The 57671-nt window shown below is 70.7% G+C and carries 49 protein-coding genes and 2 tRNA genes (1 of these 51 running past the window's edge); 25 read left to right on the top strand and 26 right to left on the bottom strand.

Features of this window, described 5'->3' with window-relative positions:
- The first annotated feature begins 232 nt into the window (after positions 1–232).
- The 6 genes from AC07DW_RS23380 to AC07DW_RS23405 all read left to right on the top strand — a co-directional run bounded on the left by AC07DW_RS23380 (position 233) and on the right by AC07DW_RS23405 (position 6272).
- Complete coding sequence (locus AC07DW_RS23380) at positions 233–1735, top strand: potassium/proton antiporter (RefSeq protein WP_478859686.1); 1503 nt, start codon at positions 233–235, stop codon at positions 1733–1735.
- Between the two features lie 293 nt (positions 1736–2028).
- The gene (locus AC07DW_RS23385) at positions 2029–3324 is read left to right on the top strand and encodes an MFS transporter (protein WP_478859619.1); all 1296 of its coding nucleotides are present in this window, start codon (positions 2029–2031) and stop codon (positions 3322–3324) included.
- A 68-nt stretch (positions 3325–3392) separates the two neighbouring features.
- The gene (locus AC07DW_RS23390) at positions 3393–3722 is read left to right on the top strand and encodes an FmdB family zinc ribbon protein (RefSeq protein ID WP_478859620.1); all 330 of its coding nucleotides are present in this window, start codon (positions 3393–3395) and stop codon (positions 3720–3722) included.
- Positions 3723–3797: 75 nt separating this feature from the next.
- Positions 3798–4694 (top strand): S-methyl-5'-thioadenosine phosphorylase, encoded by an 897-nt coding sequence (locus AC07DW_RS23395; RefSeq protein WP_478859621.1) that lies wholly within the window; start codon positions 3798–3800, stop codon positions 4692–4694.
- Between the two features lie 474 nt (positions 4695–5168).
- Complete coding sequence (locus tag AC07DW_RS23400) at positions 5169–5663, top strand: hypothetical protein (RefSeq protein WP_478859622.1); 495 nt, start codon at positions 5169–5171, stop codon at positions 5661–5663.
- Positions 5664–5756: 93 nt separating this feature from the next.
- Complete coding sequence (locus tag AC07DW_RS23405; RefSeq protein ID WP_478859623.1) at positions 5757–6272, top strand: large conductance mechanosensitive channel protein MscL; 516 nt, start codon at positions 5757–5759, stop codon at positions 6270–6272.
- Positions 6273–6282: 10 nt separating this feature from the next.
- On the opposite strand, the gene AC07DW_RS23410 is transcribed toward AC07DW_RS23405, so the two are convergent.
- Positions 6283–6609 carry a hypothetical protein gene (locus tag AC07DW_RS23410; RefSeq protein ID WP_478859624.1) on the bottom strand — a complete coding sequence of 109 codons (327 nt, stop codon included), beginning with the start codon at positions 6607–6609 and terminating at the stop codon, positions 6283–6285.
- 552 nt (positions 6610–7161) lie between these two features.
- Here AC07DW_RS23410 and AC07DW_RS23415 point away from each other — a divergent pair.
- The 3 genes from AC07DW_RS23415 to AC07DW_RS23425 all read left to right on the top strand — a co-directional run bounded on the left by AC07DW_RS23415 (position 7162) and on the right by AC07DW_RS23425 (position 10268).
- Positions 7162–8343 (top strand): low temperature requirement protein A, encoded by a 1182-nt coding sequence (locus AC07DW_RS23415; RefSeq protein WP_478859625.1) that lies wholly within the window; start codon positions 7162–7164, stop codon positions 8341–8343.
- A complete protein-coding gene (locus AC07DW_RS23420; protein ID WP_478859626.1) occupies positions 8340–9368 on the top strand; it encodes a P1 family peptidase in 1029 nt (342 codons plus the stop codon). The genes AC07DW_RS23415 and AC07DW_RS23420 overlap by 4 nt, the downstream gene beginning before the upstream one ends.
- A gap of 174 nt (positions 9369–9542) precedes the next feature.
- Positions 9543–10268, top strand: coding sequence for a DUF6227 family protein (locus tag AC07DW_RS23425; RefSeq protein ID WP_478859687.1), 726 nt, complete (start codon positions 9543–9545; stop codon positions 10266–10268).
- A gap of 49 nt (positions 10269–10317) precedes the next feature.
- Here AC07DW_RS23425 and AC07DW_RS23430 read toward each other — a convergent pair whose 3' ends face one another.
- The 4 genes from AC07DW_RS23430 to AC07DW_RS23445 form a co-directional block, all read right to left on the bottom strand.
- Entirely contained in the window at positions 10318–12465 is a 2148-nt protein-coding gene (locus tag AC07DW_RS23430; protein ID WP_478859627.1) for a PTS fructose transporter subunit IIABC, read from the bottom strand.
- Positions 12462–13415, bottom strand: a complete 954-nt coding sequence (gene pfkB / locus AC07DW_RS23435) for a 1-phosphofructokinase (RefSeq protein WP_478859628.1) — start codon at positions 13413–13415, stop codon at positions 12462–12464. The genes AC07DW_RS23430 and pfkB overlap by 4 nt, the downstream gene beginning before the upstream one ends.
- Entirely contained in the window at positions 13412–14173 is a 762-nt protein-coding gene (locus tag AC07DW_RS23440; RefSeq protein ID WP_336321412.1) for a DeoR/GlpR family DNA-binding transcription regulator, read from the bottom strand. Before AC07DW_RS23440 ends, pfkB begins: the two co-directional genes overlap by 4 nt.
- A gap of 158 nt (positions 14174–14331) precedes the next feature.
- Entirely contained in the window at positions 14332–15876 is a 1545-nt protein-coding gene (locus AC07DW_RS23445; RefSeq protein WP_478859629.1) for an MFS transporter, read from the bottom strand.
- 62 nt (positions 15877–15938) lie between these two features.
- Between AC07DW_RS23445 and AC07DW_RS23450 the strand changes: the two genes are divergently transcribed.
- Positions 15939–16904: a helix-turn-helix transcriptional regulator gene (locus tag AC07DW_RS23450; protein ID WP_478859630.1), complete on the top strand. Its 966-nt coding sequence runs from the start codon at positions 15939–15941 to the stop codon at positions 16902–16904.
- A 135-nt stretch (positions 16905–17039) separates the two neighbouring features.
- Here AC07DW_RS23450 and AC07DW_RS23455 read toward each other — a convergent pair whose 3' ends face one another.
- Entirely contained in the window at positions 17040–18047 is a 1008-nt protein-coding gene (locus AC07DW_RS23455; protein WP_478859631.1) for a sigma-70 family RNA polymerase sigma factor, read from the bottom strand.
- 148 nt (positions 18048–18195) lie between these two features.
- Between AC07DW_RS23455 and AC07DW_RS23460 the strand changes: the two genes are divergently transcribed.
- Entirely contained in the window at positions 18196–18771 is a 576-nt protein-coding gene (locus tag AC07DW_RS23460) for an N-acetyltransferase family protein (protein ID WP_478859632.1), read from the top strand.
- 1 nt (position 18772) lies between these two features.
- On the opposite strand, the gene AC07DW_RS23465 is transcribed toward AC07DW_RS23460, so the two are convergent.
- On the bottom strand, positions 18773–19576 hold the full coding sequence (locus tag AC07DW_RS23465; RefSeq protein ID WP_478859633.1) for a dioxygenase family protein: 804 nt from the start codon (positions 19574–19576) through the stop codon (positions 18773–18775).
- 113 nt (positions 19577–19689) lie between these two features.
- On the opposite strand from AC07DW_RS23465, the gene AC07DW_RS23470 reads away from it, so the two are divergent.
- Positions 19690–20202 carry a MarR family winged helix-turn-helix transcriptional regulator gene (locus AC07DW_RS23470; protein ID WP_478859634.1) on the top strand — a complete coding sequence of 171 codons (513 nt, stop codon included), beginning with the start codon at positions 19690–19692 and terminating at the stop codon, positions 20200–20202.
- Positions 20203–20207: 5 nt separating this feature from the next.
- Here the strand turns inward: AC07DW_RS23470 and AC07DW_RS23475 are convergent, their stop codons facing one another.
- From AC07DW_RS23475 to AC07DW_RS23495, 5 genes are all read right to left on the bottom strand, one after another.
- A complete protein-coding gene (locus AC07DW_RS23475; RefSeq protein ID WP_478859635.1) occupies positions 20208–21287 on the bottom strand; it encodes a YeiH family protein in 1080 nt (359 codons plus the stop codon).
- A complete protein-coding gene (locus AC07DW_RS23480; RefSeq protein ID WP_478859636.1) occupies positions 21287–21847 on the bottom strand; it encodes a cysteine dioxygenase family protein in 561 nt (186 codons plus the stop codon). The genes AC07DW_RS23475 and AC07DW_RS23480 overlap by 1 nt, the downstream gene beginning before the upstream one ends.
- A 109-nt stretch (positions 21848–21956) precedes the next feature.
- A complete protein-coding gene (locus AC07DW_RS23485; protein ID WP_478859637.1) occupies positions 21957–22862 on the bottom strand; it encodes a LysR family transcriptional regulator in 906 nt (301 codons plus the stop codon).
- 173 nt (positions 22863–23035) lie between these two features.
- Positions 23036–24586 (bottom strand): MFS transporter, encoded by a 1551-nt coding sequence (locus AC07DW_RS23490; RefSeq protein ID WP_478859638.1) that lies wholly within the window; start codon positions 24584–24586, stop codon positions 23036–23038.
- A 172-nt stretch (positions 24587–24758) separates the two neighbouring features.
- Entirely contained in the window at positions 24759–25436 is a 678-nt protein-coding gene (locus AC07DW_RS23495) for a TetR/AcrR family transcriptional regulator (RefSeq protein WP_478859639.1), read from the bottom strand.
- Between the two features lie 248 nt (positions 25437–25684).
- Between AC07DW_RS23495 and AC07DW_RS23500 the strand changes: the two genes are divergently transcribed.
- Entirely contained in the window at positions 25685–26965 is a 1281-nt protein-coding gene (locus AC07DW_RS23500) for a M6 family metalloprotease domain-containing protein (RefSeq protein ID WP_478859640.1), read from the top strand.
- 176 nt (positions 26966–27141) lie between these two features.
- On the opposite strand, the gene AC07DW_RS23505 is transcribed toward AC07DW_RS23500, so the two are convergent.
- From AC07DW_RS23505 to AC07DW_RS23520, 4 genes are all read right to left on the bottom strand, one after another.
- Positions 27142–28836, bottom strand: a complete 1695-nt coding sequence (locus AC07DW_RS23505) for a class I adenylate-forming enzyme family protein (protein WP_478859641.1) — start codon at positions 28834–28836, stop codon at positions 27142–27144.
- A gap of 118 nt (positions 28837–28954) precedes the next feature.
- The gene (locus AC07DW_RS23510) at positions 28955–29575 is read right to left on the bottom strand and encodes a ScbR family autoregulator-binding transcription factor (protein WP_478859642.1); all 621 of its coding nucleotides are present in this window, start codon (positions 29573–29575) and stop codon (positions 28955–28957) included.
- A 637-nt stretch (positions 29576–30212) separates the two neighbouring features.
- Positions 30213–31097, bottom strand: a complete 885-nt coding sequence (locus AC07DW_RS23515; protein ID WP_478859643.1) for an NAD(P)H-binding protein — start codon at positions 31095–31097, stop codon at positions 30213–30215.
- On the bottom strand, positions 31097–31738 hold the full coding sequence (locus tag AC07DW_RS23520; protein WP_478859644.1) for a ScbR family autoregulator-binding transcription factor: 642 nt from the start codon (positions 31736–31738) through the stop codon (positions 31097–31099). Before AC07DW_RS23520 ends, AC07DW_RS23515 begins: the two co-directional genes overlap by 1 nt.
- A gap of 197 nt (positions 31739–31935) precedes the next feature.
- Here AC07DW_RS23520 and AC07DW_RS23525 point away from each other — a divergent pair.
- A tRNA-Arg gene (locus AC07DW_RS23525) sits at positions 31936–32008 on the top strand.
- A gap of 46 nt (positions 32009–32054) precedes the next feature.
- Here the strand turns inward: AC07DW_RS23525 and AC07DW_RS23530 are convergent.
- Positions 32055–33728 (bottom strand): site-specific integrase, encoded by a 1674-nt coding sequence (locus AC07DW_RS23530; protein ID WP_478859645.1) that lies wholly within the window; start codon positions 33726–33728, stop codon positions 32055–32057.
- The gene (locus AC07DW_RS23535; protein WP_478859646.1) at positions 33725–34387 is read right to left on the bottom strand and encodes a transcriptional regulator; all 663 of its coding nucleotides are present in this window, start codon (positions 34385–34387) and stop codon (positions 33725–33727) included. Before AC07DW_RS23535 ends, AC07DW_RS23530 begins: the two co-directional genes overlap by 4 nt.
- Between AC07DW_RS23535 and AC07DW_RS23540 the strand changes: the two genes are divergently transcribed.
- The 6 genes from AC07DW_RS23540 to AC07DW_RS23565 all read left to right on the top strand — a co-directional run bounded on the left by AC07DW_RS23540 (position 34386) and on the right by AC07DW_RS23565 (position 40720).
- Positions 34386–34616: a hypothetical protein gene (locus tag AC07DW_RS23540; RefSeq protein WP_478859647.1), complete on the top strand. Its 231-nt coding sequence runs from the start codon at positions 34386–34388 to the stop codon at positions 34614–34616. The two genes, AC07DW_RS23535 and AC07DW_RS23540, sit on opposite strands and share 2 nt — an antisense overlap.
- A 233-nt stretch (positions 34617–34849) precedes the next feature.
- Positions 34850–36139 (top strand): DUF3631 domain-containing protein, encoded by a 1290-nt coding sequence (locus AC07DW_RS23545; RefSeq protein ID WP_478859688.1) that lies wholly within the window; start codon positions 34850–34852, stop codon positions 36137–36139.
- Positions 36140–36550: 411 nt separating this feature from the next.
- Positions 36551–37405, top strand: coding sequence for a DUF2637 domain-containing protein (locus AC07DW_RS23550; protein WP_478859689.1), 855 nt, complete (start codon positions 36551–36553; stop codon positions 37403–37405).
- Between the two features lie 186 nt (positions 37406–37591).
- Positions 37592–38263, top strand: coding sequence for a MobC family plasmid mobilization relaxosome protein (locus tag AC07DW_RS23555; protein ID WP_478859648.1), 672 nt, complete (start codon positions 37592–37594; stop codon positions 38261–38263).
- Entirely contained in the window at positions 38260–39912 is a 1653-nt protein-coding gene (locus AC07DW_RS23560; protein ID WP_478859649.1) for a mobilization protein, read from the top strand. Before AC07DW_RS23555 ends, AC07DW_RS23560 begins: the two co-directional genes overlap by 4 nt.
- Before the next feature lie 4 nt (positions 39913–39916).
- Positions 39917–40720: a DUF4145 domain-containing protein gene (locus AC07DW_RS23565; RefSeq protein WP_478859650.1), complete on the top strand. Its 804-nt coding sequence runs from the start codon at positions 39917–39919 to the stop codon at positions 40718–40720.
- A 183-nt stretch (positions 40721–40903) separates the two neighbouring features.
- Here the strand turns inward: AC07DW_RS23565 and AC07DW_RS23570 are convergent, their stop codons facing one another.
- From AC07DW_RS23570 to AC07DW_RS23600, 7 genes are all read right to left on the bottom strand, one after another.
- A complete protein-coding gene (locus AC07DW_RS23570; RefSeq protein ID WP_478859651.1) occupies positions 40904–42004 on the bottom strand; it encodes a hypothetical protein in 1101 nt (366 codons plus the stop codon).
- 86 nt (positions 42005–42090) lie between these two features.
- Positions 42091–44172 carry a methyltransferase, FxLD system gene (gene fxlM, locus AC07DW_RS23575; protein WP_478859652.1) on the bottom strand — a complete coding sequence of 694 codons (2082 nt, stop codon included), beginning with the start codon at positions 44170–44172 and terminating at the stop codon, positions 42091–42093.
- A 23-nt stretch (positions 44173–44195) separates the two neighbouring features.
- Entirely contained in the window at positions 44196–45458 is a 1263-nt protein-coding gene (locus tag AC07DW_RS23580; RefSeq protein WP_478859653.1) for a lanthionine synthetase C family protein, read from the bottom strand.
- Positions 45455–48409 (bottom strand): lantibiotic dehydratase, encoded by a 2955-nt coding sequence (locus AC07DW_RS23585; RefSeq protein ID WP_478859690.1) that lies wholly within the window; start codon positions 48407–48409, stop codon positions 45455–45457. Before AC07DW_RS23585 ends, AC07DW_RS23580 begins: the two co-directional genes overlap by 4 nt.
- 218 nt (positions 48410–48627) lie before the next feature.
- Positions 48628–48807 carry an FxLD family lanthipeptide gene (locus AC07DW_RS23590; protein WP_384502365.1) on the bottom strand — a complete coding sequence of 60 codons (180 nt, stop codon included), beginning with the start codon at positions 48805–48807 and terminating at the stop codon, positions 48628–48630.
- A 94-nt stretch (positions 48808–48901) separates the two neighbouring features.
- Positions 48902–49102, bottom strand: a complete 201-nt coding sequence (locus AC07DW_RS23595; protein WP_478859654.1) for a hypothetical protein — start codon at positions 49100–49102, stop codon at positions 48902–48904.
- Positions 49103–49316: 214 nt separating this feature from the next.
- A complete protein-coding gene (locus tag AC07DW_RS23600) occupies positions 49317–49763 on the bottom strand; it encodes an ATP-binding protein (protein WP_478859655.1) in 447 nt (148 codons plus the stop codon).
- A gap of 240 nt (positions 49764–50003) precedes the next feature.
- Here AC07DW_RS23600 and AC07DW_RS23605 point away from each other — a divergent pair, with 240 nt between their 5' ends.
- From AC07DW_RS23605 to AC07DW_RS23625, 5 genes are all read left to right on the top strand, one after another.
- The gene (locus AC07DW_RS23605; RefSeq protein WP_478859656.1) at positions 50004–51290 is read left to right on the top strand and encodes an XRE family transcriptional regulator; all 1287 of its coding nucleotides are present in this window, start codon (positions 50004–50006) and stop codon (positions 51288–51290) included.
- Positions 51287–51826: a GNAT family N-acetyltransferase gene (locus AC07DW_RS23610; protein ID WP_478859657.1), complete on the top strand. Its 540-nt coding sequence runs from the start codon at positions 51287–51289 to the stop codon at positions 51824–51826. The genes AC07DW_RS23605 and AC07DW_RS23610 overlap by 4 nt, the downstream gene beginning before the upstream one ends.
- A gap of 217 nt (positions 51827–52043) precedes the next feature.
- Positions 52044–56414: an NACHT domain-containing protein gene (locus AC07DW_RS23615; RefSeq protein WP_478859658.1), complete on the top strand. Its 4371-nt coding sequence runs from the start codon at positions 52044–52046 to the stop codon at positions 56412–56414.
- A 205-nt stretch (positions 56415–56619) separates the two neighbouring features.
- Positions 56620–57135, top strand: a complete 516-nt coding sequence (locus tag AC07DW_RS23620) for a Uma2 family endonuclease (protein WP_478859659.1) — start codon at positions 56620–56622, stop codon at positions 57133–57135.
- Between the two features lie 128 nt (positions 57136–57263).
- Positions 57264–57339 (top strand) — tRNA-Gln (locus AC07DW_RS23625).
- A gap of 320 nt (positions 57340–57659) precedes the next feature.
- On the opposite strand, the gene AC07DW_RS23630 is transcribed toward AC07DW_RS23625, so the two are convergent.
- Positions 57660–57671, bottom strand: partial view of an SNIPE associated domain-containing protein gene (locus AC07DW_RS23630; RefSeq protein WP_478859660.1) — the 3' portion only. Its footprint extends 1587 nt past the window's final position; the window shows 12 of its 1599 coding nt (coding positions 1588–1599); the start codon falls outside the window, past its right edge; it ends in the stop codon at positions 57660–57662.

Here is a 57671-nt window from a genome sequence, read left to right on the forward strand (position 1 = left end):
GAACTGGTCCTCGTCCGCACGACGGCCTGCTGATCACCCACCAGCCGAACCACCAGGCCAAGACGGCCCGACCTCAATTTCCCCCAAGGTCGTAAGGAGCCCCCTCCCGGGGACCCTTCGCGGACGCCACGGGCCCGGGACCCGGCATCAAGGAAGCGTTAATGATTAGGTAAGGTAACGAAGTACCGCTGCTGGAAGGATCCGGCGCGCACGTGAGGAAAGGGTCGGCCCACTGACTGTCCACCAGCTCAACGAACTCCTGTTCATCTGCTCGCTCGTGCTGCTCGTCGCCGTCGCGGCGGTGCGGATCTCCTCCCGGAGCGGGCTTCCCAGCCTGCTGCTGTACCTCGGGATCGGGATCGCCATCGGGCAGGACGGGATCGGCAACGTCCACTTCGACAATGCCGAACTGACCCAGGTGATCGGCTATGCCGCGCTTGTGGTGATCCTGGCCGAGGGTGGCCTGGGAACCAAGTGGAAGGAGATCAAACCCGCGTTGCCGATGGCGGCCGTCCTGTCGACCGTCGGCGTCGCGGTGAGCGTGGGAGTCACGGCCGCGGCGGCGCACTACTGGGTGGGCCTGGAGTGGCGGCAGGCTCTGATCATCGGCGCGGTCGTCTCCTCGACGGACGCCGCCGCCGTCTTCTCCGTCCTGCGCAAGGTGCCGCTCCCCTCGCGCGTGACGGGCACCCTGGAGGCCGAGTCCGGTTTCAACGACGCCCCCGTCGTGATCCTGGTGGTGGCCTTCTCCACGACCGGCCCGGTGGACAGCTGGTACACGCTGCTCGGCACGATCGCGCTGGAGCTGGCCATCGGCGCGGCCATCGGCCTGCTGGTCGGCTTCGTGGGCTCGTTCGGACTGCGGCACGTGGCCCTGCCCGCCTCCGGCCTGTACCCGATCGCCGTGATGGCCATCGCCGTGGTGGCGTACGCGGCCGGCGCCATGGCGCACGGCAGCGGCTTCCTCGCGGTCTACCTGGCCTCGGTGATCCTGGGCAACGCCAAGCTGCCGCACGCGCCCGCCAACCGCGGCTTCGCCGAGGGCCTGGGCTGGATCGCCCAGATCGGCATGTTCGTCCTGCTCGGCCTGCTGGTGACCCCGCACGAGCTGATCGACGACTTCTGGCCGGCGGTGATGGTCGGGCTGATCCTGACGGCGGTGGCCCGGCCGCTCTCCGTCTTCCTGAGCCTGCTGCCCTTCCGCGTCCCCTGGCAGGAGCAGACCCTGATGTCCTGGGCGGGGCTGCGGGGCGCGGTGCCCATCATCCTGGCCACCATCCCCATGGTGTCCGGGATCGAGGGCAGCGAGAAGGTCTTCAACATCGTCTTCGTGCTCGTCGTCGTCTACACGCTGGTGCAGGGCCCGACCCTGCCCTGGCTCGCCAGGGCGCTGCGGCTGGGCGACTCGTCCGGGGCCGCCGACCTGGGTGTCGAGTCGGCCCCGCTGGAGCGGCTGCGCGGACACCTGCTGTCGGTGGCCATCCCGAAGGGGTCCCGGATGCACGGCGTGGAGGTCGCGGAGCTGCGGCTGCCCCAGGGGGCGGCCGTCACCCTCGTCGTACGGGACGACCGGAGCTTCGTGCCGTCGCCGACGACCGTCCTGCGGCGCGGCGACGAGCTGCTGGTGGTGGCCACGGACCCGGTCCGGGACGCCGCCGAGCGGCGCCTGCGGGCGGTGGGCCAGGGCGGCAAGCTGGCCGGCTGGCTGGGCACGGGCGGGGACGGCAGGCGGTGACGGGGCGCCGCCCCGGCCCGGGCAGGCGAATCGGAAGATGAACGTCCGGTTAATCGGAGGTGAGGGATCGCCGTATCGGCCATTTCACAGCCACCCCACCGGATCCGCCCTGTATCATGAAGGCACATTGATCGACCAACTCTGCCTGACGCAGAGCTGGCGCGACCGTATGGCGGCCGTGACGCTCCCCCGCTGTGGAGCCCGGCATCTACCGCAGTTCCGCGCAAGAGGACAGCTCTCGGCGGCTCCCGACACCCAGGGGAGCGCTACCAGGCGGCAGAAAGGCACGGGCCGTGCCCTCCGCTGTAGACACAGCCACGGTCACCACCCCGGACAGCGCTCGGCGTCCCGGCTACGGACAGCTCCTGCGCACACCTGGCGCGTGGACGTTCCTGCTCCCCGGATTCGCCGCGCGGCAGCCCTTCGCGATGCTGACCATCGGCATCGTCCTGCTGGTGCAGCACACCACCGGTTCGTACGGCAGCGCCGGCGCCGTCGCCGCGTTCACCGGCGTCTCCATGGCCCTGTTCGCGCCGCAGACCGGCAAGCTCGCCGACCGCTTCGGCCAGCGCGCCGTCCTGGTCCCCGGCGTCCTGCTGCACACCGTCTCGGTGTCGGCCCTGACGGCGCTCGCGCTGGCGGGCGCCCCCCTGTGGGCCCTGTTCGCGGCGGCGGTGCCGACCGGCGCCTCGGTACCCCAGGTCGGGCCCATGGTGCGGTCCCGGTGGGCCGCCAAGCTGGAGGGTTCGCCGCTGATGTCGACGGCGGCGGCCTTCGAGTCCGTGACGGACGAGTTCACGTTCGTGGTCGGCCCCGTCCTCGCCACCGCGCTGTGCACCGGTGTCCACCCGGCGGCCGGCCTGATCGCCGAGGCGACGCTGACGCTGGCCGGCGGCCTGCTCTTCGCCGCCCAGCGCCGCACCCAGCCCGCGTACGGCCTGTCCGCCGACGACACGCGCGCGGAGCGCGTCTCCGCCCTGTCGGTGCCCGGCGTACGGGTCCTCGCGATCGCCTTCCTCGGCATCGGTTCCGTCTTCGGCGGTATGCAGGTCTCGCTCACCGCGTTCACCGAGGAGATCGGCCGGCCGGGCATGAACGGCCTGCTGTACGGGCTCTTCGCCGCGGGCAACATGCTGGCCGGCATCGCCGTCGGCGCCATCGCCTGGAAGTCCGGCCCCCGCCGCCGGCTGGTCCTCGGCTACACCGGTCTGACCATCGCCGCGTCGCTGCTGTGGTCCGCGCACTCCGCGGTGCTGCTCGGCGCGCTCGGCCTGGTCGTCGGCCTGTGCATCGCCCCGGCCCTGATCAGCGGCTACACGCTGGTCGAGTCGCTGGTCCCGGCGTCCGCCCGCACCGAGGCGTTCACCTGGCTGACGGGCGCCGTGGCACTGGGCCAGGCGGTCGCCGTGACGGTGGCCGGGCGGCTCGCGGACGGGTACGGCGCGAGCACCGGTTTCCTGGTCCCGCTGGCCGGTACGGCCATGGCGCTGGCCACCCTGGTGGCGCTCCGGTCGAGGCTCGCGCCGCGTCCGGCCACCCGGACCGTGGCACGTGGCGTCGGTCACCGCGTACCGGTGACGGTGGACTGATCCCGCGGAATACGTCAGTATGGACAGTCGTTAGCACTCAATGAGTGAGAGTGCCAGGAGGAAGACAAGTGCCGACCTACCAGTACCAGTGCACCGAGTGCGGCGAGGGCCTCGAGGCGGTGCAGAAGTTCACCGATGACGCCCTGACCGAGTGCCCGAACTGCCAGGGACGCCTGAAGAAGGTGTTCTCGGCCGTCGGCATTGTCTTCAAGGGCTCCGGCTTCTACCGCAACGACAGCCGTGGCGCGTCGTCGAGCAGCTCGCCCGCGTCGAAGTCGGGCTCCTCGGCCTCGACGAGCTCGTCCGGCTCCGCGCCGAGCTCCGCCTCGGGCTCCTCCTCGTCGGACTCCAAGCCCGCCACGTCCAGCGCGGCCGGAAGCTCCAGCTCCGCCGCCTGACCCGGCTCTCCCCGGACCCTGCCGTCTCCCACGGCGGGGTCCTCGGCGTATCCGGGCACGGCTAGGGTGAGCCGCATGGCGAACGCAACGAAGGCAGGCAACGGCGCGGGCGACGGTGACCGTGAGGACAACGGTGACGGGCTCCGCGCGGACATCGGCGTCATCGGCGGCTCCGGCTTCTACTCCTTCCTGGAGGACGTCACCGAGGTTCGAGTGACCACCCCGTACGGCAGCCCGAGCGACTCGCTGTTCTTCGGCGAGCTGGCCGGCCGCCGGGTGGTCTTCCTGCCCCGGCACGGCCGCGGCCACCACCTGCCGCCCCACCGCATCAACTACCGGGCCAACCTGTGGGCCCTGCGCTCGGTGGGCGTGCGCCAGGTCCTCGGGCCGTGCGCGGTGGGCGGCCTGCGTCCCGAGTACGGGCCCGGCACGCTGCTGGTGCCGGACCAGCTGGTGGACCGGACGAAGAGCCGCACCCAGACGTACTTCGACGGGGAGCCGCTGCCCGACGGGACCGTGCCGAACGTGGTGCACACCTCGTTCGCCGACCCGTACTGCCCCGACGGGCGCAAGGTGGCCCTCGCCGCGGCGCACGGGCGGGGCTGGGAGGCGGTGGACGGCGGGACGATGGTCGTCGTGGAGGGCCCCCGCTTCTCCACGCGCGCCGAGTCGCGGTGGCACGCCGCGATGGGCTGGTCGGTGGTCGGCATGACCGGGCACCCCGAGGCGTACCTCGCGCGCGAGCTGGGTCTCTGCTACACGTCGATGGCGCTGGTGACGGACCTGGACGCGGGCGCCGAGACCGGCGAGGGCGTCTCGCACACCGAGGTGCTGCGGGTCTTCGGCGAGAACGTGGGCCGTCTGCGCGAGGTGCTGTTCGACGCGGTCGCCGGGCTGCCCGAGACGGACAGCCGCTCGTGCCTGTGCACCCATGCCCACGACGGATGGGACCTGGGCATCGAACTGCCGTGACCGCCCGGGCCGTGACCGCCCGGCCGTGACCGCCCGGCCGTGACCGCCCGGCCGTGACCGTCCGGCCGCGACGGTGGTCGGGTGGCCGGCGGGTGCGGTGGCGAACGCCGGGGCGGAGGGGTGCGGGTGGGCGCGCTCGGGCGAGTGCGCCGGGCGAGGCGGGCTCATCGGCGGGTTCACCGGTGTCCGGCACTCCGGCGGGTGACGGGGGTTTCCCCATCGCGGGGGTTGTCCACAGGCCCGAGCGGGATCGGGGCGGGCGCGGGATCGTGAGGGCGTCGCCGGACAGCCGGCGCAGCTGATACCCGGTCCCGGTCCCTCAGGCAGGCGGTGGTTGCCATGACGTCCCGTTCCTCCTCACCCTCTCCCGCTTTCCCGTCCTCCTCTTCGCCGTCCTCCCCCCTCCCGCCCTCCGCCTCCCTCCCCACCACTCCCCCGTCCGGCTTCCCGGCCGCGCGAGGGACCGCGCTGCCGGTGCCCGAGACGCATGGCGTGCCGCAGTTCGCGCCGGTGCGGGTGCGGGGCGGTCGGCACCGGTTGCGCCGGGCCGTGCGACGGCGGCGGCGTGCGATGGCGGCGGGGCTCGCCATGACGGCGGCGGCGCTGGCGGCCTCCGCCCCGGGGTCCCGCGGGCCCGCCGAGGCGGACCGCCCGCAGGCCGCCGCGACTCCCGAGCGGGGACCGGTCGAGATGGTGGCCGCCCCGGTCCGGATCGCCGACGGTGCGACGGTACGACTGCTGCGGCCCGGCGACCGCGTCGACGTGATCGCGTCGCCGGTCCCGTCGGCGGCGGACGGTGAGGGCGGTGCCCGCGTGGTGGCCCGGGGCGCTCGTGTCGAGAAGGTGCCGCTTGAGCAGGGCGGCTCGCCGGACGGGGGCGCGCTCGTGGTGCTGTCCGTCCCGCGGGCCGTCGCCGCCGGACTGGCCGGAGCGGGGACGACGTCCCGTCTGGCGGTGACGCTGTGCTGAGCCGCCCCGGGGCGGTCGGCCGCCGTTCGACGAGCCCCTCTCGTCACCTGTCCGTGTGTACGGATTGGACGGTTATGACCGGTGCGCGGCGTAATGGCTCAGCCAACTGCACATGCGACGAAGGGCACCGTGGTGAGCCAGGAGAAGAACCAGAACCTGCTGGAGGGCTTCAAGGCCTTCCTGCTGCGCGGAAACGTGATCGACCTGGCGGTCGCGGTGGTGATCGGCGCCGCCTTCACCAACATCGTGAACGCGATCGTCAAAGGAGTGATCAGCCCGGTCGTCGGCGCGTTCGGCACCAAGAACCTGGAGAGTTACCGGTCCTGCCTGAAGAGCCCGTGCCAGGTGAACGCAAGCGGCGAGGTCGTCCAGGGCGTCGCGATCCTGTGGGGCTCGGTCCTCAGTGCCACGCTCAGCTTCCTGATCACCGCGGCCGTCGTCTACTTCCTGATGGTGCTGCCGATGGCCCGGTACTTGGCCCGCCGGGCGGCCCTGCGGCGGGAGAGGCAGGGCGTGGAGGAGATGCTGGAGGTCACGGAGCTGGAGCTTCTGAAGGACATCCGGGACGCCCTCGTCGCCCAGCGGGGAGCCGGGCGCGACGCCCCGTGAGCACGTCGGCTCAGAGGTGGTGCGGCGGCTTCTCGTCCAGGAAGCGCGCGAGGTCGGCGGCGCTGTCGCCGCCCGGAGGCCGCTCACCCCACCCACGGTCCGTATCGTCCGCGGACGGCTGGTCCAGCGGATCGTCGAAGATCAGCGCCGGTGTCCTCTTCCTGGGACCGGCCGGGGCACGGGGGCTGTCCGGACCGTTGTGGCGGTCCGCGTCCCCGCTGTCCGGGCCTTGCGTGTTCTTCGAAATGTTCGGACTCACATTCTGCGGGTTCTTCTCTTCCTCCGGCGCCGATGCGGTCTTCGCATCACGCGGTCCGGGGGCGGGGGCGGTCCTCATCCCCCCAGCGTACGCCGGTTCTCGGCGGCCGTCGGGGTGGTGCGAACACAGCCCCGGGACGACGAGGAACGGCAGCACCACCACGTCGCGCGGGGGTCAGGCGGGCCGGCGGTTTCGCGGACCGCTCCGGTCGCCGGCCGGTGCCGGCGACCGGTCCGTCACCGGTGGGGTGCCCGGCCCCGGCTCCCCCGTGGGGGCGGTGGCCCCGCGCGGCGCCCGCGCGGGGTGCGCCGGATCGTCCGTGGGGGTGGGCGGGGTGCTGAGGCCGGGGTCACCCTCCGGGTCGCCGGTCGGGGCGGGTGGAGCACCCGGCCCGGGCTCGCCCGTGGGGGCGGGGGCCTCGCGGGGGGCCGGGTCCCCTCCGGGCGCGGGCGGGTCGGCTGGGGCCGGGTCCGCCGGCGCGGGGGCGTCGGGCCGGGGCGGAGGGTCGGTGGGCTCGGTCACGCGACCACCGTAGGGGCACAGCCGGCGGTTCGCCCGTTGTGGGGACTTCGGGGGTCACCGCTTCCCACTGATGGCGCCCGGCGGCGGCGGCTCTGCTGTTCTGGTGGGATGACCTCCCCTCCCCGTACGCCCCTGCGGCCCCTGCTCTCGCGCAGCCGCGACGAGACGCACCGCGCCGCCACGCCCCTGGAGCTCTTCTTCGACCTGTGCTTCGTCGTGGCGGTCGCCCAAGCGGGCGTCCAGCTGGTGCACGCCGTCGCCGAAGGGCATGCCGGGGACGGCATCGCCCGGTACGCCATGGTGTTCTTCGCCATCTGGTGGGCGTGGATGAACTTCACCTGGTTCGCCTCGGCGTACGACAACGACGACGCCCTGTACCGGGTCGTGACCCTCGTCCAGATCGCCGGCGTCCTGATCCTGGCCGCCGGGGTGTCCCGGGCCTTCGAGGAGCAGGACTTCCTCCTCGTGTGGCTCGGGTACGTGGTGATGCGGCTCGCCCTCGCCTCGCAGTGGCTCCGCGCCGCACGGGCCGCGACCGGCGCCGAGCGGACCATGGCGCTGCGGTACGCGGCCGGGGTGACGCTGTGCCAGGTGGGGTGGACGGCGCTGGTGCTGGCGCCCGAAGGGGCCCGCCCGTGGGTCTTCCTGGTCATGGTGGTGGCCGAGCTCGCCGTACCGCCGCTCGCCGAGCGGGACTACGCGTCCGGCTGGCACCCGCACCACATCGCCGAGCGGTACGGGCTGTTCACCATCATCGTGCTCGGCGAGACCATCGCAGCGGCGACCGTCGCCGTGAAGACGGGCGTCGAGGACAACGACGCGCTGGGCGACCTGCTGCCGATCGCGGCCGGCGGACTGTTGCTGATCTTCGCGGCCTGGTGGATCTACTTCGTCGTCCCGGCCCACCAGCGGCTGCTGTCCAATCGGCAGGCGTTCCTGTGGGGCTACGGCCACTACCTGATCCAGGCGTCGGCGGCGGCGATCGGCGCGGGCATCGAGGTCGCGGTCGAGCAGGCGGTCGGCAAGGCGCGCCTGTCGGCGACCGCGGCGGCGGCCTCGGTGACGCTCCCGGCGGCGCTGTTCCTGCTGGTGGTGTGGACGCTGCACTCGCGCCACTTCAAGTTCGGGATCGCGCAGCAGCTGGTGCTGCCGTGCGCCGCGCTCGGAATCCTGGTGTGCACGTTCGCGGGGCGCTGGGGCGTCCTCGCGGCCGGGCTCGTCGCGGCGGCGGCCGTCGTGGCCGGAGTCGCGCTCACCACCCGTACGGAGCGTGGTACGCAGGGGGGATGACTGACGCACTGACGGACGTGGCCGGCCTGCGGGTCGGCCACGCGCGCGTACCGGGGGACAACGCCCTCAGCGGCACCACGGTGGTCCTCGCGCCCGAGGGCGGGGCGGTCGCCGCCGTGGACGTCCGGGGCGGCGGGCCCGGGACCCGGGAGACCGACGCGCTCGACCCTCGCAACCTGGTCCAGCGGATCGAGGCGGTCGTCCTCACGGGCGGCAGCGCGTACGGGCTGGAGGCGGCGGCCGGGGTGATGGCCTGGCTGGAGGAGCGCGGCCGCGGCGTGCGGGTGGGCCCCGACCCGTCGCAGGTGGTGCCGGTGGTCCCGGCGGCCTGCGTGTTCGACCTGGGGCGGGGCGGCGACTGGAAGGCGCGCCCGGACGCCTCGACCGGACGCGCGGCGGTGGGGGCGGCGGACGCGACCGGTCCGGGCGCCCCCGTGGAGTGCGGTTCCGTCGGCGCCGGGACCGGGGCGGTGATCGGCGGGATGAAGGGCGGGGTCGGTACGGCCAGTACGGTCCTGTCGTCCGGGATCACCGTCGGCGCGCTGGTCGTGGCCAACGCGGTGGGCTCGGCGGTCGACCCGCTGACCGGCGCGCTGTACGGGGCGTACGGGGACGGGCCGGTCGAGCTCCCGAGCCCGGAGGTGCACGCGGCGGCGGCACGGCGGCTGGCCGAGGCGCTGGAGCGCAACGACTGGCCGCCGCTGAACACCACGCTCGCGGTGGTCGGTACGGACGCGGAGCTGACCCGCGCGCAGGCGCAGAAGCTGGCGGGGACGGCGCACGACGGCATCGCGCGCGCCGTTCGGCCGGTGCACCTGCTCAACGACGGCGACACCGTGTTCACGCTCGCGACGGGTGCGCGCCCGCTCCCGGACACCGACGGGCCGTTGGCGCTGAACGAGCTGCTGTCGGCCGGGGCCACCGTCGTGACCAGGGCGATCGTCCGCGCGGTACGGGCGGCGGCGTCGGTGTCGGGGCCGGGCGGCGCCTTCCCCGCGTACCGCGACCTGTACCGGCTCGACTGAGGCGGTGCGGACGGGAGTCGGGCGGGGCGCGCGGGAACCCGGGCCGCGCGCCCCTCGTTTTGTGGAAGTCGGACGCGTTGTCAGACCCAGGCACTACCTTAAGCAAGCATCGAGTGACACGCGGCGACGGCCTGGAGACCCCTCTTGAACGTTCCGAACGACGAGACGACCGAGATGCACGTCGAGCGCCTCCTGGGGCGGGCGCTCAACTCCTTCGACCTGCCCGACGCGCTGGTCGAGCGACTGGACTCCGCGCTGGCGCACGCCAGTTCGCTGCACTCGTCGCACCACAGCGCGGCGCTCCACCGGGTGACGTACCGGCACACGTACCTGCTCGCCGACGGCTCGTCGCTGACGCTGTGGGAGCTGGTGCACAACACCGGGCGGGACGGCCGGGAGCAGCACGAGCTGTACGCGGACGAGACCGACGTACGGCTCGCCGCCTCCCGTGTGCCGGTCGGCCTGCCCGATCCGGAGGGCGACCTGGACGTCGACCTCGACGCGGACCTGGAGCTGCTGGGCGCGTTACTGACCCGGCCGGTGGCCCCGGCCCCGGTGGTGTACGAGCCGGACCACTCGGCGGACCACGCGCGCCGGGTGCTGCGCCGCGCGGAGAACGCCGACCGGCCGGGCGAGGCGGTGGCGGCGCGGCTGCGGGGAGCGTTCGCACACCACATCAAGCAGGTCTTCGGCCGGCAGTGCGCGGTGGCCGGCAAGGACGCCGGGTTCACGCTGTACGAGCACGCGTTCCTGCTGATGGACGGCAGCGAGATGAGCGTCTGGGAGGTGGAGCACACGGCGACGCCGGACGGCCGGCACATGTGCGAGGTGTACGAGGACGAGCACACCGCGCGCGAAGCCATGGAGCTCCGCGCGCGGGTACGGGGGCGCGTGCGCTGACGGGTGGGCCGGGGGCGGCGGTGCGCCGGGACCGGCCGGCCCGGGGTCGTCAGGCCGCGACGGTGACCTTCTCGTGGGTCTCCCCCGGTTCGCCGTCCACCGGTCCGGCGGACGGCGCCCGGCGGGTACGGCCCTTGAGCAGGATCACCAGGGCGGCGCTCACCAGGGTTCCGGCGAGGATCGCGACCAGGTACAGCGCCGGGTTGCCGATCAGCGGGACGACCCAGATCCCGCCGTGCGGGGCGCGCAGGGTGCACTCGAAGAGCATGGACAGGGCGCCGGTGACCGCGCCGCCCGCCATCGCCGACGGGATGACCCGCAGCGGGTCGGCGGCGGCGAAGGGGATCGCGCCCTCGGTGATGAACGAGGCGCCGAGCACCCAGGCCGCCTTGCCGTTCTCCCGCTCGGCCTTGGTGAACAGCTTGCCACGCACCAGGGTGGCCAGGGCCATCGCCAGGGGCGGGACCATGCCGGCGGCCATCACGGCGGCCATGACCTTCAGCGACCCCTCGTTGGGGTTGGTGAGCCCGCCGATGGCGAAGGCGTAGGCGACCTTGTTGAGCGGGCCGCCCAGGTCGAAGCACATCATCAGGCCGAGGATCACGCCCAGGGCGACCGCGTTGGCGCCGGACAGGCCGGACAGCCAGTCGGTCAGCGCGCTCTGGAGCGACGCGATCGGCTTGCCGATCACCAGGAACATCAGGAAGCCGACGATCGCCGACGAGACGAGGGGGATGACGACGACGGGCATGATGCCGCGGAGCGCTGCGGGCACCCTGACCCGCTGGACGGCCCGCACCACCGCGCCCGCGATCAGGCCGGCGGCCAGGCCGCCGAGGAACCCCGCGTCGATGGTGAGGGCGACGGCACCGCCGACGAAGCCGGGAACGAGGCCCGGCCGGTCGGCCATGCCGTACGCGATGTAGCCGGCGAGTACCGGGACCAGGAAGCCGAACGCCAGGGCGCCCGTCTGGAACAGCAGCGCGGCCCAGCTGTCGGCCTGGCCCCAGGCGAAGTGCTCGGCGACGGACGGTGCCTTGTTGACGGCGTAGCCGCCGATGGCGAACCCGAGGGCGATGAGGAGGCCGCCCGCGGCGACGAACGGGACCATGTAGCTCACGCCGGACATGAGCCAGGTACGGAGTCTGGTGCCGTAGCCGTCGCCGGGCTCGCCCGCGTCGTCGACCGGGTTCTTGGGGGCCGCCGGGCCGGTGGCCTCACCGCGCGCGGCCCTGTCGCGGAGCTCGGCGATCAGTTCCGGGGCCCGGTTGATGCCCGCCTTGACGCCGACGTCGACCGTGGGCTTCCCGGCGAACCGCTCCTTCTCCCGCACGGGGACGTCATGGGCGAAGATCACGCCGTCGGCGGCGGCGATGACGCCGGGGTCGAGCCGGGTGAACCCGGCGGAGCCCTGCGTCTCGACGACCAGCTCGACCCCGGCGTCCCGGCCGGCGTTCTCCAGGGACTCGGCAGCCATGTAGGTGTGCGCGATGCCGGTGGGGCAGGACGTGACGGCCACGACCCGGAACCGTGCGGCCGGGGCGCCCTCGGAGGTCACCGCGGCAGGGCCGTCCGCGTCGGCGGAAGGCGCCGAGGGGGCCGGAGCCGGGGAGGGTGCCGCAGCCGCGGGGGCCGCCGGCGCGTCGGCCACCGCGGAACCCGACCCCTCGGCGCCTTCCGCCACCGCGGAACCCGACGCCTCGGGGCCCGACGCCTCCGGAGCGGTCGACGCCGCCGGGGCAGGCGCCGGGTCCGGGGCGTCGCCCCGGATCAGGGCGGCGGCGGCGACCGGCGAGGTGGTCGTGCGGAGGGCCGTCGTGAACCCGGCGTCCATCAGGCGGCGGGCCAGGGACGAGAGGATCGTCAGGTGGGCGTCGTCCGCGCCCGCCGGGGCGGCGATCAGGAAGATGAGGTCCGCCGGGCCGTCGGGGGCGCCGAAGTCGATACCGGGGACCGAGCGGCCGAAGGCGAGCGTGGGCTCCGTGACGTGCGCGCTGCGGCAGTGCGGGATGCCGATGCCGCCGTCCAGGCCGGTCGGCATCTGCGCCTCGCGCGCCGCCACGTCGGCCAGGAAGCCGTCCAGGTCGGTCACCCGGCCGAGCCGCACCAGGCGCTCGGCGAGCGAACGGGCCGCTTCTTCCTTGGTGTTCGCGGCCAGGTCGAGGTCGACCAGGTCCGCGGTGATCATGTCGCTCATCGCGGGCTCCCTTGTTCGCTCAGGTATCGGTCGAGGGGTACGTCGGCGGTCACGGTGACCGCCGCCGGGTCGAGGTCGGACGGTGTGGGCATCTCGCTGCCCGGCAGCCGCACGGCCGCCGCGCCGTGCGCCACGGCCGCCGCCAGGGCGTCCGGGCCCTCGCCGCCCGCGGCGAGGAAGCCCGCCAGGGAGGCGTCGCCGGCGCCGACGTTGCTGCGTACGGCGTCGACGGCGGCGTACCCGTAGAAGGCGCCGGCCTCGCAGACCAGCAGTTGGCCGTCCGCGCCCAGGCTGGCCAGCACCGCCCCGGCGCCCGCGCCGCGCAGTTCCTCCGCCGCCTTGAGCGCGTCGCCCACGGTGGCGAGGGGGCGGCCGACCGCTTCGGCGAGTTCCTCGGCGTTGGGCTTGACCACGTCGGGGCGGGCGCGCAGCCCGGCGAGGAGCGAGGGGCCCGAGGCGTCCAGGGCGATCCGCGAGCCGTACCCGTGCGCGCGGGTGACGAGGTCGGCGTACCAGGCGGGGCCGAGGCCGCGCGGCAGGCTGCCGCAGCAGGCGACCCAGTCGGCGGTGGGCGCGTGGGCGCCTACCGCCGCGAGGATCGCCTCCGACTCCCCCGGGGTCAGCCGGGGGCCCGGTGCGTTGATCTTCGTGAGCGTGCCGTCCGGTTCGGCGACCGCGATGTTGGAGCGGGTGTGGCCCTTCAGCGGGACGGGCGCCACCACGATGCCCTCGTCGGCCAGCAGTTCGGCGACGAGCGCGCCGGGGGTGCCGCCCAGCGGTACGACGGCGACGGTGCGATGCCCGGCCGCGGCCACGGCCCGGGAGACGTTGACGCCCTTGCCGCCGGGGTCCACGCGCTCGGCGGTGGCGCGCAGCACGTCGCCACGGGTGAGGGCCGGGACCTCGTAGGTCCGGTCCAGGGACGGGTTGGGGGTGACGGTGAGGATCACGCGCGTACGACCTCCGTACCGGCCGCCTCGATGGCCGCCGCTCGTTCGGCGCCCAGCCCGGTGTCGGTGATGAGCAGGTCCACGTCGGCGAGGTCGCCGAAGCGGGCGAAGTGCTCCTCGGCGTGCTTGGCCGAGTCGGCGAGCAGCACCACGCGCCGGGCGGCGCCGATCATGGCTCGCTTCACGGCGGCCTCGGCGAGGTCCGGGGTCGTGAGCCCGCGCTCGGCGGAGAACCCGTTGGCGCCGAGGAGCAGGACGTCGGCGCGGACCTCGGCGTACGCCCGCAGCGCCCACGCGTCCACGGCGGCGCGCGTGCGGTGCCGGACGCGTCCGCCGACCAGGTGGAGGGAGATCCCGGGGTGGTCGGCGAGGCGGAAGGCGACGGGCAGGGCGTGGGTGACGACGGTGAGCGAGCACTCCGGGGGCAGCCCGGCCGCCACCCGGCCCACGGTGGACCCGGCATCGAGGATGACGCTGCCGTCCTCGGGCAGCTCGGCGAGCGCGGCCCGCGCGATGCGGTCCTTCTCGTCGGCCGCGGTGGACTCGCGCTCGGCGAGGTCGGGCTCGAAGTCGAGCCGCCCGGCCGGAATGGCGCCGCCGTGCACCCGGCGGACGAGTCCGGCACGGTCCAGGGCCTTGAGGTCGCGCCGGATCGTCTCGGCGGTGACCTGGAGCTGCTCGGCGAGGGACAGCACGTCGACCCGGCCGCCCTCACGGGCGAGGCGCAGGATCAGCTGCTGGCGCTCCGGTGCGTACATGTGGTTTTACGTCCGATCGATGCCCGAAATTGTGGTTTCACCAGCAGGCTACGACCAGATACCCGGGAAGTAAACACACCCGGGCAAACGGAAGGCCCGGCTCCGGGGCGTTCCTCCCAGGAGTCGGGCCTTCGCGGGCCGGTCCCGCCGGCCGGACCTCAGCGGGCCGGCACCGGCTCCGGCTCGCCGTCGGCCGGTACGCCGTCGGGCAGTGCGGTGTCGGCCGCCGCCGCGCCCTCGATGTGCTGCTTCGGGCGCCCGGGCAGGGCGAACATCACGGCGAAGATCACCCCGAGGACCGCGACGACCCACCACAGCGACCCCCGGAAGGCGTCCGCGAACGCGGCCCCGACCTCGGCCGGCGCGAGCCGCTCCTCGTCGATCACGCCGAAGAAGACCACCGAGACCAGGCCGAGGCCGAGCGCCGTACCCATCTGCCCGGTCGTGTTGATGAGGCCGGACGCCGACCCCGCGTGCTCGCGCGGCACGTCGGACAGCACCGCGTCCGTCAGCGGCGCCACGATCAGGCCCATGCCGGCGCCCATCACGATCAGCGGCGCGGCCATCTGCCAGGGCTCGATCCCGGTCCCGTACCGGCCGGCCTCCCAGATGTAGAGGAGCACCCCGGCGATCATCGTCAGCGCGCCGGCCTGGAGCACCTTCCGCCCGAAACGCGGCACCAGCTTCTGCACGGACATCCCGGCGGCTGCCGACACCGCGATCGAGAACGGCACACCGGTCAGACCGGCCTTCAGCGGGCTCCAGCCCAGCCCGATCTGCATGTAGAGCGTCCAGACCAGGAAGAAGATGCCCATCACGACACCGAAGGTCAGTTGCACCGCGATGCCCGCCGCGAAGCTCTTGACCCGGAACAGCGACAGCTCGACCAGCGGTGACCCGTCCTTGCGCGTCTTGTGCTTCTCGTACGCCACGAACGCGCCGAACACCGCCAGGCTGGCGATCATGCACACATGGCCCCACAGCGGCCAGCCCAGCTCACGGCCGCGCGTCAGCGGGTAGATCAGCATGAGCAGGCCCAGCGTGACCAGCGCGACGCCGACCAGGTCCAGCCGCATCGCCCGGTCGGCACGCGACTCGGTGATGAACTTCCGGCCCAGGATCAGCCCGGCGATGCCGACGGGCAGGTTGATGAGGAAGATCGGCCGCCACTCCAGCCCGAACAGGTTCCACTGGGTCAGCAGCGCGCCCAGCAACGGTCCCGAGACGGCCCCGAGCCCCACGATCGCGCCGAACATCCCGAACACCTTGCCGCGCTCGTGCGCCGGGAAGGTGACGTGGATGATCGCCAGCACCTGCGGCACCATCATCGCGGCCATCGCGCCCTGCAACAGCCGGGAGGCGACCAGCATCTCGGGATTGGCGGCGAACCCGCACAGGGCGGACGCGAGGGTGAACCCGGCGATGCCCACGAGGAAGAGCCGCTTGCGGCCGTAGATGTCGCCCAGCCGGCCACCGGTGATCAGCCCGGCGGCGAACGCCAGCGCGTAACCGGCGGTGATCCACTGGATCGCGCCGAACGAGGCGGACAGGTCCCGCTCGATGCTGGGGATGGCGATGTTGACGATGGTGACGTCGACGAGGTCCATGAACGCGGCCGTCATGACGATGGCGAGCGCCAGCCATCGCCGGCGATCGGCCGCCGACGACGCCGTACCGGTGGTACTGGTGGTGGAGGAGGTCATGCCGGGAAGCTAATCCGTATATAGGTCAGGTCGTGTCCTAGTGGGCGCGCATGCTGGACGGCATGACGGACACTCCGGCACGACTCCTGAATCTGCTGTCGCTCCTCCAGACCCCGCGCGAGTGGCCGGGCAGCGAGCTGTCCGACCGGCTGGGCGTCAGCCCGCGCACGATCCGCCGTGACATCGACCGGCTGCGGGACCTCGGCTACCCGGTCGAGGCGAGCCGGGGCGCGGTCGGCGGGTACCGGCTGGTCGCGGGCGCCGCGATGCCGCCGCTGCTGCTGGACGACGAGGAGGCGGTGGCCATCGCCGTGGGACTGCGCGCCGGGGCCGGCCACGCCATCGAGGGCGTGGAGGAGGCGGCGGTACGGGCGCTGGCCAAGCTGGAGCAGGTCCTCCCCTCGCGGCTGCGGCACCGGGTCGCCACCCTGCAGCACGCGACGATCCCGCTGACGCGCGGCGACGGCGCCACGGTCGCCCCGTCGACGCTCACCACCCTCGCGGCGGCGGTGACCGCCCACGAGCGGCTCCGGTTCGGCTACCGCGCGGGCGACGGGACGGAGTCGAAGCGGCAGGTGGAGCCGTACCGCCTGGTCTCGACCGGCCACCGCTGGTACCTGGTGGCGTACGACCTGGAGCGCGAGGCCTGGCGGACCTTCCGCGTGGACCGGGTCACGGAGCCGTTCGCGACGGGCGCCCGGTTCACCCCGCGCGAGCTGCCGACGGGCGACGCGGCGGAGCTGTTGTCGCACACCACGTCGCGCAACCAGCCCGAGCACGACGTGGACGTCACCTTCGCGGCGCCCGCCCAGTTCGTGACCGCACGGCTGCCGGCGCACCTGGCACCCACGCCGACGGGCGACCGCACATGCCGGCTGCGCGCCAGGTCGGCCGACTCGGTGGAGTGGCTGGCGCTGCGCCTGGCGCTGGTGGACTGCGAGTTCACCGTGCACGGCCCGGACGCGCTGGCCGGGTACGTCACCGCCCTGGCCGGCCGCCTGACACGCGCGGTGCCCGCGGCGCCCTGACCTCGGGCAGCGGCGCGGGCTCGGTGCGCGGCGCCCCGACCCCCGGGGCGGCGGCGCGCACGACGACGGCGGCCCCGCCACAAGGGCGGGGCCAACGAGCCGGACGCTGCGGCGGCGGGCCGGAGCCCGAGGGGCTCAGGCCGCCGCGTCGAAGCCGGTGTCGCGGGCCATGCGCTTCAGTTCGAGGAGCGCGTGCTTCTCGATCTGGCGGATCCGCTCGCGGGTCAGGCCGTGCTCCTTGCCGACCTCGGTCAGCGTTCGTTCCCGGCCGTCCTCGATGCCGTACCGCATGCGGATGATCGAGGCCGTCCGGTTGTCGAGCTTGCCGATCAGGTCGTCCAGCTCCTCGCTGCGCAGCAGCGTCAGCACCGACTGCTCGGGCGACACCGCGGACGTGTCCTCCAGCAGGTCGCCGAACTGGGTCTCACCGGCGTCGTCCACCGGCATGTTCAGCGACACCGGGTCACGCGCCCAGTCCAGGACGTCGATGACCCGCTCCGGGTTGGAGCCGAGCTCGGCGGCGACCTCCGCCGGCTCCGGGTCCCGGCCGTGCTCGCGGTTGAACTCCCGCTGCACGCGCCGGATGCGGCCGAGCTCCTCCACCAGGTGCACGGGGAGGCGGATGGTGCGCGACTGGTCGGCGATCGACCGCGTGATGGCCTGGCGGATCCACCACGTCGCGTACGTCGAGAACTTGAAGCCCTTGGTGTAGTCGAACTTCTCCACGGCGCGCACCAGGCCGGCGTTGCCCTCCTGGATGAGGTCGAGAAGGGGCAGGCCGCTGCGCGGATAGCGGCGGGCGACGGCCACGACGAGACGCAGGTTCGACCGGATGAAGACGTCCTTGGCACGCTCGCCCTCGGCCGCCAGGCGCTCCAGCTCCTCGCGGGACGCGCCCGCGGCGCCGGAGTCCACCTCACCCTCGAGGATCTGCTGGGCGAACACGCCCGCCTCGATGGTCTGGGACAGCTCGACCTCCTTGGCGGCGTCGAGCAGGGGCGTGCGCGCGATCTCGTCGAGGTACATGCCGACCAGGTCGCGGTCGGCGATCTCCCCGCCCACGGCGCGAACGCTGCTTGCCCGGTCCGTGGTCCTGGTCTCACTGCCGGTGGACTGACGACGGGCGACGGCACGGGTTGCCATGCGAGCTCCCTTGCTGAGTAGGTCGCGACACCCTCCCGGGTGCCCTGCATCCGACGGAAACAACGACTGGAATCCGGACAGAATTCCCATGGCGCCCGTCAATTCCCGAGATCTTGCAGTACCCTGTCGCGCCACCGAGGGAGGGCGGATGCCGCGCGACGACGAAGAGGTGCAGGTCAGCCCGGGGGCGGAAGGTGACCTCACCGCCCTCACGGACATCTACAACCACTATGTCCGTGAGACGGCCATCACATTCGACATCGCCCCCTTCACCCCGGAGGAGCGACGCCCCTGGCTGCGCTCCCACCCGGAGGACGGCCCCCACCGCCTGCTGGTCGCCCGCGGGCCCGGCGCCGCGGGGCCGGTCCTCGGGTACGTGACCTCCAGCGCCTTCCGCCCGAAGGCCGCGTACCGCACCTCCGTCGAGGTGAGCGCCTACCTCGCCCCGGAGGCGGCCGGCCGGGGCGTCGGGTCGCTGCTCTACGCCCGGCTCTTCGAGGCGCTGGCCAAGGAGGACGTGCACCGTGCCTACGCGGGGATCGCGCTGCCGAACGAGCCGTCGGTGCGCCTGCACGCCCGCTTCGGCTTCCGGCACGTCGGCACCTACGCGGAGGTGGGCCGGAAGTTCGGGCGGTACTGGGACGTGGCCTGGTACGAGAAGGCCCTCCGGCCCGGCCCGGGGCCGGACCCGGACTCGGGGCAGGCCCCCGGGCCGGGACGGTGACCTAGCCGAACTGGACCGACCGCTTCGCCAGGCCCATCCAGAAGCCGTCGATGACACTGCGCCCGCCGGCCAGGTCGCCCGCCGTGTCGGCGGCGCCCAGCGTCACGAACAGGGGCGCGAAGTGCTCGGTGCGCGGGTGGGCGAGGGCGCCGGCGGGTGAGGCGTGCGCGAAGTCCAGCAGCGCGTCCACGTCGCCGCCGTCCAGCGCCCGCCGCCCCCAGTCGTCGAACTCCGCCGACCAGCCCGGCACGCCCGCGTGCCGCAGCGCCGCCAGGTTGTGGGTGAAGAACCCGCTGCCGACGATCAGCACGCCCTCGTCGCGCAGCGGCGCCAGCCTGCGCCCGATGTCCATCAGGCGGGCCGGGTCCAGCGTGGGCAGGGACATCTGGAGAACCGGCACGTCGGCGTCCGGGTACATCTCGACGAGCGGGACGTACGCCCCGTGGTCCAGCCCCCGGCCGGGGAGGTCCTGCACGGGCGTGCCGGGCCCGCGCAGCAGCTTGCGCACGGACTCGGCGAGGGCGGGCGCGCCGGGGGCGGCGTACCGCACCCGGTAGTAGTGCTCGGGGAAGCCCCAGAAGTCGTACACCAGCGGCGCGGTGACGGTGGCGCCGAGGGCCAGCGGCGCCTCCTCCCAGTGGGCGGAGACCATCAGGATCGCGGAGGGCTTCGGCAGGCCGGCGGACCAGGCGGCGAGCTGGCCGGGCCACAGGGGGTCGTCGGCGAGCGGCGGGGCGCCGTGGGAGAGGTACAGGGCGGGCATCCGCACCGCCCCGCGCTGTGCGGGCTCCTCGAAGGGGGTCATGACGGCGGCTCCTGACGTGCTGCTTCCATCCTACTTACTTGAAACTTAAAGCAGGTTCACCAGGGAGCGTACCGAGACTTTGTTCAACTTTCAAGAAGCCGTAGAGTGGATACATGGATACGGCACCGAACGGCGGGGACGAGCGACCGCGCTGGCTCAGCGACGACGAGCAGCGCGTCTGGCGCGCGTACCGGCACGCCACCACGCTGCTGGAGGACCACCTCGACCGCCAGCTCCAGCGCGACGCCGGGATGCCGCACATCTACTACGGGCTGCTCGTCCAGCTCTCCCAGGCCCCGCGCCGCCGCATGCGGATGACCGAACTCGCCAAGGACGCCAAGATCACCCGGTCCCGGCTGTCGCACGCCGTGGCGCGTCTGGAGAAGAACGGCTGGGTACGCCGCGAGGACTGCCCCTCCGACAAGCGCGGCCAGAACGCCTACCTGACGGACGAGGGCTACGAGGTGCTCAGGCGCAGCGCGCCCGGCCACGTCAGCGCCGTGCGCCAGGCGGTGTTCGACCGGCTCAGCCCCGAACAGGTCGACCAGCTCGGCGAGATCATGCGGCTCCTGGCGGAGGGCCTCCAGCCCGCCCGCCCCGACGCCGACCTGCCCTGGCTGCGCTGACCGCCTCAGGTCGTCAGCAGGACGCCCGCGTACGACGCCGCCGCGACGAGCACCCAGGCCGTCAGCCCCAGCGCGGCGACCCGCGCCCCGGTCCGCGACAGCGTCGGCAGGTGCACCGCGCTGCCCAGCCCGAACAGGGCGGCGGCGAGCAGCAGTTCCTGAGCCGTCCCGGCGGTCCGGAGAGCCGGCTCCGGCAGCCACCCGGTCGTGCGCAGCGCCACCATGGCGAGGAACCCCGCGACGAACAGCGGCACCAGCGGCGGCCGGCGGCCCCCCGGCGCGGTGCGCCCCCGGCGCCGGGCCGCCACCGCCATCGCCGCGACCAGCGGGGCCAGCAGCGCGACCCGCATGAGCTTGACCAGCACCGCCTCGCCGAGCGCGCCCGGCCCGGCGGTCTGCGCGGCGGCGACCACCTGGCCCACGTCGTGCACGCCCGCCCCCACCCAGCGCCCGAACTGCGCGTCACTCAGGCCCAGGGGGCCGTGCAGCAGCGGGAGTACGGCGATGGCGAGCGTGCCGCACAGGGTGACCAGGGCCACCGAGGTGGCCGCGTCGTCCTCGTCGCTGTCACGCACCGCGCCGACCGCGCCGATCGCCGACGCCCCGCAGATCGCGTACCCCGCCGCGACGAGCACCGGCTGGTCACCCGGCAGCCCGAGGCGGCGCCCCAGCCACCAGGTACCGCCGAAGGTCGCGGCCACGACGCCGAGCACCATCGCGACGGTCCACCAGCCCACACCCAGGACGTCCCCGAGGCTCAGCCGCAGCCCGAGCAGGACGACACCGACGCGCATCAGGCGCTTGGCCGCCAGGGTCAGCCCCGGCCGGCAGCCGCCCCGGACGCGGTCGCGCAGCCACGGCGTGTGGGCGGCGGCGATCCCGAGGACCACGGTGGCGGTGAGCATCGGTACGGCCGGCACGGCGAGGTGCGCCAGCCAGGCCGCCGCGACCCCGGCGGCGGCGAGCGCGAGCCCGGGCAGAGGGCCGGGGCGGAGGCGGAGGCCGGGGCGGGTGCGGGAGCCGGGGCCCGCCCGGCCGCCCGACGCGACCGGGCGCGGACGCGGACGCGGGCCGACGAGCGCCATCAGCGGGCGGCGGGCAGGCGGTAGAGCCGCCGCACGCTGGTGCCCAGGCGGGTGATGTCGGCCCCGTAGACGTGCAGGGACAGGGCGGTGCGGTCACCGCTGTTGCGTACGGAGTGGATGTCGCCGGGCGGGGCGAATGCGGCCACCTCGCCGGCCCGGTTCACCACGTCCTCGGTGACGAGCAGCCGGGCGGAGGTGCCGTCCGGGACGAGCTGGTAGCGCCGCTCGTGCTCCTCGCCCTGGTGGACGCCGGCCGCGCACCACGAGACGTGGTCGTGGATGGGCGTGGACTGGCCGGGCAGCCAGACGATCGCGACGACGGAGAAGCTGCCGTCGGGCTCGGCGTGCAGGACGTGCTGGCGGTAGTGGGCGGGGTCGGACGCGCACTGCTCCGGGGTGAGCAGGTCGGGCGCGCCGAGGTGCGGGGCGATGCGTTCGGCCACGAGCCGGGAGGTCGGTTCGGGCGCCAGGCCGCGGTCGACGGTCTCGCGTACGGCGGTGACCAGGGCGCGCAGGCGTGCGGTGGTCGGACCGGCGGCGGCAACGGGGGTCGTCGTCATGGCGGCAGCGTCCGCCCGGCCGACCCATCACGTCCAAGGAGGGTTCTTTGCCGAGTACCCAACGAACGCTTATGGGTCGAGGAGGTTCAGCGGTCGGCCGGCTCCGGGCTCAGCAGCCGACCTTGGACTCGGCCACCGCGACGATCTCGTCGAGCATGAGGGCCGTGGCGGGGATCCTGAGGTGGTCGCGCAGGACGTACGCGTACACCTGGCGCCGGGTGTGCGGCTCGACGATCCGGCCGGTGACCTTGTCGTGGCAGAGGAACGACAGGACGAGCGCGGGCACCATGGCGATGCCGACGCCCGCCGCCACCAGGCTCTGCATCACCAGGTTGTCGTCCGTGGTGCAGGCGATGTCGGGGCTGAAGCCCGCCTCGGCGCAGGCGTGCAGGAAGTTGGCGTTGCAGCGCGCGCAGCCGGCGATCCACCGCTCGTGCGCCAGATCGGCCAGGTGCACGGCGCGGCGGCGGGCCAGGGGGTGCCCGGTGGGCAGCAGCACCGTGAGCGGGTCCTCCAGCAGCCTGAACTCGTCGAGCTCCTCGGGGACGTCGACCCGCAGGCCCGGGTAGCTGAAGGCCAGGGTGATGTCGCACTCGCCCCGGGCCGCCATCCGCAGGGACTCGGGCGGTTCGCTCTCCACCAGTTCCACCCGGACGCCCGGGTGCTGGGCCGCCATCCGGGCCATGGCCTCGGGCAGGATCGTCGCTCCGGCGCTGGGGAAGGCGCACACGCGCACCCGGCCGGAGCGCAACCTGGCTATGGCGTCGATCTGTTGCTGCGCGACGGACAGGCTGTCGAGGATCGTCCCGGAGTGCCGGGTGAGGGCCTCCCCCGCCTCGGTGAGCCGCAGGCCGCGCCCGACGCGGGTGAACAGCGGTGTGCCGACGTCCCGTTCCAGCGCCTTCATCTGCTGGCTGACGGCCGGCTGCGTGTACCCGAGGGCGCGGGCGGCCGCCGTATACGAACCGGTCCTGACCACCTCATGGAAGGTCTTGATGTACCGGGAGTCGAACACGTCGAAAGCATAAGCGGAAATTGGGGTACGGAAAGGGGTGCTCCCCGCCACTCCGGTGGCGGGGAGCACCCCTTTTCCGTCACGTCCGTACGCCGGTGGTGCCGTACCCCCGTACCCCCGTACCCCGGACGCCCTTGGTCCGTGAGCCCGTACTCCCGTACGGGCCGGACGGCTCAGTGCGCGACGACCGGGATCCTCACCGCGTCCGCGGCGAGGTCGCCCTCGCCGCCTTCCGCGACCGGCTGCGCACCGGTGCCCGGGCGGCCGGTGTTGATGAACGTGACCGCGATCGCGGCGGACACGACCAGGATGCCGACCGCCCACCAGATGGCGGCGGAGTACCCCTCCACCATGCCCTGCAACTGGAGCAGCTTCTGCGCCTGCGGGGAGGTCGCGGCGGCCGCGTGGTCGGTGATGTACGCGGTGGTCGCCGACGCGGCGATGGTGTTGAGCAGCGCCGTACCGATGGCGCCGCCGACCTGCTGCGAGGTGTTGACCATCGCGGAGGCCACCCCGGCGTCACGGGCCTCGACGCCGTGCGTCGCCAGGGACATGGCCGGCATGAAGGCCGTACCCATGCCGAGGCCCAGCAGGAGCTGCGCCGGCAGGATGAGCCCGGCGTACGACGAGTCGACCTCCAGCTGCGTCAGCAGCAGCATGCCGGTGGCGGCGGCCAGGAAGCCGGGGCCCATCAGCAGGCGGGGCGCGACGCGGGTCATCAGGCGGGCGCCGATCTGCGTCGAGCCCGTGATCATGCCGGCGATCATCGGCAGGAAGGCGAAGCCGGTCTTGACGGGCGAGAAGCCCTTGACGACCTGGAGGTAGTAGGTGAGGAAGAGGAACAGGCCGAACATCGCGATGATGGCGAGCCCCAGGGAGAGGTAGACACCGCCCCGGTTGCGTTCGGTGATCACGCGTAGCGGCAGCAGCGGCGACGTCACCTTCGCCTCGACGGCGAGGAACGCGGCGAGCAGCACCACGGAGGCGGCGAACAGGCCGATGGTGCTCGCGTCGGACCAGCCGTGCGACTCGGCGCGGGTGAAGCCGTACACCAGGGACACCAGGCCCAGCGTGGACAGGACGACGCCGGGGATGTCGAGCGGCGAGCGGTTGCGCCCGCCGGCCGGCTCACGGATCACGAAGTAGGCGCCCGCGGCGGCGACGACGGCGAAGGGGATGTTGACGAAGAACGTCCAGCGCCAGTCGAGGTACTCGGTGAGGACACCGCCGAGGATCAGGCCCACGGCGCCACCGCCACCGGCGATCGCACCGTAGATGCCGAAGGCCTTGGCGCGCTCCTTGCCGTCGGTGAACATCACCGCCAGCAGGGACAGCGCGGCGGGCGCGAGCAGCGCGCCGAAGGCGCCCTGGAGGGCGCGCGAGCCGAGCATCATGGCCTCGCCGGTGGCCGCGCCACCCAGCGCGGATGCCGCGGCGAAGCCCAGCAGGCCGACGACGAAGGTGCGCTTGCGGCCCCACAGGTCGGCGATGCGCCCGCCGAACAGCAGCAGGCCGCCGAAGGCGAGGGCGTAGGCGGTGATGACCCACTGGCGGTTGCCGTCCGAGATTCCCAGGTCCAGCTGGGCGGAGGGCAGCGCGATGTTCACGATCGTCGCGTCGAGCACGACCATGAGCTGGGCCAGGGCGATGAAGATCAGCGCTTTCCAGCGGCTGGGATCAGGAGCGAGGTCGGCGGATATGGGACCTGAAGCGGTTTTCGGCATGGGAGCAGCCACCTAGGGACTCGGAACAACGGAAAACGGACGTAAGGGCGGGGCCAAGGACAAGCGCCGGGACGGCCGGGAACGGTCGGTCGGGACGGGCCGGGATCAGCCGGTCGGGATCAGCCGGTCGGGAGAAGTCGGTCGGGAGGGGTCGGGATCGGCCGGAGGGGCCTCAGAGCTCGCGCCGGAGGTCCTCCAGGGTCGCGGCCGCACCGGGCAGCTCGGAACGCGCGGGCGTCTCCAGGCCGTCCAGGAACAGCTGCAGATGGCGGTGCACGAAGCGGTCGAAGTTCGGGCACGCCGAGCCGGGCAGCGGCCGGGTCAGCTGGGAGAGGCCGACCAGCAGGTCCCCGACGGCGACGTCGGTACGCAGCCGGCCTTCCGCCTGCGCCCGGTCGAAGAGGGTCTGTACGGCTTCCTCCAGGCGCGCGCGCTCCGCGAGCAGCTCGGGGTGGTCCCGGTCGAAGGCGCCGGAGAGCATCGGGCACAGGGCGCCGATCCGCTCGTCGGCGGCGGCGTGGGTGAAGCGGCGCAGCGCCTGGAAGGCGTCGCCCTCCTCGGCGGCCGCCTCCAGGGCCCGTTCGGTGGTGCGGGACATGACGGACAGGACGACCTCGTGGACGAGGGCGTCGCGGTCGGGGAAGTGCCGGTAGAGCGTGGCGTTGCCGATCCCGGCCCTGCGGGCGACCTCGTCGAACGGCACCTCGGGACCGAACTCGACGAACATCTCCCGGGCCGCCGTCACGATCCGCTCCCGGTTGCGCAGGGCGTCCGCCCGGGGACGGGGTGCGGGGCGCGGGGCGGCGCCGGTGGTGCCGGTGGTGCGGGTGCTCACGCTCGCGCTCGTCACGGTCGGTTTCCCTCTCCTCGCGCCCAACCGGGGACGGTTTCCCCGCTTGTCAGCGACACCGGGTTAAACGGGGAAGCCGTCCCCGTTTCATCCCGCCATCACTGTGACGTACACCACTCGTGCTCCCGGTGAGTAACCCACGTTCGGCCGCACCCGGCGGGCGCCTTCCACCGGCCCGGCAGAGGCTGATCGGACGGAGAGCAGCCCGGACCCGGCCGGCTGCCGGCGACCGAAGGCGATCAGCACGTATGCAGCAGACGCGCCGGCGGATACGCAGACCGGTCGCCCTCGGGGCGGCCGCCACCACCCTCGCCATGGCCGGGCTGGCCACGGCGAGCTCGACCCTCCCGGACCCGACCCGCGCGTCGGCCGGCCCCATAGCGGCCCGTGCCGCGGACGAGCCGGGACTCGCGCCGTGCCGGATCACGACCACCGTGGGGGTCCAGCTCTCGGAGGGCATACCCACGGGCCCGGAATACGCCCGCTCCACCGGCGAGGTCCGGGCCCTGACCCTGATGGTCGACTTCCCCGACGCCCCCGGCGAGGGCCCGGCGATGAGCCGGTTCGCCGAGTTCTTCCCGCAGACCACCGACTGGTTCCGCACCAGCTCGTACGGGCGGCTGCGCTACCGCCCCGAAGCGCCGCTGCGCGACTGGCTGCGGATGCCGATGCCGTTCGACTCGTACGGGATCGAGCGCGGCTCACCGTACGAACCCGGCTACCGCCGGCTGGTCCAGGACATCGTGACGGCCGCCGACCCGAAGGTCGACTTCAACGACTACGACCTGGTCAACGTCCTCGTCACCCCGAACGCGGGCCCCTCGGCGCTGGACACCGTCCTGTCCGTCACCTTCTCCGGCAACGGCGAGGCGCCGCACGCCGACGGGGCGCCGCTCGCCAACACGTCGTTCGTCTACAGCCGCCAGGACGACGGCTCGGGCACTTACCACGAGACCGGTTTCCGCGTGCTGCCGCACGAGAACGGCCACGTCTTCGGGCTGCCGGACCTGTACACCACCGAGGGCGGCGGCGCGGTGGGGCACTGGGACATCATGTCCGAGGACTGGGGGGCCAACAACGACCTGCTGGGCTGGCACAAGTGGAAGCTGGGCTGGATCGACGACCGCCAGGTGCGGTGCGCCTCCGCCTCCGGCACCCGCGACTACACGCTCACCTCACTGGCCCGGAAGGGCGGCCCGAAGCTCGCCTTCGTACCGCTCACCCCGGAGTCCGGGTACGCGGTGGAGGTGCGCACCCGCGACGGCAACGACGAGGCGGTGTGCGAGCCTGGCGTGCTGATCTACCACGTGCAGTCGGACGTGGACACCGGTCACGGCCCCGTCACCGTGGTCGACAGCGACCGCGACAGCGGCGGCTGCACACGCCGCCCGAACGTGCACGCCGAACTGTCGGACGCCCCGTACCGCCCCGGCGAGTCCTTCACCGACCGCGAGAGCGGCGTACGGATCACCGTCCTGTCCGAGGACACCGACACCGGCACGTACCGCGTCCGCGTCACCCGCGGCTGACCCGGCCTCCGGACCCCGACCCGACCTCCTGACCCGGCCTCCGGACCCCGACCCGACCTCCGGAACCCGACCCGACTTCGTACCCGTACCCGACCTCCGGACCCGCACTCCGCACCCCGCCCCCCACCGGGCTCCGAAGCCGGACCGAACCGGAGCGGCCGACGCGCCGGCCCCGGTCAGGCCCCCGCCCGTACCCGGGCCGCGACGTCCCCGCGCAGGTCCCGCTTGAGCACCTTGCCGGTGGCGTTCCGGGGCAACGGCCCGTCCTGGACGAGGATGTGCGCCGGCACCTTGAAGGCCGCCAGGCTCCGCGCCACGTGCGCCCGCAGTTCCTCGGCACCCGCCGTGGCGCCCTGCCGCAGCCGCACCACGGCGGCGACCTCCTCCCCGAGCTCGGGGTGGGGGACGCCGAGCACGGCCGCGTCCGTCACGTCGGGGTGGTCGTACAGCGCCGCCTCGACCTCCACGCAGTACACGTTCTCGCCGCCCCGGATCACCATGTCCTTCAGCCGGTCGACGACGCTGACCCGGCCCTCGCGCACGGTGGCGAGGTCTCCGGTGCGGAACCAGCCGTCGGGGGTGAACGCGGCGGCGGTCGCCTCCGGGTCCTCCCAGTAGCCGCGCACCAGGGACTGGCCGCGCAGCCACAGCTCGCCCACCTCCCCGTCGGGCAGCGCCTGCCCGTCCGGGGCGGCGATCCGCACCTCGGTGACCGGGGTGGGCCGCCCGACGCTGCCGGGGAAGCGCCGGTAGGAGGCGCCGAAGTGGGCCAGCACGCCGCCGCTGGTCTCGGTCAGGCCGTAGCCGTTGCGGGGCTCGACGCCCTCGGGGCAACGGGCGACGAGGCCGGGCGGCGCGGCGGCGCCACCGGTGTTGAGGTGCGTCAGCGGTCCGAGGCCCCCGTCGCCCGCCGCGTCCAGCAGCTGAAGCGCGGTGGTCGGCACCCCGGCGTAGTGGGTGACGCCGTGCCGGTGGATCAGCTCCAGGGCCTTCACGGCGTCCCACTTGCGCATCAGCACGAGCGTGCCGCCCGCCGCCATCACCGAGTAGAACGACGTGAAGGCGGCGACGTGGAAGAACGGGAACGTGGTCAGCGACACGGGCGCCGGGCCCGCCCCCGGGACCTCCCCCCGCTCCAGCGCGGCGACGGCGGCGTGGAAGCGGGGGTTCGTCGCGGCCCCGGCCTGCGCGAGGTGCGTGGCGACCGCGCCCTTGGGGCGGCCGGTGGTGCCGGACGTGTAGATGATGGTCGCGTCGTCCTCGGGCCGGACCTCCACGTCCGGGGGGCCGAGCGCGGGATCGGGGGCGGGCAGGTCCTCGTACCGCTCGAAACCCTGCCCGGCGTCCCCGTGGAAGGTCAGGACGGTGACCCGCTCGCGGGCCGCCCAGGCGCGTACGCGCTCCACCCGCTCCCCGTCGACGAGCAGGACACGCGGGCGGCAGTCGTCGAGGGCGTACGTGAACTCGTCCTGGGTCCACCAGGCGTTGAGGGGGACGGCCACCAGTCCCGCCAACTGGGCGGCCCAGAAGGCGACCTGCCACTCGGGGTGGTTGCGCATGGCGACGACGGCCCGGTCGCCGGGGCGCAGCCCGTACACGTCGGTAAAGCGGCGGGCGAGGGCGCAGGCGGCGGCGAAGAACTCCCCGTACGTATACGTCCGGTCCTCCGCGACGAGGAACGGCCGCTCGCCGAACGCCCAGGTGACCTCGACGAACTCGCGGAGGGTGTGCGGTCCGGCGGCGTACACGGGCCGGCCGTCCCCGGCCGTCACGACGGCGAAGGGCGCGCCGGGCGCGGTGAGTACCGCGTCCCAGGACGCCGGGTGGTGCGTGGACCCCGGGTGGTGCGTGGACGGATCGGTGTGCGGCACGATCGCCTCTTCCTAAGCGCTTGCTCAGCCCCTCCCGGGCGACGCTATGCGCCCCGACCTCACCCCGTCAAGGTCCGTGTACAGGCCACCTACATTCGGCCGTCCGGCGTGGCGCGTTTCAGGCGGCCGGCGCCAGGACCGGACGTACGACGTGCCACATACGCCCCAGCCACTCCTGCGCCGTCTCGTGCGGGGCGGGCCGGACCTCGCCGAAGGCCTTGTCGGCGCGGGTGCGGGCCATCGTCTCGGCGCCCACGATGACCGACATGACCAGCGCGGCGGCGGACCGGGCGTCGGCACCGGGCAGCGCGGTCCCGTCGGCCTCGGCCCGGCACAGGGCCTGGAACAGGCTGCCGAGCCAGTTGACATGGCAGTGCAGGGCCGGGTCCTCCGGCGTCTCCAGCTCACGGGCCAGCCGGACCCCGGCCCGGGTGACGACATCGCTCTCCAGCAGCCCCACGAGCGTGTACGTCATGTCGACCACCGCCTGGAAGGCGGGGCCCGGACGCTCGGCGCAGACCTTCAGGGCGGCGCCCGACCTGGCGCACGCCTCGGCCTGGACGGCGCGGGCCAGGTCGGACTTGGCCGCGAAGTGGAACGACAGGGCGCCCTTGGTGACCTGGGCGTGATCGCTGATCACCGCAAGGGTGGCGCGCTCGTAGCCGACCTCGTCGAACACCGCGGCGGCCGCCCGGATCAGGTTCGCCCGGGTCCGCTCCGCCCTCTCCTGTTTCGCCACAGCCCCACCCCTCTCGCTGGAACGACAGTAAAAAGAGACCTCTTGGTATGTAAACAGGGACAGGTTTTAGCGCCAACTCGGCCACCGGCCCACCCCCGAAGGCCAGTTTGCCACCCTGGCGCCCAGTTAAACAAACCATCTACGCGGTTCTGTTAGGACCGTCACCACTTCCTGAAGTGACGCGACCCGGAACCCGCGGCCCGCGCACAACGCGAATAGCGGCCAAAACAAATAGAACACACGTAATGTTTTTCGGACCGGGGAATGCGGCCGCCGCCGGACCCACGAGCCGTAGCCACGCGGGGCCGGGCAGTCCGCCGTATGGCGCTTCAGCCGCCGTCGACGGCATTGAGGCGCGCAGGATGGGCGCAGCCCGCGGCTCAGCATGTCCGCGAGCAGGTCGACGCCCACTCCGGACGCGTACCGCCGACGAGCAGGCGCGGTGACGACGGCTCCGGTGGCCACGCGCCCCCACGCGCTCCGGCGGCGCAGGCGATCCGGACGCCACGTACGTTCACCACCGAGGCGACCGTGCGGGCGCGGCCCCCGGCGCGGACCACGACCCGCGGGACGCTCCGGCGGGACGCCGCGCCCGCCCCATGGGCGGACCCTGAACCGATCGCCGCCGGCTCCGCCGTCACGCGGCGGGGCCGAACACCTCCGCGTGCGCCCGCGCCCAGTCGGCGAAGTCGCACGGGGGGCGCCCGGTCGCTTCCCGTACCCCGTCGGCGACCGCCGCCTTGGCGCCGTCCCGCTGCCGCCGCGCCCCTTCGAGCAGGACCCGCACCAGGTGTTCGGGCCACCGGGCGCGCCACCGCTCCACCGCCTGGTCCTCCGTCAGCTCGACGAACTCCAGCTTCCGCCCGAGCACCTCGCCGAGCACCTCGGTCTGCTCCCGGGCGGACAACGGTTCGGGCCCGGTCAGGGCGTAGCTCCGTCCGGCGCACGTCGGGTCGAGCAGCGCCCGTACCGCCGCGCCGGCGACGTCACGCGGGTCGACGCAGGCGTTGCGCCCGGAGCCGTACAGCCCCCGGACGACGCCCTCCTGCCTCACGGAGGAGGCCCAGCCGAGGGCGTTCGACATGAAGGCCCTCGGCCGCAGCAGCGTCCAGTCGAGCCCCGAGGCGCGCAGCCGCTCCTCGTTGTCGCGCTGCCAGCGGGTGAGCAGGTCCTGGGCCCCCGGGTCGAGCACGGCGAGGGCGGACAGCTTGACCACACGGCGCACCCCGGCGGCGAGGGCGGCGGCCAGGGCGTTCTCGTCGTGCTCGGGCCGCAGGGGGTCGCCGGTCACGAGGAGGACGGCCTCCGCGCCGCACAACGCCTCCCGGAGCGGCCCCGGTTCGCCGAAGTCCGCCGCGACGGCCCGCCCCGGCAGCCCTTCCCGTACGGCCTTGTCCGGGTCGCGTACCAGGAGCCGTACCTCCGCGGTCCCGTCGGCGGCGAGCCCGTGCGCGACGAGCCGGCCGACGGTCCCGGTGGCCCCGGTGACGGCGACCACCGGCCGGGTGCGTCCGTCCGCCATCAGGCCCCCGCCCGCGTCCGGCGGCTGAGCCGCTTGCCGCGCGCGACACCGGTGTCGAAGGTGTGCGCGGTGCCGGGCGCGGCGATGCCGGGCAGCAGGCACTCCCACATCTCCGTCACGCGCTGCGGGAGGCCGGCGCGGCCGTCCACCTGCCGCGAGTACAGCTGTACGCCGGTGCACGCGCCCACGACGAACCGGGCGACGGTCTCGGGATCCACGCCCTCGCGCAGCTCGCCCAGGTCCCGCGCCTCGCGCAGGTAGCCGGTCATCAGCTCGCGCCAGCCCTCGAACGGCGCCTCGTCCACGAACCGCTCGTGCCCCAGCGACAGTTCCACCCCGGCGCGCAGCAACGGGTCGGTGCCGAGCTGGTGGGACCACACCAGGGTGATGTCCACCAGGCGCTGGAGCCCCCGGGAGTCCAGCAGCGGCTCGATGGTGTCCTGCTGGGCGTTCATGACCGCCTCGGCGAGACCCTCCTTCGACCCGAAGTGGAAGTACAGGGCGCCGGCGGTCAGCCCCGCCCGCTTGAGGATCTTGTTGATCCCGGCGCCCGCGTACCCGTACTCGTCGAAGACCTCGGCGGCGGCTCGCATGAGCGCCAAACGGGTCTGCACCGCCCGTTCCTGCTTCGGCTGGCCCATGCGTTCACCCTCGATTCCCTCGGCGCGAAAAAGAGCGCCCGCTATGTTACTGATCACCGCCGGACGCGCCACCCCCTACAGCACACCAGACGCCGACGCCCCGCACACACCCCCCACCGCACCCTGACCGGCGGTATCCCCCCGTACACCGCCCCCGCCACCCGCTACACTGACGCCGGTGCCGGTCACGGCACCCCGCCTCCGTAGCTCAGGGGATAGAGCACCGCTCTCCTAAAGCGGGTGTCGCAGGTTCGAATCCTGCCGGGGGCACAACGCATTACGCCGCTGACCTGGGGTTTCTTCCCCAGGGAGGCGATTATTCGGCCTCGGACTCCTCGTCCGGGGCCGTTTGCGTGAGCGGTGCGTGAGCGGACGGAGAGTTGATCTCCGAAATTTCTCCCAACGGATCAGCATCATCCGGCACGGACTCCGGGCCGGGATGCTCCGCGTCGTCGGGCTCGGGCTCCGCTTCGGAGGCGGTGTTTTCGGAGGTGGCGCGGGCGCGCGGGACGAGCCGGGCTGCGGCCTCGGCGATCGCCAGGTCGGCCTCGGGGAGCAGGCTCGTGTACGTGTCGGCCGTGATGGTGATCGAGGAGTGGCCGAGCATCTCCTGGATGTCCTTCAGGTCCGCACCGGCCGCGTGGGCCAGCGTCGCGGCCCCGTGGCGGAGGTCGTGGAGTCGGACCGGCGGCAGACCGATCTCCTCGTACAGTTCGACGAACCGCCGTGTGACGTTGGCGGGGTGGAGCAACTCGCCGTTCTCCTTGGTGAAGACGCGCCCCGTCTCCACCCATGCGCTCCCCCACTCCTCGCGGTCCTTGTCCTGCTGGGCGCGGTGCTGCTTGAGGGCCTGGACCGTGTCGGAGTCGAGCGCGATGGTGCGCGCGCCGGCGTCGGTCTTGGGGTCGTCCTCGTACACCTCCCAGCCGTCTACGACGAGTTGCTTGGCGACGGTGATGAGACCTGCGTCCAGGTTGGTGTCGGTCCACTTCTGCCCGCACGCCTCACCCCGTCGCAGCCCGCGGAACGCGATCAGGTGGAACAGCGCGTACAGGCGGTCCTCCGCGACGTGGTCGAGGAAGAGCCCGGTGTGCTCCGGCGTCCAGACCATCACTGACGACGGCTTCTCGCCGGTACGCTTCCAGTGGAGGATGCGCTCCTCGGTCCACACGAGGGCCTTGGGCCGCTTGCCCGCCTCCAGCTCCACGTGTGCGGCCGGGTTGAAGGTGATGAGCTGCTGGGCGATCGCGGCGTTGAGTGCGGCCCGCAGGGTGGAGCGGACGCGCTGGCGTGTGGCCGGACCGACGATGCGGCGGTAGGGCTCCATCTCGGCGATGGCTGCCTTCATCGCCTTGCGGCGGGCGCGGGGCTCGCGGCCCTTCCAGGGGATCTGGGCGAGGTCCTCGAACGCCTTGCGGCGGGCCGCGTTGCCTTCGGCGATCTCGACGTTGGCCTCGGCGATGGCCTCGAACATCTCCGACAGGTGGGTGACCCGGAGCCGGTCAAGCCGCAGATGCCCGATCCGCGGTTTGAGGTGCACCCTGATGTTGCTCTCGTCGCGGCTGATGGCGCTCTGCCGCCCCTTCTTGCCCGCCAGCCACATGTCCAGCCACTCGCCGACTGTGAGTCGGCTCGTCAAGTCCAGGCCGTGGCTGAGGCTCCTGCGCGTCGCCTCGATGTTCGGCAGCGGGGCCTTCTCGTCGGCCACCTTCTCCAGCAACTCGGCGATCTGGGAAAGGCCCTCCGCGTCGTCGGCATCGGCGAGTCCGATGAGGGCGCGGACGTGGTCGAGGTCCGCCTGGGCTGCCTTGAGGGACTCGTAGCCGGCGCGGCTGAAGGAGTGGCGGGTGCCATCCTCGCGGGGCGGGAGCTCCTGGCGTATGGAGTACGAGCCGTGCTTGCGGCCGGCGAGCTTCGGGCACTTCTTGCCAAGCGGTTTGCCGGTGTGGGGGTCGCGGCAGTAGCAGCGGCGGTGGGTGGAGCCCTTCAAAGGCGTTCCTCCGGGGTGGTGTTGGGTTCCTCTTCGGGTGGGTCGACGTCGCCCAGTGCGGGTGGGAGATGGGGCGGGGTGGCGCCCTCCTCGCGGAGTTCGCGGCGGAGGTGGCGGAGGCTGTACTTGGCAGAGATGGCCTGTTCGGCGTACTTGGCCCGCTTACGCTCGGCTTCTTCCTGCTGGGCGCGGCTGGTAGCGGTCTTGACTGCGAACCGTGCCTGCTCCTCCTCGTCGAGTGCGGCGAGGGCGGTTTGTACGAGGCTGGCGTGGTGCTCGAAGTCGGGGACCAGGCCCGGGTCGCGGCCGGGCACCTCCTCCTCGCCGGTGAAGCGCCGCAGGGCGTCCCAGGTGGGAATGAGGTCCTGGAAGGGGAGTTCCTGGGTCTCGTCGACGTAGCCGACCGGGAAGATCAGGCACACCGGGTACGTCTCCAGAGCCGCCGCCAGGACCATGACGTCCACCAGCGGCAGGTTGGCCCTGCGCCCGGACTCCATGTTGGCAATCACGTTGCGCGGGATGGGATGCCCCAGATGCTCGCACCGGTCCGCCAGGTCCTGGGCGCTCCATCCCATCTCCTTCCTTCTGCGCCGGACTTCGCCGGCCACGTTGGCCTTGGCACGTTCGCCGAGGGCTGTACCGAAAGGGGCGTACTGCATGCGCGAAGACGCGACAGCCGGACGATCGAAGGGGATGAGCCGGGAGGAGCTGCTCGCCCTTCCCGTGGCTATTGACCTGGACACGAGCAACCGTGCTCTGGGGCTCGGGCGGAGCAAGGGGTACGAGCTGGCCAAGCGAGGCGAGTACCCGTGCAAGGTGCTGCGCCTCGGCAACGCCTACCGGGTCGTGACCGCGGATCTGCTGGATCTGCTGGGGCTGGCGGCGTGAAGGGGTGGGAGCGTAGCAAACCGTTCTGCGCTGAGCTGACACAGAAACGCTGGACTGTTGGCGGGCGTGGACGTACGGTCCGTGTTCCCTCGCGATGGCCTGGTGCCCGCGAGAACGGGACGGGCCCCCGGCGGTGCAACGCCGGAGGCCCCAGCAACCCCGTACGGCCCGTGAAGTACCAACCCGGCGGCAAGGGCGCGCAAGCCCGCCACCGCCAGACGAGGAGCTGCCCTGTGGAACATACGGGACCCAAACCCTATTCCGATTCCAACAAGCCCTCGTGGCCGCCGACCGCCGTCCCCGGTCTGCCCGGCCACCACACCGGTGAAGACCCGATGCCTGCAGATGAGCGCGCACCAGACGCCGCTTCGCCGGATCAGCCCGCTGAGACGTCGGTGCCCGATCCGGAGCCGACCGCAGGATCAGCGCTGCTGGACGAACTGCGCGCACAGATATCCAAGTTCGTGATTCTGCCCTCGCCGGAGGCGCTGGATGCGGTCACGTTGTGGGTGGCGGCGACGCATCTGCAGCCCGCGTGGCAGCACGCGCCGCGTCTGGCGGTGGTGGGGCCGGCGAAGCGGTGCGGCAAGTCGCGGTTGCTGGACGTGCTGACCGAGACGGTCCACGAGCCGATGCTCACCATCAACACCACACCGGCCGCGGTCTTCCGGTCGATCACCGACGAGCCGCCTACGCTCCTGGTGGACGAGGCGGACACCATCTTCGGCACGCCGAAGCAGGCGGAGAAGAACGAGGAGATGCGCGGCCTGCTCAACGCAGGCCACCAGCGCAACCGCTATGTCACCCGGGTGGTCGGTAACGACCACACCCCACACCGGTTCGCCACCTTCGCCATGGCCGCCCTCGCAGGGATCGGCGACCTGCCCGACACGATCATGGACCGGTCGGTCGTGATCCGGATGCGCCGCCGGGCCGAGGGGGAGAGCGTCAAGCCCTTCCGCTCCCGCCGCGACATCCCCGCACTCCATGATCTGCGGGACCGCATCGCCGCCTGGGCCAGGCCGCTGCTAGACGAGGCGGCGGATCTGGAGCCCGACATGCCGGTGGAGGACCGGGCCGCCGACACCTGGGAACCCTTGATCATCGTCGCCGACCTCGCCGCCGGGCGCTGGCCCCGCCGTGCCCGCGAAGCATGTGCGGGGATGGTAGCTGCGGAGGTCGAGGCGGAGGAGGACCAGCCGGGCGAGGCCCGGATCCTCGCCGACATCCGCAGGGTCTTCGTCGCCCAGCGCGAGGTCGACAGCCTCTCCACCGACGAGCTGCTGCACCACCTGCGGCAGAACGCCGAGAGCCCCTGGGCGGAATGGGGCCGCAACGGGCTGACCGCCCGGGAACTGGCGACGATGCTGCGCCGATACGACATCAAGCCCGGCAACGTCCGCCTCGCCGACGGCACCCAGCGCAAGGGCTACATGCGCAACAAGTTCCTCGACGCCTGGCGGCGCTACTGCCCCACCGTTCACTCAGTGAACGCCGAACCCGCCGCCCCCGCCTCGGGCTGAGCCCGCGCCCCCAGGTGGCCGTCCCTGCCGTGATCTCGCAGGTCAAAACGGCATGCGGCCGGGACGGAAACCGGGGGCAAGACGGCAACGCGATCATGACGACGGCGCTGCCTCCGCCAGGACGCCGCCCGCATCCGTCTTGTGCCGTCCCGCGCGTCCCCGCCGTATCAACGCAGGTCAAGACCCTGCTGGCCGGGACGGCACGACGCGACAGCGCCGTCCCGGCCGGTACGGCCCGTCAACGCCTCCGGTACGGCAGATCGAGGCCCTGCCGTACCGGCCCTGACCTGCGCTTGCAACGGGCAAGACGGCCAGGACGGATCACCCCGCCCAACCCCAGGAGCACCCCGCTTGACCCACCTCTCCACCACCGCCCACCGAGGCCATCAGCCCGACGAAGGACAACCGATGATGACCAAGGAGGATGCCGAGCGATACGCGCTCATCGCAGCAGGCGTTGTCATCGTGGCCCTCACCGCCGGCGGGTTCTGGCTCTCGTACGCGCACCTCGCCGAGGTCGCCGGACAGCACGGGCTCCGTAGCTCCCCGATCCGCCAGTGGGCCTGGCCGGCGACCCTGGATGCGTTCATCGTCGCGGGCGAGCTGCTCATGCTCCGGGCGGGCCTGCGCGGGGTGACCGACTGGTTGGCGATCACCGTTACCGCCGCTGGTTCGGTCGGCTCCATCGCGCTCAACGTGGCCGGGGTCAGCGGCACGGGCAACGCCGACACCGTGCCGCTGCTCGACTACGTGGTCGCCGCGGTTCCTCCGACCGCCGCGCTGCTGGCCTTCGGGGTCCTGATGCGGCAGATCCATCAGCTCGTCGCTGACCCAACCGACGCCACCGAACGCCACACACCAGCCAACCGCAACCACAACGGCGACCGGTCCGCCGCCCTTACCGGGGATGACTCGGGTCCGTCGGAGCCAGCCGGTCTCGACGTGGCAAATAGTCGGGCCGACGTGGCGCGGGATTCGGCCGATGTGGCGCAGAGCGCCGCCACTGTGCCGGAACCCCCGCAGTCTTCCGCCGAGCTGGGAGACCAGAAGCCCAGCGCTGTGTCCGCCGAGTACCTGGCGATGGCCCGCACCGCGCCACTGGGACGCAGAGACCGTGCCTCGCGCCGCCATATCGAAGCGACGATCCGTGGCAAGGGCATGTCCATCAGCAGGGCCGACGCGGAAAAGCTCAAGGACATCCTGCAGGCCGAGCTCGATGAGGCTGCCGCTCAGCGGCAGGACGAACTCGGCAAGGCCCCCCGCTGACGCCTACTGAGTCACCGAGCTGCTCCCACCGCTCTGGCTCGACTCGCACCACTCGTCCCCGCGCACCAGCGCGGGGACGAGTGACCCGCCTGCAACGAGTCAACCCGACATCGCTGTCCCGCCCGTCCGTGCCCTGACCAGGCATGGGACGAGGGCGACCAGTCATTGACTGGCCTCCAACACCCCATGGACGACCACTCCATGGACACCCGGCACCACGAACTCCCCACCACGGAGCACAAGATGACCACCACCACCCCAGCCACAACGCCAGCAAGGTATGCCGCTGGACCGTCCAAGGACGGCCCCAACGCGGAAGCCTCCGCCCCGGGGGTGGCGGAGGCAGTCGGGCACCAGGGGGTGCCCGAAGGGGAACAGCCCGCCGACACCGCCGCGCATCCGCCGCTGCCGCGTGCCGCCGAAGCCGCCGCGCTCCACCGCGTCGCCCGACGCCGCAAGCCCGACCCGAACGGCCAGCGCAAGGAACGTGTCGACGCCCGCTACAGCGTCGACGAGAAGGCCGACATCCTGCGCATGGCCCGCTCGTTGAACATCGCCGGCGCCCACTACGTCGGCGCCGTGGTCATGGCCCACGTCCACGGCGACCTCGCCCTGCCGGGCCAGCGCACGCCGCTCGACGACTACATGGACGAACTGACCGCCCTCCGTGGCGAGGTCGCCAAGATCGGCCACAACATCAACCAGATCGCCAAGAAGCTCAACTCCGGCGGCCATCCACATCCTCTGGACACCACTCTCCTGGCCCACGCCGAACGCACCCTGACAGCGGTCGGCACCACCGTCCGCCACATCGCCACATCTGCGAACGAGGCTGTCTCCAAGAAGGTGGCCCGATGATCGCGAAGATCAGCAGCGGCAAGGACACCGCCGGCCTGATCCGGTACCTGTTCGACACGAAGAAGGCCAAGGACCACACCGACCCGCACCTGGTCGCCTCCTGGGACGGCTTCGCCCCCGATCCCGGCCGCAGTGACGACTTCGACGCGACCAGGAGGCTCCTCGTGGCCGACATCGCCCGCCGCGTCGTCGCGGCGACCGGTATCGCGCCGGAAGGCGATCCGGACGGCTGCCGCTGGGTCGCCGTCCGCCACGCCCCCGACCACATCCACATCGCCGCCACGAAAGTACGCGGCGACCTGCGCACCCCCCGCCACTGGAACGACTACCTCACCGCCGACCGCGAACTCGCCGCCATCGAGAAGGAGTACGGCCTGCTCCAAGTCGTACGGGGAGATCGCACCGCCGCGAAGCGGCCCACCCGCGCCGAGCAGGAGAAGGCCCGCCGCGCCGGCCAGGAGAAGCCTGCCCGCGAACGGCTGCGTGCCACCGTGCGTACCGCCGTGGCCGCCGCCTCCAGCGTCGAGAAGTTTGTGCACCTTCTCAGCCACATCGATGGCGTGCTCGTCGAGGTCGTGTACTTTCCCTCCGGTGATGTGCGTGGTTACAAGGTCGCTGCCGAAGACACCACCACCGCTGGCAAGGAGCCTGTCTGGTTCTCCGGCTCCGAACTCGCCCTCGACCTGTCCTTCCCCAAGATCCGAGAGCGGCTGGTAAACAGCGGCCCGCAGCCTGCTGAGCAGCCGGGCCGACGCAGGCGCAACCCCTGGCACCAGGCCACCGCCGCCGCCGAACGCATCCCCCGCCACCTCGACCAGGACGACGACGAAGCCTCCCAGGCCCACCTCGCCGCCTTCGGCGAAGCACTCGACGCCCTCCCCCTCCTCGCACCCCAGGCACTGCTTCCGCAACTCCGAGAGGCGGCAAACGCGTTCGAGCGTGCCGCTCGCTCCCGCATCCAGGCCGAACATCACCACGCCCGCGCTCTGCGCGGTGCCGTGCGGGCGATGGTCCGCGAGCCTGCCCCCAAGGACGGCGCCATCCTGGCGATGTTCCTGGACGCCGCGATCCTCGTCGTGATCGCAGCCGCCCGCTGGCACCGGCTCCGCCACCACGACCAGCAAGTCACCGCCGCCCACGAGACCCTGCTCCACCTCCAGGCCGCCTACAACCAAGCATCTGCCGAACCGCTGGCCGCTCTCGCGCAGCGCCAGCCGCCCCGGCAGGCCGTGGAGCGGCAGATCCGCCACCTACGCCAGGTCGTGCCCGAGCACGCGGAGCAGGTCATCGAAGACCCCGCTTTCGCGGCTCTCACTGCCGCCCTCGCCGAGGCAGAAGCCGCCGGACACGACCCGGAGCAGCTCCTCCAGCAGGTCGCCGACCAGCGCGCCCTGGACGACGCGCGCCGCCCCGCACGAGTCCTGACTTGGCGCATCCAACGCCTCAGCGCAAGGCCGGCACCCAGCACACGAGCCCGCGCAGCACAGCACGAGTCAGCGGCGCACCACAGCGCCCCGACGCTCCAGACCACACGGCAGCAGCGGCCCCAGCCCAGCAGCCGTCACAGGCACGGCGGCGCTGATCACGACCTTCTCCGAACTAGTTGTGACAATCCATCCTGCAACGCCTCCGCTGCTGGCAAACTATGACGTCATGGCGAACTTCTTGATTAAGGATTTGCGGGCGATCGCTAAGGGATTTTCCAAAGATCTCGATGAATGGCCTCACATTCCGTGCCCGACTTGCAAGAGAGGAAGTTTACTCCCGGTGCCCGATTCCTTCGTTAAGGAAGAGGCGGCAACGAGCGCATCCTGGCACGAGCACGAGGGTTGGGAACCCGACTGGATCCGGGGAGGATTTCATTGCCTTCTTGCGTGCAGAAGATCATCCTGTGATCTAGTTCGCGTTATGGGAGAGATGAACGTCGTCTGGACGGGCAATCACGAAGACGACGTACCGTATGAGACGCTATTCACGCCGACCATATTCCTCCCGGCGCTCCCCATGATTGAAAGTCGCGATCTATGCCCATCTGAAGTCGGAGAGCGTGTAGACGCCGCGGCTAAAATTCTGTGGCTTGACCCCAATGCTGCCGCCAATAGGATCCGAGCGGCGGTCGAAACACTGATGGATGACCAGGGGATAATCCGAAAGGACGTCGACCGCAGGGGAAGGGTGATCAAACTCACCCTTGACCGCCGGATCGCAATATTCAAGACGGAAAGGCCGCAACACTCGGAAGCCGCCGACCTCATCTTGGCAGTCAAATGGATCGGCAACGTTGGTAGTCACGACGATGTTCTTCGCATTCCTGACGTATTGAACGGAGTCGAGTTCCTTGATCACGCGCTAAGTCTGATCTACGACGAGAGTCGCGATGAAGTGAGAAAAAGGGCATCTGAAGTTACCGCCCGGAAGGGTCGACCGGAGTCCTTCTCTGTTCAGGTCCCGTTCTGAGTCACGCAGGCAGACCAGGAGCTTGCGACTCACGAGACAACGAGGACGACTGCAGCCCGCCCGACTTCCCGTCGAGACGCGCGAGTTCGGCCCATTGATCGGCAACTGCACGTCAAGGTGCTGTACGAGCTCAAGCCGAAGGACAGCGAGAGCCTGGGCGGGTTCGGCTGAGGCTGCAACGGCTCAGGGGCGTGCGACGCTTTCCCAGATCACGCTGTCGCTGGCGCGCAGTGCCGCCGTCAATTCTCTTTGCAGCTCGTCCGGCATGGTCCCTGCGTCGAGGGCGCAGGCGCGCATCAGCACGCGGCAGTCCTGCGCTTGCCGGTCCGTGGCAAGCGCCGTGAACAAGGGGTGCGCCAGGGTCTCCCGGGCCGCGTAGCCGTCTTGGGCATCCGTCGTCCTGCGGTGGAGGTCCTCGACGATGCGGCGCGCGGCAGGGGCCTCGGCGGAACCGATCGCATCCAGGATGGTAAGTCCGAGCCGGATGTCGAAGACGGTCATCCCGGGTTCGGTCTCGCGCCCGGAGTAGGCCGTCACCAGGTCCGCCGGATGGCCGTCAACCGGCTGCCCGGCGTCGCGTCGGCACAGGACCGTCAGGCAGGCCGTGACGGCTTGCTCCCACGGCTCACCGGGCGTCGTGTCGTCAAGGAGGACAGTGGCCCACGCAGTGTCACCCGCAGCGAGAGCAGCGAGTACGGCGACTTGACGCCCGTCCAGCATCCGTTTGCCTACGCCGCAGTGAGCTTCGATGTGTGCCTTGGCCTCGGCCCAACGCCCTGTGGTGGTGAGGGTGCGTGTGCCGTCGGCGAGGAGCACACGCCACAGCCACGCGCGGACCTCGTGTTGGTCCTTGTCGGTCGCGGTGAGGTCCGCCGGTACGGCGACATCCTCGAACTGGGCGGCGGTGCCTGCCTCGACCGCCGTATACAGGTCAAGCAGTCGCTGTCGTCCCTCGTCTGCGTGGCCGGCGCGGATCTGGAGGCGGGCGAGGTTGACGACCGGTTCCAGTCCCCGGATTGCGCTCATGCCGGACAGGGGGCAGGCGTGGAGGTAGGCGGCGGCGTGCTGGTGGCACATCTCGCGGGCGAGGTCGGGAAGGCCGAGATCGGAAGCGATGAGCGCGGCCTGGTTGTAGACGGCCGATGCGAGCCCTTGGTCGCTCTTCTTCACCGCTGTGTCGGCAAGTTCGACGAGGCCGCGCACGCGCACGGGCAAGGGCAGGCAAGGGGGTCGGAATCGAGCGACGAGCGGGAAGCGCTGGGCTATGGGTCCGTGCGGGTCCATGAGTCCCCCGGGCGAGAGTGAGAACTGCTGAGACGACGGTGCCCGCCAGCCGTGACCGGCGGGCACCGTCCGCTACGCGTGGGGCGTCACTGCCAGTCGACGACGATGCGGTTCAGCGGTGTGTCGAGGGCGAAGAGGCCGGGGCGCTGCTCGATGGCGGGGGCGTCGAGGGGCTGGATCTCGAACGTCGCCTCACGGTCGCGGTAGTCCCGGTCCCAGGTGCGGATGGCGTCGGCGACCTTCGCGGCCAGCTCGTCGCTGCCGGGGCCGTGGCCGATGACGCCGAACTCCCAGAGCTTGCCGCCCTTGGGGGTCTTCTTCTCTGACAGGCGCCGGGCCAGGTAGGTGACGGCGCCCTTATCGACGGCCGCGGTCGAGGACGGGTAGGGGTCCTCGGACAGCAGAGTGCCCTTGGCGCTCTGGGGGAACAGCATCCGGATCAGGCCGGAGGGAAGGGAGCAGGTGACGAACAGTTCCATCCACTCGGGCGACTCCATGGCGCGGACCGTCATGCCGGTCCACTCCTCGGTGCGCGGCTGGTCCAGGACACCGGCCAGGGCCTCGGCGTCGACATTCTGACCAGCGGGGGCCTGGAGTCGTACGGTGCCGTCCGTGCTGAGCGGGACGACGCGGCGGTCGTCGTCGGCGATGCCGCGACGGAGCGGCATGAAGGTGTTCATCTCGCTGCTGAGGGACACCCATCGGCCGTCGCGGTGTTCGTAGGCGATGGAGCGGGACACGGTGCCCTTGAGGCGCTGAGGGATAAGGAGGCGTCCGCCAGGCGCCAACTGCTCCAACCAGGCGTGCGGTACGCCGTGCGCGCCGACAGTGGCGATGATCCGGTCGTACGGCGCTCCTTCGGCATAGCCGAGGGCCCCGTCGCGGGTCACCGCTTTGGCGTTGATGATCCCGGCAGCGTCGAGGTGCGCGCGTGCGCCCTCGACGAGGTCGTCGTCGACGTCGAGGGTGGTCACGTGTCCGCTCTCCCCGACCAGGTGGGCGAGCAGAGCGGCGTTGTAGCCAGTGCCGGCGCCGAGTTCGAGGATGCGCTCACCGGGCTGGGCGTCGAGCTGGTCCAGCATGAGGGCGACGACGCCCGGCTGGGAGGCGCAGGAGATCGATGTGCCGTCAGTGTCGTACTTGATGTGCACCGGGGCGTTGGCGTAGGCGTTTTCGAGCGACGCATCGGGCACGAACACGTGGCGGGGAACCGTGCGCAACGCGGTCTCGACGGCGGGCGTGCGGGCGTGCCCGTCCGCCCGAAGCTGGTCGACCAGGGCGTTGCGGAGACGCTCGGCGTCCGCCGTGGGTGTGGCGATCGTGTCGGTGTTCACCGCGCTGACGCTATCGGCGTCAGCTGCTGATTTGCCGGTCAGCGCGGTGTTGTCACTCGTTCCCATTACTACCTCTCGTGCGATGTTGGACACAGCGCTCTGGTCACCCCGTGGGAGACCGGCGCGGTTGGAGTGGAAGATCACGTGGTGGGCAATGACGGCGCGCAGACCGCGCGTGAGGGCACCACGATTGGCGAGGGAAGCCAGCGCGGCACCCGCCCGCTCGAAGGCAGCCACCCACCCGTCATGCCCGGCCAGCGGGCCGCTCGGACGACACAGGTCGTGGGTGTCGACGGTCATCAGCTTCCGCATCGCGGGCGCCAGTTCGGCGGCCCGCTCGGAGGACAGATGGCCAGTCGCCGGTCGGAGCGCGGCGACCTTCGCCCACACATCGCCCTGCTCGAACCAGTCCAAGCTGGCCGCCCGCATCATCGCACTCGTCAGCAGCACGGCGGTTTCCCGGCGCCCAAGGTTGTCCGGGCCAGGCTGGTAGGTGAGCAGGTGGCGGCTGTCCTGGTGGAACAGCTCGTGAGCGACATCCATGGCCGCGGTCCCACCGAAGGTATCGGTCTCGGGCTCGTAGATGCAGGGCAGCCAGGACACGGCCGTACCGTCCTGGACGAGGCCACTCAGCAGCGCTTCGACGGCGGGTGAAGGCTCGTGAGCGCGGTACCGCAGCGGCCAGGGCTGCTTGTTCATGAACCACCAGCCGGTGAGCTGCCCGCCCTCTTCGGCCGCGAGGAGAACAGGAGCGACGCGTTCGGCGATGGCGCGCTGGGCGCTCTCGCGGTCAGCGAAGGTGATGTTGTGTTGCTGCCAGCGGTCCGGGGGCATGCGGTGTCCTTCGTTCGATGGGATCAGGCGATGAGCAGGCAGGCGTCCCAGGCGGATCGGGGCGGTGCTGCGGTGCTGGGCGCGAGGAGGGCCAGGGCGATGCCGGCTGCGCCGTCGAGGAGGCCGGGGCCGCGCCCCTCGTCCTGCATGAGCGTCGTGGCGGCGTGTGCGGGGTCGGTGCCTGGCGGGTGGACTGCGGCCAGGAGTGCCGGGATCGTGGCGCGGAGCTGTCCGACGGTCGAGGGATGGGCGTCGTCGGCTGCACGGGCGGTGACGTGGGCGAGGCCGGCGAAGCCGTGGCATAGGGCGTTGTCCGTCGTGGCCTTGAGTTGGGAGGGGTCGGTGAGGGCGGCCACGAGCGCGGTCTCGGCGTCCGCCTGGCGGCGGGTGTCGCCGAGAGCGAGCGCGGCGAGTTGGTGCGCTCGGGCGAGACCGGCGGTGCCGTAGCACCATGACGGCCGCCGTGGCGCGGACGGGGCGAGGCGTCCGGTGCGCAGCTCGCCCCGGGTGACCCAGTAAGGCCAGGCCGGCCCTCGGCCAGTGTCCTCTTGCCAGTGGTCCAGCCATGCCAGGATCCGGCCCAGTGCTTCGTCGTGGCCGTCGACGAAGGTGCCGTGCCGGGCGGCGAGGGCCAGCAGCGCGAGTACGCCGCCGATGCCGTGCGCCATGCCGCTGTTGCCGTGTCCGCCTGGGAAACGGTCGTCCGGGCGGCCCGAGGGCCCTGTGTCCGTCCACCAGCCCGGCAGGGTCTCTCCGTCATGGGTGATCGGTTGGGTGAGGCGTACGCAGTAGTCGAGGACGGCGAGCAGGGCGGGGGCGCCGGGGTTGCGGCGCAGGAGGTAGGCGCCGTAGCCGGTCAGACCTCGGATGGTGTCGAACTCGGCGAGCGTTGGGAGGCGTCCGGCGTCCATGCGGTGGTGAGCGGCGTCGAGGCGGCGGTGCACATCGGCCGTCATCTGCCGGTCGAGAGTGTCGAGAGCGCGCTGGTAGGCGCCCGGGAGGTGGTCGGCGGCGCAGGCCAGGGCGTGCGCGAAGGCGGGCGCCCCGTAGAAGGGGTGGCTGTCGGGGCCGATGGTGAGCGGTTCTCGGGAGGCGGCGGCGAGCCAGTCGTGGGCGCGCTGCCACGGTCCGAGGCCGGCCGCAGCCCGCTCGATGTGCAGGAGAGCGATGCCGGGGAGGCCGTGGGCAAGGTGCTGCCGACGCGCCGCCGGCCCGCGGAGCGTGCTGGGGTCGGCAAGCTGTTCGGCGACGGCGTCGGCCAGGTCTTGCGCGGCCTGTGCGGTCACGGTGTCCTCCCGGTGGTGCGGGCAGTCCAGGCCAGGGCGGCAGCGCGGGCGAGGTAGAGGCAGACCTCTTCTTCGGGGAAGTTCACCGCGATGTGCCGTACGAAGTGGACGTGCAGCAGCGAGGCCAGGACGTCATCGAGGGCGATGCCCTGCGTCTGGGGGCCTGGCAGGTGCCGCCGGTAGGCGGCCAGCGCCGCGTCGCGATCGGCCCACGCCGACACGATGGCCGCTCCTCCCGGGGCGCCGCGCAGTGCCGCCCAGTCGTTGCCCGGGTCGGCCAGACGTACGGCGTCGGTGAACTGCGGGCGCGGTACGGGCACGGGAGCCGTGGGCGGGATGTGGTCGATCAGCCAGCGCATTCCGGCTTGGGTGCTGCCGAGGAACGCGGAGGCGATAGCGACGGTGTGGGCGGCCACCAGCGTGCGCTCGTGCGGGCGCCGTGGCTGGGAGATTTGGGCCAGGATGGCGCGCGAGTCCGCCCGGAACACGTCCTCGGCCGCGTCCCATGCGGCGCCGGAGCCCCAGCGACCCATCTCCCGGTAGGAGGTGGGGTAACGCAGGTCCGCCAGCAGACCGGCGCCGCGCAGTTCGTCGGCCCACGCGCTGACTGTGCGGGCCGTCTCGGCGAATGCCTCTGGGGCGGGGAGCGCGATGCGCAGGCGCAGGTGCTGCTCGGGGTCGCGGAAGCGGATGAACCACCAGGGCGGGTCGCCGAGCCGTTCGAGAAGATCGGGCAGGTGGCGGGTGAGCACGGTGTCCTGGCGGCGAGCGTCTCCGTACAGGGTGGCCAGGAGCACGGACGAAGTGGCCGGCGTCTGCATCTGGGTTGTGGAGAGGGCGCGGGCCGGGGTGGGGGCGGGCAATGCGGGCCACGCCGGCGGGCGGGTCGCCTTGAGCGGCACCACTACCTCGTGGGCGCGACCGTCGCACCAGCCGTACGCCTCCGGTTCCGCGGCCTCGACGAGCACGGCCCGGCCCTCTCGGTCGAGGTGGTGGCGCAGCAGCATGCGGTGGCCGGCCTGGTCGAGGTCGAGGAAGAGGAGCCGGTCGTCCTCCACGAGGTAGACCCGCTGAGGTAGCCGCCGACGGTCCCGCCATTCGGTGAGGGCGGCGTCCCATTCCGCCCGAGGGCATACGCGGCCAGGCAGCTCGGACGCCTCTAGCCGCCAGCGGGCCGGGGCGAGCACTGTGCGCCCGTACCGCAGGCGTGGCAGGAACGGCATCGCCGCTGCGGCACCCCAGTCGAACACGGTGACCTGCGCGCATTGCGCGCGGGACAGCTCGGTCAGGAATCGCACCAGCGGCGGAGTGTGCGTGTGGAGGTTCAGCGCGTGCATCCCGACGGCCTCGATGCGCTGGCCGCGCTCGGGGGCGGCCAGGTACATGCGGCGGCCGTCGCACCCCACCGCCAGGTCCGCAGGTGTGAGGACATCCTCGGCGGGGGCTCGGTGTTCCTGGAGGCTGATCACGGTGGGCAGGATTCGCGGGGTACGCGTGACGTGCGTGCTCTTGGGCAGGAGCGGCGGAAAGGAGAGCTGCGCGGGCACGGTGTTGTTGTCAGCAGTTGAAGGGTCAGCCAGCTCGGCGGCCAGGACCTCCCGGTCGGCGGAGGCCAGGACGCTGAGGAATCGGCCTGTGGAGACGCCGACGCCGCGAGACACGCTCACGACCTCCAGCCGGAACCGCCCGCCCTGCAGCTCGCGCACGCTTGCGGCGTGAACCCGCACCCCCACCTCCAGGTGCGGCGGCACCCGAGGTACGTCGGGCCCCACGTCCAGGGCGTCGATCAACTCGTCGGTGAGGACCACCTCGTCGCGGCCGTCGAGCGCGGCGGTCTGCGCCAGCCGTACAAGGGCGTCATCCCGAGCGGAGAGGCGCGGCCGGCGCGCGCCAGGCGCGGTGCCCGGGTAGCCGTCGGGGTAGCCGACGCCGCTGTCCGCGACGACTTCCTGGAGCGGCACCATCGTGCCGATGCCGTACCGCTCGTAGAACCGCTGGTGGTACGCGCCCCACGCCGCGGTGCCGTACGGGCGGGCACTGACTCGGGTCAGGATCAGCGCGGCGCGCTCGATCTCGCGGGCGACCGCATCCGGCAGTACGAGCTGCGCGTCCAAGCGCAGGTCGAGCGCAACAGGGTGGCGGCGCAGGCCCGGCACGAGGACCCTCATCCGCGCTGCGACGCTGTCCCGCTCGCCGCGCGAAGTGCACTCCTGCAGGCCGGTCTTGATCGCCCTCAGCTCGCGCACCGTCTCCGCGACCGTGGGGAGGGTATCGGCCTCGATCACGTCGAGCTGGTTGAGCAGATGCCCGAGGGCGTCGGTCTCGGTACTCGGTGCGTGCAGATTCGTGATCAGCACGCACCGATGGATCAGCTCCACCAGCAGCCGGCGTACCTTCTCCGGCCCAGCCATGGGGAACTCCGCCCGGAGCTTGTCCGCAAGTGCACCGAACCGGATCGGTGCCCGCGTCGCGACGAGGACCGCGCGCACGGGCTCGGTCAAGGCCAGGGACGCCTCCACCGCGCGAGTCCGATCGTCTTGGGCGTCGGATTGAAACGGCACGATGAGCCGGTCTCCGCGACTCGTCACGGTGTTGTTGACGACCACGGGCAGCCGTTCGAGGAGGTCGGGGAAGGACTCCATCTGCTCGACGACAGCGGCCAACCACTCTGCGCCCGCATGGCTGACAGCCACGTGCTCCACACCCCAGCATGCCCCCGCCTGCGGACCGAACTCCGCAGTGGTCACACCGGCGAAGAGCCCGAACGGCGTGGCACGGTGCTGGGAACGCAGCAGGTAGCGGGCCACGGACAGCGCCGTACGACGCACGTCACGCGATGACGGCTCATGGGTCGTGCACACGGTCCGTACCTGCGCGGCCAGGACCGGGCTCGCGTGCTCCAGGGCCTCGGCGACGCTGCTGTTCGCCCATACCTCGCGCAGCCACGCGATACAGGTGGCCGACCCGTTGGGAGAGCGATCGTCGAGGTCAGGGAGCGGAGGACATGGCAGTGTCGGCCGGGCAACGGCTCGTACGAGCGCGGTCGTGCCGGTTCGGAACGCTGGGCGCGGAACAGCCACCACTACCTCCGTAGGTGAGGGACGGGCGGCTGGTGCCGCCACGCCGCAGGGCGCGACGGCACCAGCCCGTAGAGATGCGAAGCCTCAGGTCAGGCGACGTTGGTGGTGCAGGCGCCGCAGGTGGTTCCGCAGTTGTCGTCGGTCAGGTTGACCAGACCCGACGGGTCGGCCACCTCGACGAGGGAGACGTCCAGGTCGAAGCCGTCCGACGTCCCCGGGGTCTGCTGCCTGACCTGAGTGCTGCTCGGTACTACGGTGCTGCGTGTCATGCCAACTCCTCTAAGTGGATGGGATGTTGTTGTGCGGTGGTGCCCGCCGCAGGCCGTACGGCACGGCACCGCACGACCGGGAGCGGGAGTCTGGTTAGACGGCAACTGGCCGCCGCTGCATGAAGTAGGCGAGTGCCCGAGCCTTGAGCTGGTCGAGGCACGGCTTACAGGTGTAGACCGGGGCGTGCTGCCCGTCCCACTGCAGCGGGCCCAGCCACGTCACCGGCACTCCGGTGCGCTCGCACCCGAGCCAACAGTCACCGGTGACCCAGCGCTCGTCCACACGCGAGCTCATGCCTCGGCTCCTCTCTGCTGCCTGGGGGTGGGCGACCGGCAAGCGGGCCCGCAGACCCAGAGCCGGAACAGCAGGCCCCGATGACGCACATCGCCCAACACCTCGCCGTTCGCCCCCAGGTAACGGGCGCAGCGGGCGCACTCCATGGCCATCTGCTGTCGGGGCCGGAGGCGGGCCACGTCCGGGATGGGTGAGGTCACCGTGGCAGGGGTGCTCACTCGCCGCCCCCTATGAGGAGTTCGGCCCAGACCTCTTTGCCCCATGGGCGCTTGTCCGGGCCGTGCAGGTCATAGCCCCAGCGGTCGGCGATGCCGTCAATCAGGAGCAGGCCACGGCCTGACTCATCGTCGTCACCAGCCTGACCGAGAACCGGCAGGCGCAAGGGTGCCCGGTCCACCACCCCGACACGCACCCGTATCGCGCTCGGCCGCCCAATGATCAGCCGGATCAAGTGGCACGAGGTGTGCCTGACTGCGTTCGCAATCAGCTCCGACATGATCAGCGCGGCGACGCCGGCAAGGCTGTCGAGGCGCCATACGCCGAGAGCGTCACGGACGAGCTGGCGGCCGATCTCGGCCGTGGCCGGCTCGCACGGGAAAGTCTGGCGGTAGGCGTAATGACCGGTGGGAGCGGCATGAAGTGGCGTAATGAGACTCGTCATTGGGGTTGAGCCTTCACGTTGTCTCGGCGCCCGGCTCACCCCTGAGAAGGCGCCAGGGGCGCGCCGGGCCGTCAACAGCCGCCCGCACCGGAGGGAGTGGCGAGCGACCAGCAACCAGACAACTCCCTCTTGCAGCAAGGTGATTAGGACGATCAGCCATCCACCCGAAAGAAAGACCTAGGGTGATTTGACCTTCCCTTTACCTGGTGGGTGAGGGGGCGTGAGAGCTACCGTGCGCGCATGGACACCCCGCGCAACCGGGTTCTTGAGGCGTGGATGGCCGAACACGGCTACAGCTCAAACAGCCTTGCTGACGCTGTGAACAGTGCCTTAGAGCGGCTGACCGGGCGGCCTGGCGGCCTCGACGGCTCGTCGGTCCGGGCCTGGAAGGCCGGGCGGGTCACGTGGCCCAAATCGGCTACCCGTAAGGCACTCGAGGACGTCAGTGGCCTGCCCGCCGTCGCTCTAGGGTTCGTGCCACGGGGCCGAACTCCGTCCAGCCCAGCCCCACCGCAGCAGGAGGACCCCGACATGAAGCGTCGTACCCTCGTCGGCGGCATTGCAGCGGCTGCCGCCGTGGCAGCAGCCGCGCCCGGCACCGCATCCCCGCGACGCATCGGCATGAGCGACGTCAACCGCCTGAACACGCGCTTCGCCGAGATCATCGCCAGCGACCACCGCCACGGCGGACAACTCGGCATCGAGCAGCAGGCTGCCGCGCTCGCCGACGAGGCGCTGAACCTCCAGAACGCCGGCAGCGCCACCCAACGCGTACGCAGCAGCCTCTATGCCTCCGCGGCGGCGTTCCGCTCCTCGGCGATGTGGGCCGCGATCGACGGCCGTCGCTACGACGTCGCCAAGGCGCACATGCGTGAGGCCCAGGCCCTCGCCGAGATGTCCGGCGATCAGGCGATCAAGTTCCGCATCTGGAGTCACGCGGGGGCCATGTACCGCCACATGGGCCGGCCCGCCGACGCGCTCGCCGCCAACGACGTGGCCCGCAACCTGCACATCACGCGCCGTGACCCGCTCTTCGCATCCCTGGGTCTGGCCCGGCAGGCGGCGATTCACGGTACGGCGCAGGACCGCACCGGCACCCGCCGTGCGTTCGATCAGGCACAGGACGCCATGCTGCGTGCCGACCCGGACGAGTACCGGCCGGTGTGGATGCTCGCGTTCTACGACCAGGCAGAGTTGGACTCCCTGGCGCTGTCCGCCTACTTGGCGCTCGGCGACTACGCGACCGCCGAGTACCACGCCCACCGCTGCCTGTCCGCGCTGCGGCCCCACATGGTCCGCTCCCGGGCCATCACCACGACCCGGCTCGCGCACGCCCAGCTCGCGCAGGGTGCCGCCGACGCCGCAACGGCCACCGCGATGAAGGTCCCCGGCGAGGCCGCTACCCAGCACGCCCGCGTATCGCGCATGCTGCAAGAGTTCGGGGCCGCACTGCGCGCCACCGCGCCCGGCAGCCTCACCGTGCAGACCTGGACCGAGCACACCGCCTCCTGGAGGATGGCCGCATGACCACGGCGCCCGCCATCGAACTGCGCACGTTCACCACCCTCGACACAGCCCGCGGCGACCTCCTCGACGTGTACGCCGAAGTCCGCGCCCCGCTCCTCCACCTGCCGAACTACGCGGTCACCGCGTTCGGCGAACGCCTGGACCGACACGGCGGCGAACCAGGGTTCACGGCCGTCCTCGCCTACGCGGACAGGCACCCGGTCGGCTACGCCTACGGCAACACCATCGAACACGGCGACCGCTACTGGCAGCGCACCAGTCCCGCGCCGGCGGGCAAGTACACCGAGCGCCCGGCTGTGGCTCTCAAGGAGATCGGCGTCCGGCCAGCCTGGAGGAAGACCGGCACCGCCCGGCGCATCCACGACGCCCTTCTCGCCACGCGCGACGAGCCGTACGTCACGCTCATGGTCAACCCGGCTGCTGGAGACGGAAAGGTCCACACGCTCTACAAGTCATGGGGGTACAAGGACATCGGCCAGAGTCAGCCGTCACCGGCCTCGCCGATGCTCACTGTGATGATCCGTACCATTCGCTGAACGGCTCCCGAGGTCGTGCCCCACGACGTGGTGTTGGGGATCCGCGTCCCCTGTCAGCACCCGGCGCTATCGTTGAAGCACTCAGCTCAAAGGGCACCGTTCGTGACGCTGTCACGCAGTGAAGGGGGAAAGGCTCATGAGTCCTAGGCCAGGGGGTGAGGCTGACAAATTCGGTAACCGCTACGAAGGCGCCTGGACGATTCGACATATTCTCTACGTGCTTCTTGGTACGGGTCATTCTGTAACGGTCGAGGACATCGATGAACTGGGCCTGGGAGCCGAGTTCACCTATCGCTACGGCGACACCGTAGAGGTCCATCAGTTGAAGCGGCAGAATGGCAGTGCAAACACCTGGACGGTCAAATCTCTCCAAGATAAAGGGATTTGGGCGAACGTTCGCTCGCACGTCGAGGATGGACGTCAGTTCCGCTTCGTTTCCCTATTGCCCGCCAACTCCCTCCAAGAGCTTTCAGATCGCGCAAGGCGCTCAGGAAACCATGACGATTTCATCAAGCATTGGCTAACGAAAGGGCTCAGGGACCCATTCGACGATCTTTCATCTTCCGAAATATTTGAATCTTCGGAGACAGCATGGGAAATCTTGCGAGGCTTTTCAATCTCATGGCCAGATGAGCAAGACATTGTCAGCATGAACGGAGCATTGGCACAACTCCTTTTGGAAGGTGCGGCCGGAAGTCTAGCGGCAGTTGGCCTAGGCGACTTGGTTCAGAATTCCCTTGGTGTCACGCTTGATGCCCCGGCAATTGATTCTCGGCTGGGCACCTATGGACTGAGTCGGGCCCGACTGCTTAACGCGAGTGGGATTGCTGAACAGGTTAGCTCGGTTTCTAAGGGATGGGCTTCGAATATTGAGCGAGAGCTCCTTCAACCGACCATTAATCGCTCCGAGGCCGACCAGCTAGTAGGGCTGATCAATGGGTCGAATAAACTTCTTCTATTGATGGGGCATGGCGGCGGCGGAAAGAGTGCCACGCTTCATCACGTCTACGAATCCCTTGACGCGGATTCGGTGCCACTTCTAGCTTTCCGGCTTGATCGTCTTGAGCCCTTCTCCTCTACGACTGAGCTAGGGGAAAGGATTGGCGTAGGCGTTTCTCCTGTCACGGCACTTGCTGCAGTTGCTGGAGAGCGCTCCAGTGTTCTCATCGTGGACCAGCTGGACGCCGTTAGTCTGACATCAGGGAGAATGCCGAGGAACTTCGATGCCGTTGCGAGTTTGGTGCGCGAAGCGTCAGCATTTCCTGCAATGACGGTCGTTCTCGCTTGTCGGAAATTTGATGTCGAGAACGACTACCGGATCCGCGAACTTGTAGAGGCCAAGAATTGCGCGCATGTCGAGGTCGGGGATCTTTCCGACGCGCAAGTCACAGAGTCGGTTCGTGCAATGGGATTGGATGCGAACGCGCTAGCTGACCATCAAAAGAGGCTGCTGCGCTCTCCGCTGAACCTTGTACTGTTGAAGAGCATCGCCGGCGACGAAGACGCCATGGCATTTCAAACCACGAAAAATCTCTTCGACGCCTTCTGGCAGCGCAAGCTGACCGACTGTCGCCAGAGGCGTGATTCAGTTCGCTTCAACAAGGTCATCTCGACTCTTGCTGAGGCCATCAGTGCGAGGCAGCGGCTCTCTGTCCCGATTACTGCCCTTGATGCCGATGATCTGGCTGATGATGCGGGAGTCCTTGTCTCGGAGCATGTTCTGGTTCGCGATGGTCAGCAGATCGCGTTCTTCCATGAGAGCTTCTTCGACTACGCCTTCGCTCGTGGCTGGATCGAGCGCGATGAGTCACTCGTATCGTTCCTGCTGGGAGGAGAGCAAGAACTCTTCCGGCGGGCGCAAGTTCGTCAAGTCATGAACCATCTTCGAGAACTCGAGCCAGACCGCTTCGCTGTCGAGACGGAGGCCATACTTACGAGTCCTGATATCAGGTACCACATCAAAGATGTGGTCCTTAAACTTCTCGGGTCTCTGTCTGACCCAACATCCCGTGAATGGGAGATGGTGACCAACGTCCAAGAGACACACCCAGCCTTCGAGGCTCGACTGTGGCGAATCCTCCAGACAGCACCGTGGTTTGAGCGTCTCGATGCGGAGGGTGTCATCGAAGAGTGGCTTGATGGGGCAGACGAAACTGAGCAGGGACGAGCCATCGAAGTGATGGCAGGGGCTGCGAAATCAAGCCCTGATCGTCTTGCTGAGATCCTTCAGACGTACAAGGCTGTAACCGAATACCCGCAGTGGCTACGATGGGTAACTCGGTTCTCTGATATCCATCAGAGTCGCCCTCTATTTGATTTGCTCCTCGACGCCGTGAGGAGCGGGCAATATGTGGGAATGGAGGATGAAGTCTGGCTTTCTGCTCATGATCTTGGTAAGCAGCGGCCCGATTGGGCGGTTGAACTGTTGGCCGCACACCTCGTGGACCGCCCTAGTGCCATGGCCGTAGATGAAAAAGGGAAGATCGAGGCCCTACTTGACCGAGATTACCCGGTAATCAAACTAACCCAACTCGCGGCAGCGGGAGCACCAAAGCTTTTCTGTGAACATCTCATCCCGTACATGTTGGGAGTAATGGCTAAGACAGCCTACGAGCACGATGACAGCCGCCCTCATAGGGATCGACATTTCTCCCACCGCCACCCACGAACCAATATTCGTGAACTTGAAGATGCACTTCTAGCGGGGGCTGCTACAGCGCTTCGCGGGATCGTTGAAAGGGACGCCGCATCGGCTCGTCCCATCCTCGAATGCCTCGCATCCGATCCTCACGACACAGCGCAGTGGCTCCTCTATGAAGCATTGCGGGCGGCAGGTAATCACTACGCAGATTGGGCAGCCGAGCTTCTACTTCAGGGGACTCACCGGTTCATTAGTGGCTACTATGCGGCAAATGCTGTGTGGAAAACGCGGGAACTGATCCAGAGCACGAGTCAGTTCATGTCTGATGAGGCATTCGCCAGTATTGAAGCTGCGATTCTCGAAGTTCGTTTTCCATGGGAGTCCAAGCCTACGGGCTGGTACCCGTTCTGTCTGCTTTCAGCGATGCAGGAAGATCGGCTATCTGAGCTAGGGCGCCGTCGACTCGGCGAACTACGCAGGAAGTTTGATTCCGATCAGCCGGCAGAGCCTCAGGGCGTAACGGGAGGCGCGATCGGCGCTCCCATTAATCAGGCTGCCGCTGGACGCATGAACGATGAACAGTGGCTGGGTGCCATAGCAAAACATAATTCAGAGAGAACCGACTGGCGGACTCACACCGGTGGCGCTTACGAGCAATCACATGTCCTACAGGAGCAAACGAAGAGCGATCCTGAGAGATTTTCTCGGCTAGCTCTTCGATTTGATGAAAGTGTCCATGCTGCTTACGGTGATGCAATCCTCATGGGACTAGGCAACGCCGAAGCCCTTGCTGACCCTGCATCGGTGTTTGAAGCTGTCCGACACATCGCTTCCCTCGGACACGAGGCAAACAATCGGTGGCTGGGATCTGCCATCCGAAAGTATCTCAAGACAGTTCCTCAAGATATCGTTCAGCTTATTGTTGACCGCGCGACCGGTGCTAGTGACCCAGCTGATGGCAGCTTGACTGTCCAAACCGCCAATCAAGAGCACACTCAGGGACGAGACCTGTATACGTCGGGGATTAATTCTTCGCGAGGAAGTGCGGCAGAGATTCTGGGTGACCTCCTTATCTACGACGCGGATGGCTCTCGAACAGCGTTGGTTCTCCCAGTACTCGATGCAATGGCCGAGGATCCTGCTGTCACCGTACGCTCTTGCGTCGCGCATGTGATTCATGCCTCTATGCGTCATGCTCGTCCTCAGGCGTTGCAAGCCTTCGCTCGACTCATTAATGCAGACGATGAACTTCTGGCTACACATGCTGTAGTGCGGCTCATGGCGCACATTGGTTTTGAGGACCTTGACGTAGTGAAGCCTGTGATTGAACGCATGCTTCAATCGGAGAGCTACGAGACGCGACAGTGTGGCGGGCAATTGGCTGCTCTGGCTGCGATGCATTGGAGCTCGGTAGAGCTGTTGGACTCGGTGCTCTCAGGCGAAGACGTAGCCAGCCGTACTGGAGCTGCCGGGGCTTGTGCTCACGGGCTGTCTAATGCGACCGATACCGCCGTTGCTCAGCGAGCCTTCGAGCAATTTATCAATGACCCGGAAGACAAAGTACGCGATGCTATTGCTGAATTTGCATCGGTAGTCCGCGGTCAACGCCTACGTCCCCTGAAGGTCTCTCTCAAAGCACTAATAAAGTCCGCCTCTTTCGAGACGGCTCTACCGCAACTGCTAATTACTCTTGAGCACGCCCCTGACCGCGTCGACGACTTGGCATTGGAGTGCGGTCGTCGATTCGTTGAGATCCACGGAGAGGGCTCCGGAGACATTCGGAACCGCGCAGCAGCAGACGCACGGCATGTTGGTGAGCTACTAGTTCGGGCCTACGCGCAAGCTACATCGACTACAAGCCGCGGGCAGGTTCTTGATCTACTGGATCAACTTCTGCTAATCGGGGCCTTTGGTGTGGCGGACTTGGTAGAAAAGTCTGAGCGATAGTAATTGAACGGGCGTGATTCCCACACCGTCGCGATCAGCAGAGCGCCGGGCCGGGTCCGGTGCAGTTACTGTAGGTGCACGCCCCGTATCTTCCCTCGACAAAGGCGCGGTGGGCGTGAGCGAGAGCGGCGTGCTGGACGGATAGCCGACAGTGCGCTGAGCCCAGCGGAATCGGGCCCGCAGCACAGTGTCCGGGAGGTGCTTCATGACGGCCGAGATGGTGGCCCCGGAGTGGATGCACGAGCAGATCACGGCGCAGGAGTACGACTCCTGGTCCGAGGAGCAGTGCGCCGGCATCGAGGTCGTGGACGGGGTGGTCGTGGTGAACCCGAGCGCGTCCAAGCGGCACAACCGGCTGGCCCGGATTCTGGCGAACGCCCTGGATGCCACCGCGGGCCCGGAGTGGAACGCCGACACGGGCTTCGACGTCCGGCTTCAGGACGTCCCGCTCACCAATCGCCGCCCGGACGTCGTCGTGTACCGCACAGACACGATCGACATCACCCCCACCCGTCCTGAGCACGTGCTGCTGGTCGCGGAGGTAGTGTCGCCGGGCTCGGAGACCACCGACCGGATCGAGGAGGCCGCGACAGGCGTTCCTCTGGTGTATACCTACGTTCTCGACCACGCGACGAAGACCTACCGGGACGGAGACGTGTTCACCGGCGTCCCCGAGGCAGCGGCCCCCTTCCCGGTGGAGATCGACCTCGGGCAGGTCTGACCACGCGCTGCTCAGCAGTCGGCAGTGCGTGAGCGATGCGTGAGCGGATGGTCCGACACAGGGCGGCATGAGCCGGATCAAGTGGCTCGCCGTGCGGTTCTGGCCAGGGGAAACAGCACCGCGCGGCAGCGCCCCGCATCCCCCGGCAAGGATCCAATCCCACTCCTGAAGCGGGTGTCGCAGGTTCGAATCCTGCCGGGGGCACAATGCCTGACCAGGCACGGAGCTTCGAACAGCCCCCTCGGAGTGATCTCCGAGGGGGCTGTTTTCGTGTGTGCGGGGCCGTAACGCTAGGCGACGTCCTGGTTACGGGGTTTCTACCGACCCCACGGGGGCGTCGGCGGCCTCCTGCTCGAACTGGGGCATCAGCGAGGTGTAGGTGTCCGTGTGGCTCGCGATCACCCCAACCGGAGAAGTGACCGCTCACCTCGCGGCGGGAAGTACCTCCAAGGTCACCTGGATCAGTCTGGATGGCGCCGCCTGCCGTCTGGACGCACCCGACAAGGTTGACTGAGTCGAGCCCGTCACCGCCCGGC

The sequence above is a fragment of the Streptomyces sp. NPDC045701 genome, assembly GCF_056432045.1.

Coding starts and splice junctions, on each gene's coding strand:
- AC07DW_RS23620 (WP_478859659.1), top strand. CDS start 56,620: ATGACGGCCGAGATGGTGGCCCCGGAGTGGATGCACGAGCAGATCACG.
- AC07DW_RS23590 (WP_384502365.1), bottom strand. CDS start 48,807: ATGACACGCAGCACCGTAGTACCGAGCAGCACTCAGGTCAGGCAGCAG.
- AC07DW_RS23490 (WP_478859638.1), bottom strand. CDS start 24,586: ATGCCGAAAACCGCTTCAGGTCCCATATCCGCCGACCTCGCTCCTGAT.
- AC07DW_RS23405 (WP_478859623.1), top strand. CDS start 5,757: ATGGCTCAGCCAACTGCACATGCGACGAAGGGCACCGTGGTGAGCCAG.
- AC07DW_RS23555 (WP_478859648.1), top strand. CDS start 37,592: ATGGACGACCACTCCATGGACACCCGGCACCACGAACTCCCCACCACG.
- AC07DW_RS23445 (WP_478859629.1), bottom strand. CDS start 15,876: ATGACCTCCTCCACCACCAGTACCACCGGTACGGCGTCGTCGGCGGCC.
- AC07DW_RS23460 (WP_478859632.1), top strand. CDS start 18,196: ATGCCGCGCGACGACGAAGAGGTGCAGGTCAGCCCGGGGGCGGAAGGT.
- AC07DW_RS23500 (WP_478859640.1), top strand. CDS start 25,685: ATGCAGCAGACGCGCCGGCGGATACGCAGACCGGTCGCCCTCGGGGCG.
- AC07DW_RS23475 (WP_478859635.1), bottom strand. CDS start 21,287: ATGGCGCTCGTCGGCCCGCGTCCGCGTCCGCGCCCGGTCGCGTCGGGC.
- AC07DW_RS23450 (WP_478859630.1), top strand. CDS start 15,939: ATGACGGACACTCCGGCACGACTCCTGAATCTGCTGTCGCTCCTCCAG.
- AC07DW_RS23595 (WP_478859654.1), bottom strand. CDS start 49,102: ATGAGCTCGCGTGTGGACGAGCGCTGGGTCACCGGTGACTGTTGGCTC.
- AC07DW_RS23420 (WP_478859626.1), top strand. CDS start 8,340: ATGACTGACGCACTGACGGACGTGGCCGGCCTGCGGGTCGGCCACGCG.
- AC07DW_RS23520 (WP_478859644.1), bottom strand. CDS start 31,738: ATGGGCCAGCCGAAGCAGGAACGGGCGGTGCAGACCCGTTTGGCGCTC.
- AC07DW_RS23410 (WP_478859624.1), bottom strand. CDS start 6,609: ATGAGGACCGCCCCCGCCCCCGGACCGCGTGATGCGAAGACCGCATCG.
- AC07DW_RS23425 (WP_478859687.1), top strand. CDS start 9,543: ATGCACGTCGAGCGCCTCCTGGGGCGGGCGCTCAACTCCTTCGACCTG.
- AC07DW_RS23455 (WP_478859631.1), bottom strand. CDS start 18,047: ATGGCAACCCGTGCCGTCGCCCGTCGTCAGTCCACCGGCAGTGAGACC.
- AC07DW_RS23440 (WP_336321412.1), bottom strand. CDS start 14,173: ATGTACGCACCGGAGCGCCAGCAGCTGATCCTGCGCCTCGCCCGTGAG.
- AC07DW_RS23395 (WP_478859621.1), top strand. CDS start 3,798: ATGGCGAACGCAACGAAGGCAGGCAACGGCGCGGGCGACGGTGACCGT.
- AC07DW_RS23570 (WP_478859651.1), bottom strand. CDS start 42,004: ATGGACCCGCACGGACCCATAGCCCAGCGCTTCCCGCTCGTCGCTCGA.
- AC07DW_RS23480 (WP_478859636.1), bottom strand. CDS start 21,847: ATGACGACGACCCCCGTTGCCGCCGCCGGTCCGACCACCGCACGCCTG.
- AC07DW_RS23605 (WP_478859656.1), top strand. CDS start 50,004: ATGGACACCCCGCGCAACCGGGTTCTTGAGGCGTGGATGGCCGAACAC.
- AC07DW_RS23535 (WP_478859646.1), bottom strand. CDS start 34,387: ATGCAGTACGCCCCTTTCGGTACAGCCCTCGGCGAACGTGCCAAGGCC.
- AC07DW_RS23430 (WP_478859627.1), bottom strand. CDS start 12,465: ATGAGCGACATGATCACCGCGGACCTGGTCGACCTCGACCTGGCCGCG.
- AC07DW_RS23610 (WP_478859657.1), top strand. CDS start 51,287: ATGACCACGGCGCCCGCCATCGAACTGCGCACGTTCACCACCCTCGAC.
- AC07DW_RS23515 (WP_478859643.1), bottom strand. CDS start 31,097: ATGGCGGACGGACGCACCCGGCCGGTGGTCGCCGTCACCGGGGCCACC.
- AC07DW_RS23540 (WP_478859647.1), top strand. CDS start 34,386: ATGCGCGAAGACGCGACAGCCGGACGATCGAAGGGGATGAGCCGGGAG.
- AC07DW_RS23465 (WP_478859633.1), bottom strand. CDS start 19,576: ATGACCCCCTTCGAGGAGCCCGCACAGCGCGGGGCGGTGCGGATGCCC.
- AC07DW_RS23470 (WP_478859634.1), top strand. CDS start 19,690: ATGGATACGGCACCGAACGGCGGGGACGAGCGACCGCGCTGGCTCAGC.
- AC07DW_RS23415 (WP_478859625.1), top strand. CDS start 7,162: ATGACCTCCCCTCCCCGTACGCCCCTGCGGCCCCTGCTCTCGCGCAGC.
- AC07DW_RS23565 (WP_478859650.1), top strand. CDS start 39,917: ATGGCGAACTTCTTGATTAAGGATTTGCGGGCGATCGCTAAGGGATTT.
- fxlM (WP_478859652.1), bottom strand. CDS start 44,172: ATGCCCCCGGACCGCTGGCAGCAACACAACATCACCTTCGCTGACCGC.
- AC07DW_RS23560 (WP_478859649.1), top strand. CDS start 38,260: ATGATCGCGAAGATCAGCAGCGGCAAGGACACCGCCGGCCTGATCCGG.
- AC07DW_RS23600 (WP_478859655.1), bottom strand. CDS start 49,763: ATGACGAGTCTCATTACGCCACTTCATGCCGCTCCCACCGGTCATTAC.
- AC07DW_RS23550 (WP_478859689.1), top strand. CDS start 36,551: ATGACCAAGGAGGATGCCGAGCGATACGCGCTCATCGCAGCAGGCGTT.